Here is a 56,024-nt window from a genome sequence, read left to right as displayed (position 1 = left end):
AGGGGATCACCGGCGCGCGATGGTCGATGGCGAGGCCGTGCGTGGGGCACGGCTGGCGCGGCCGGCGGGGGCACAGCACGAACGCCTCGCTGATCGTCGCGCGATACAGGCGCCACCCGGCCGGGGCGGTGACGTCCTCGAGTGACAGGGCGGAGCCGCCCCGGCCGGGGTCTCCGGGGTAGATCTCGATACCGCGGTCCAGGTCGCGGCCGGTCAGCTCGGCGGCGGTGCCGGACAGGTACACCGCCCGGCCGTGGTAGGCCGGCACCGTCGAGTCGAAGATCACCATGCTCAGCCGGGGACGCGCGGCGAGGTTACGGGAATGCCGCGTGTCGGGGCTGGACACCCAGAAGATCTCGGCGTAGTCGGCGGTCGCGAAGTAGACCGGCGACGTCCACGGGATGCCCTCGGCGTCGGCGGTGCCGAGAATCACGTACAGGTTGGCGTCCATCAGGTCACGGGCGTGGGCGTCCAGATCGATGTCGGTCATGACGCCGCCCTCCGCTGGGTCCGGTGGATCAGGGTCTCCGCGGCGGGTTCGGTGGTATCGCGCCTGTACGCGGGTGGGTGCCGCTGTTGGGCAGCGACGGCGGCCGGTGGATCGAGAGCTCGTCCCTGACGTGGTCGGGTGGGCATCGTGACCTCCTTGTTCGACGGTGTGCATCCAGGCTGGTGGGCGGCACGCATCCGGACATCCGTGCTGAGCACTGAGCCGGTACGGATGGGTCACCGACGTACGCCATCCTGATAAGCGTGGACTTGACGAAGATCTCGACCCGGGAGGCCGATGTGCTGGCCGCCGTGGGCCGGCACCTGTCGAACGCGCAGATCGCCAGTCGGCTGCACATCTCGGTCAGGACGGTCGAGAGCCACGTCGCCGCGCTGCTGCGCAAGCTTGACGCGTCCGATCGACAAGCCCTGGCCGCGTTGGCCGAGCAGGCCAGGACCGGGCGGTTCGTCGGCCTGCCGGTCAGCCGGACGACCTTCGTGGGCCGCGTGGCGGAGGTGGCCGCCGTCGGATCGGCGCTGGAGGAGTCCCGGCTGGTGACCGTGGTCGGCCCGGGCGGGGTGGGCAAGACCCGGCTGGCAGCCGCCGTCGCAGAGCGGGCGCGGTCACGGTTTCCCGCCGGCGGTGCCTTCGTCGACCTCGTGCCGGTCCGGACCGCGGCCGTGGCCGGCTCGGTGGTGCAGGCCGTCGCCGACGCGTTGGACGTGACCGTGGGCCCGACGCAGTCCGTCGAGCGGGCGGTGTTCGAGCGGCTGCGCTCGGGCCGGCCGCTGCTGGTGCTGGACAACTGCGAGCACGTGATCGACGAGGTCAGCATGCTGACCGAACAGGTGCTGACCGCTTGCCCGCAGGCCACCGTGCTGGCCACCAGCCGACAGCGACTCGGTGTCACCGGCGAGCGGCTCGTACACGTGCGCCCACTCGCCGGCACCGAGGTCGAGCAGTTGTTCCGGGATCGGGCCAGCGCCGCGGATCCCGGGTTCGCCGCGCCACCGGCAGTCGTGGCCGATGTCTGCGCCCGGCTGGACGGTCTGCCGCTCGCGGTCGAGCTGGCCGCCGCCCGGGTGGCCGCGCTCGGCGCCGACGGGCTGCTGACCGGCCTCGGCGATCAGCTGCGGCTGCTGGCCGGCGGCAGAGGGGCACACGTCCGCCATCACTCGCTGCGCGAGCTGATCGGGTGGAGCTACGACCTGCTCGACGCCGACGAGCGAACCTTGTTCCGCCGGCTGTCGGCCTTCGTCGGGGTGTTCGACCTGGCCGCCGCGGCGGCGCTGAGTCCGCAGGCGACTCCGGCGGAGGTGGCCGATCTGCTGGGCCGGCTGGTCGATCAGAACCTGGTCGTGCGCACCGGCCCCGGATGGCGGCTGCTCGACACGATCCGCGCGTTCGGCCTCTCGCAGGCGAGCGCCGTGGGAGAGCAGGACGCGATTCGCGAGCGGTACCTGCTCTGGGCGTTCGCGACCGCCGCCGAGGTGGAGACCCGGCTCGACGCCGATTGGCGGTCGGCGTTCGACGTCGTCGCCGATGACCTCCGGGCGGCGGCCATCGCGGTCGGATCGGACCCCGCGGCCCACGGCTTCCTGCGCACGCTCGCCCACCTGACCTTCGCCGCGGGCCGGTTCGTCGAAGCGCGAACGCTCTATCAGGCCGCAGCCCGGTGCGCTGCCGGAATCGAACAGGGCCGGGATCTGCGAGCCGGGGCCTACGCCGCGCTGGCCGTCGCCGACAACCGCACCGCCACCGAACTCATGCGGCAGGCCGTCGAGGCCGCGGGCACCGCCGACCTGCGTGCCGAGGCCGTGGTGGTCGGCGTGCGCTACAACTTCGGGCCGATCGAGTCTGCGACCGATGACCAGGCACGCTTGCTGGCCGAGGCGAGGCAGACAGCCGACGCGAACCCGAGCGATCAGCGGCTGGCCGCGCTGGTCGCCATAGCGACGGCCTGGCACGAGGGTCACGGCTGGATGCCCGACCTGAGCCGGGCCCGCGAGGCCGTGGAACTCGCCCGTGCGGCCGGCGATCGGCTGGTGCTACTCGCGGCGATGGACGCCCTGTGCAATGCCCTCGACCGCGCGGGGGCGACCCGGGAAGCCCACCGGCTGGCCGGCGAACGACTGCGCATCGCGGTCACCCTGCCGCGCCACGACCCGGCCGCTGCCGCCGAGATCGTTGACGCGTTCCACGTCGCGCCGAGGGCCGCGCTGGGCGCAGGCGACCTACCGTCCGCGCTGGCGCTGGCCCGGCAGGCCCACGCCGACGATCCGATCGGCGGGCATCCGTACCTGCAGGCCCCGCGGCTCGTGCGCGTGCTGGCCCTCACCGGCGACTTCGACGAGGCGATCAGCCGAGCCGAGACGTTGTGGGTGGCGTGGTGGCGCGACGGTAGCCCGTCGATGCCGTGGATGAACTCGGCGCTCGCCCTCGCCGGGATGGTCCAGGGCTTGCGCGGCAACCCGGCGGGCCAGCAGCAATGGCGTGAACGGGCGCTGACGGTGGCGGCCGGCTCGCCCGTCGTAGCGGCCTGCCGGGCGTTCGCCGACGCCCGGGTCGCCCTCCACTGCGGACAGTATGACGATGCGGCCAACCAGGTCGAACGGGCCTTCGCGCCGTTCTCCGATCAGCGGTGGGTTGGCTACGCGCGCGTCGTCGGGGCCGAGCTTGCCGTCATGGCCGGCCTTCCCGACGCCGGCGACCGGATCATTGCCGCCGAGCCGTACGCGGGCGAGAGCGACTGGGCGGCCGCGTGCCTGGCCCGGGTACGCGGCCGGCTCGGCGACCACGCCGCCTTGGCGGACGCTGCGGAGCGGTGGTACCGGCTGGGTGCGCGCTTCGAGCGGGCAGCCACGCTGGCGCTGCTGCCCGATCGGGCCGATGAGGGGCACGCCGAGCTGGCCGTGCTCGGCTGCCGCTAGAGAATGCATCGCACGGCAGAGCTCCCTATGCCGTCCGAGGGCGGAGATGAGACCTGAGCGGTCGTTCGTGGGCATGGTCCGGCCGGTGAAGTCGACCTTTCCTGCTCTTCGGGGTCGTTGTCGGCCAGCACCCCGCCGAACCTGAGCCACTTGGAGAAGCCATTGCAGGACCCGGCCTTGTTGGTCGCCGCGGGTACACGCGCCGCAGCGCCGGATCGGCCAGGTACCGGAGCAGGGCGGCGGTCCGTACGCTGCGGCCGACCTTCCGGTGCGCCGCCCCACAGCGTGATCCTGCCGACGCCGGCGTACAGGCACGCACGGTCGGGGTGGGCAGGGTGTCAAGGAAGGCGTCACGGCGGGCACGGCGTCCTCCCCCGCAGATGATAGGACGTTGTCCGCGCTTGCGAGTGCGTCACGGGTCCGAGGCCTGCCGGGCGCGGCGAGCCCGGAGTTTGTGGCGGTTACCGCAGCGCTCCATCGCGCACCATCGCCGGGCGCCGGGGCGGGACGTGTCGACGAACACCAGCGGGCAGTTGTCGCTCGCGCACTCGCGGATGCGCCCGGAGAGTGGCCCGGACAACAGCTCGATCATCTCCCGGGCCAGTGTCGACAGCGCCTGCGCGGCCCGTACCGGCGGCGCCCAGCCTGCGGTCGTGCCGTCGGCGGCCAGCTCGGGGACCAGTGGTGCCGCGGCTGCGGCCCGGTTGATGGTCTCGATCGCTTCGGCGGGGAGGGGCCGATGCGCCGCCCGGGCGTGCGCCGCGTCCCAGATGGCCTGGCGCAGGGCCTTGGCCGCGGTCAGTTCGTGGACCGTCAGGGGGGCCGTCATGACCGCGGCGATCGACGGGTGGGCCAGCCATTCGGCCAGGTCGGCAGGCTCGTGGAGGGATTCGAACACCGCGTACGGACCCTCGCCGCCGGTGTGGGCGAAGTCCAGGCAGACGGCGCCGGCATCGAACCAGAACGACCCTCCCTTGGGGTCGTGCAACGTTCGCCCGGTTGCACTCGCTCGCATGACACCACTATAACTGGTGTCGACAGCGACACCGGTATAACTGGTGTCCTCAATGAAGGAGGTCCACACATGGGCGTACGACACATCAACCCCGCCGGGATGCACAGCAGCCCGGCTTTCAGCCAGGCGGTCGTGGTCGAGCAGCCGGCGAAGACGATCTACATCGGCGGGCAGAACGGCGTCGGCGCCGACGGGAAAGTCGTCGGGCCCACGGTCGGGGAGCAGTCCAGGCAGGCGTTCCGCAACCTCACGACCATTTTGGAGAGCGAGGGGGCAAGCCTGGCGAACATCGTGCACTGGCGCATCGCCGTGGTGGAAGGCAACACGTTCGACGAGGGCGTGGCCGCCTTCCAGGAGGTGTGGAACCGGGCCGACCCGCCGCCGGCCATCACCGTCCACGTCGTTGCCGGCCTGGGTCCCGGGTTCCTCGTCGAGATCGACGCCGTCGCCGTCGTGTAACGCCCTCGGGGCCGGTCGTCGAATGGCCCGGTTCTGACGCTGGGGCGATCCAACAGCGACGACCAGATGGAGGTCACCCGTCAACGTGCCCGCTGCGAGCCCAGAGGTGGCAGATGCCGTGGGGGCGGCCTGCCCCGCCCCCATCCGCTTGGTACGGGCCGCGGGCCCGGCCACCGACGCAACACTCACGAAACCACTGCCCGCTGGGCCTTGATCCGCACTCAAGCCGGCGAGCCAGCGACTATCCCGATACTGACGGGTTCAGGACAGGTTCCGAGCATGACGAACGTAGCTGATGCATCCCCTGCCGGGCGAGGCTCCACTAAATCGCCCGCCCCCGCCTGGTCGATCGTCGGCCTGGTCTGCCTGGCGCAGTTCATGATGGTTCTCGACGTGTCGATCGTGAACGTCGCGCTGCCCGCCATGGAATCCGACCTCCGCCTGGGTGCCGAAGGATTGCAATGGGTGGTCAACGGCTACATCCTCACCTTCGCCGGGTTCCTGCTGCTGGGCGGCCGGGCGGCCGATCTCTACGGACGCAGGCGTACCTTCGTCGCGGGCCTGGCTGTATTCGCGATTGCCAGCCTGGCGGGCGGGCTCGCCACCACGCCGTGGCTGCTGATCGCCGCGCGGGCGATCCAGGGGCTCGGCGCGGCGGTGGTCGCCCCGGCCACGCTGACGATCCTCACCACCGCGATCCCCGCCGGGCCGGCGCGGGCCAAGGCCATCGCCACCTGGGGCGCGGTCGGGGCGGCCGGCGGGGCGGCCGGGTCGCTCGTCGGCGGACTGCTCACGGACTACCTGTCGTGGCGCTGGATCCTGCTGATCAACGCACCGATCGGAACGGTCGCGATCATCGCCGCGCTCCGCCTGCTTGCCGAAAGCCGCGACCTCGGCACCCGCGGGCTCGACCTGACCGGGGCGATCACGGTGACGGTGGGGCTGTCGGCGCTGGAGTTCGGCCTGTTGCAGACCCCCGCGTACGGCTGGGGTTCGGCGCGCGCACTGATCCCCATGGGGGTGGGCGCGCTGGCTCTGGCCGTGTTCGTCCTGGTGCAGGCCAGGTTCGCGCGGGCGCCGCTGATGCCGTTACGGGTCTTCAGGGCCCGCTCAGTGTCCGGCGCGCTCCTCGTACAGTTCCTGCTGGGCGCTGCGGGCTTCGCGGTCTGGTACTTCCTGTCTCTCTACATGCAGCAGGTCCTGCACTACAGCGCGCTTCAGGCGGGCCTGGCGTTCCTGCCGCACACCCTCGCCATCATCGTCGCCTCCAAGGCCACGCCGTGGCTGGCCGGCCAGGTCGGCCTGCGTCCGCTGCTGGCCACAGGCGCGCTGATCTCGGCGGCGGGTTTCGCCTGGCAGGCGACGATCACGCCGGACAGTGGCCTGCTCACCGGCATCGTGCTGCCGGGCGTGCTCATCACCGGCGGAATGGGCCTCACTTCCGCGCCGATCGCCATGGCCGCCACAGCGGGGGTCGGCCCCGGCGAGGCGGGACTGGTCTCCGGCGTCCTCAACTCCTCCCGCCAGATCGGCGGCTCGCTCGGCCTGGCCGCGCTGACCACCCTGGCCGCTTCCCACGCCAGCGCGCAGACCTCCGGATACTCCCTCGCGTTCGGAGCCTGCGCCGGCGTCGTGGCCGCCGGGGCGGTGGCGGTGCTCGTACTTCCGAAGACCCCGAAGACCCCGAAAAGACGTGCCTGACGCGCGCAATCGTCATCGACGAAGTGAAGGCGGCATCGCCGCGATCTTGCCATCTGGTAAGGCGGTCGGTTCCTGGGAGCTCTCCGCTGGAGAACTCCGCTGGAGAACTCCGTGATCCTCCGCGGACAGACCCGGTCCGCCATCCCTGGCCGAGCGGGTGACATGGACGTGGCAAGCGCTGACGAGCGGCGTACGACGGAGCGGGTGCGCACCCTGCTCGGGCTGCTGCAGCAGCGCCAGATCTGGACCGGCCCAAGCTCGCCGACCGGCTCGAAGTCACGCCGCGCACAGTACGTCGCGACGTCAGTGCGTCAGGCCAGAGCGAGGTTGTGGAGTGAGCGGGCCTTGAAGAAGGCCTGCGGCGAAGCCGGAACGGCATGGCCGGGTGCTCGGCCATCATCTGTGAGAGCGCATCGCCCCCGACCGGTGACCGAAGAGCAACCACCGAGCAACCGGCGGGCGAATTACGCGACCTTGAACATTGGCCCGCCGCTGGCGATGGGCCCGTCCGCCCACTTGCGGTTCCCGGTCTTCGCCATCCGGAACCGGGCGGCCACGAGGTAGCGCAGGCTGTACCGCACACCGGCAGCCGGTGGGATCGACCGCGCCACGGCCCGCGCGGCATGCTCCCCGGCAGGGTGACCGCCGCACCACCCCGATCCCGTCAACGGCTCGACAGGTGCCGAATGTCTTGACCAGTCCCTCGGCCCGTACGGCGCTCACCACCGTCTCGGCACCTGGCCTCTGAAATCGCAAGTGATTCGACCCGAAGGAGACCTCGTGTCCCTCCCCCCGCCACTCCGGCGATCGATCCTCACCCGGACGCTCGTCGCCCTGGCCGCCGGGTTCAGCTTGTTACTCCCCCGGAGCCCCGCTAGTGCCGCCCCCGAACCAGCAAAGATCGACAAAGCAGTCCTGGCCGACCTGAAGGACGGCGAAGCCACCTTCATGGTCCGCCTCAACGGCGAGGCCGACCTGCGAGCCGCCCGCGCCGCCACCACCAAGGCCGCCAAGGGCAAGGCCGTCTACGACGCCAAGACCGCGTACGCGAAGAGAACACAGGCGAGACTGCGCAAGCTACTGGCAGACCGGAAAGCGGAGAACACCCCGTTCTGGATCGTGAACAGGGTGCAAGTTACCGCCGACACCAAGCTCGCCGCCGAGATCGCGGCGCTCCCCGAGGTCGCCTCCCTCAACCCGGTCGGCCGCGCCGAGCTGCCGAAGCCGATCCCCGGCAAGGCCGAAGCGAAGGCCAAGGCCAACGCCGTCGAGTGGAACATCGACCGAATCAACGCCCCCCGTGTCTGGAACGAAGACAACAACCGGGGCGAAGGCATCGTCGTCGGAATCATCGACAGCGGAGCGGACTTCGAGCATCCGGAGATCGCCGAAAGCTACCGTGGACTGCGGCCCGATGGCTATGTGGACCACAACTACAACTGGGCCACGTTCCTGGAGGGGTGCTTCTCCCCGGCTCCATGTGACAGCGACGAGGTCAGCCACGGTACCCACGTGACCGGAACCATCGCCGGCAAGAACGGCATCGGGGTCGCTCCCGGGGTCAAGTGGATCGCCGCCAGGGCCTGCGACGGGAGTCACTGCGACGAGGGCGCGCTCTGGGCGGCCGGCGAGTGGATGGTCGCGCCGACCGATCTGAACGGCCAGAACCCCCGCACCGATCTATCCCCGGACATCGTCAATTCTTCCTGGACAATCGGAACGAACGACCCGGCGTTCGAAAGTCTCATCAACACCTGGGTCACTGCCGGCATCTTCCCGATGTTCGCCAACGGCAACGCCGGCCCGAACTGTGGAACCAGTCAAAGCCCTGGAGAATACGTTCAGAGCTACAGCGTGGGTGCGTTCGGCGCGGATGGCACGGCCCCCGGGTCCTCCTCCAGAGGCGCCGGCGAGAACGGTGAGATCAAGCCGAACATCTCCGCTCCCGGCGTCGACATCCGCTCGTCGATCACCAAGGGCCGATACGCCGTCTGGAGCGGCACTTCGATGGCCTCTCCGCAGGTGGCGGGGGCTGTGGCGCTGATCTGGTCGGCCGCGCCTTCGCTGCGGCGAAACGTGTCCGCCACCCGGGCGCTGCTGGACGGCACCGCCATCGACACGCCGGACACGACGTGCGGCGGTACGGCCGCCGACAACAACGTCTACGGCGAGGGCCGTCTCGACGCCTACGCCGCCGTCCAGGCCGCACCCGATGATCCACTCGGCACCCTGAACGGCACCATCACCGCGAACGGCCGGCCCCTGTCCGGAGCCGACGTGACCGTCACCGGGCCGGTCGGCCGCACGGGCGGCACCGGCCAGGACGGCACCTACTCCCTGCTCCGCGTCCCCCCGGGCAGCTACCAGGTGACCGTGTCCAAGTTCGGATACAGCCCGGTCACCACCACCGCCACCGTCGTGGACGGCCAGAGCCCCACCGCCGATGCCACCCTCACCCGCAGACCGGACGCCGTGGTCACCGGGACGATCACCACCGCGGGCGTCCCCGAGCAAGGAGCCACGGTCGTGGCGTTCTCCACCAGGCCGGTGAAGGCCGTGACCGATTCCTCCGGCCGGTATGAGCTCACACTCCCGCACGACACCTACCGGTTGGAGATCACCTCGGCCTCCCGCTGTGTCGCCCCGGTCACCCAGCAGATCACCGTGACCGGGAACACGACCAGGAACGCCACCCTGACGAACAGACACGACGACTTCGGCTATACCTGCGCGATCGGCTCCGAACCGTACGTGGCGGGCACCGACCGTCTCGCCCTGGAGGGCACCGTCGAGACCGTGCGCGTGACAGCGCCGTTCCCGGTGCCCTTCTACGGCAAGGCGTATTCCGACATCTGGGTGACGCCCGGCGGCTTCGCCTCCTTCGGGAAAACCGCCGTCGACGCCGACAACACCCCCCTGCCCTCTCCGTTCAACGTTCTCGCCGTCTTTCCCTACTGGGAGGATCTTGTCGTGGAGCCGGCCGGAGGGGTCTACACCGCCACCGTCGGCACCGCCCCGCACCGGTCGTTCGTCATCGAATGGCGCAACGTCAGGAACAACAGGTCACTGACCGCCCGCGTCTCCTTCTCGGTGCTGCTGGGCGAGAACGGAACGATCAGCTACCGCTACAAGGACATCGACGACAGTCCGCTCGAACGAGGCGCGAGCGCGACCATCGGCATCGAGAACGCCGATGGCACCGATGCGTTGCAGTACTCCCACAACACCCTGTCGATCAAGAACGGTCAGAGCCTGACCTTCACCGCCGCCGACTACGGCGTGGTGCGCGGCACTGTCACCGACGCCAACGACCATCAGCCCATCGCGAACGCGACCGTGGAGTTCCCTGACGTCGCGACCTTCATCACCGGCGCAGATGGCACCTTCACCGGCCAGATCCGCGCCGGTAGCCACAACGCCAAGGTCTACGCGCCGAACTACGGCACCACCTACAGGAACGTGACCGTCACCCACGGCGCGATCACCGCCATGGACATCGAACTCGTCACCGGAAAGATCACCGCCGCACCAGGCAAACTCGATCTGATCGCCCCACCCGGCGGCACCACCACGGCAACGGTCACCCTCACCAACCATGGCGTCCCCACTTCCTTCGAAGCCACCAGCGATTCGGCCTGGCTGACCGTTACCCCCGCCGAGGGCGGACTGGTGAAGAACCAGGCGGCCACCCTCACCGTCACCGCCACCGGCGGCGAAACCGAACGCACGGGCAAGATCACCATCAGGTCCACCAGCGGCCGGAAACCCGTCATCGAGATCCCCGTGACCATCACCCCATGAGCACCGACGGACCTGCCGGCTGAACATCGGAGCGGCGGAGACCTCGTGTCCCCGCCGCTCCGGCAACCGCTACCTGTCCTTCATCCGCGACCCGCTTACGTGGATCGCCGGGAAGAGCGCTTGCGGCCAGCGGGTCCGTGCGGTCTCACGCCGGGATCTTCGGTAGCGTTTGTCGGCCAGGGTGAGGGGATGTCCCGTCATTCCGGTACAGCAGGCACGCGGATGGGTTGCCGCTCTTGCAGCGCGGCACGGTGTTGCGTCGGCCGGTCGCCTACCGGCTCGTCCACGACCCGCAGGCTACCGCCCGATCGCGGGCAGCCCGCGCGCGCTCGCGCTGCTGGAGATGAACGCCGGCGAGGAGTCGTCGGCCACGCCCACCGGCCCGGCGTCGTCTACTAAGGATCTTCACCGCTGGGCCCGAGGGCTGGTCCGGCCTGCGTCCGGCTCGCCCTTAGTCCCAGTCCACCCTCACACTGATGGCCCAAGGACGTGTCGACCCGCACGTCGCCGCTGACGACCGGGTGCCAGGCACCCGATACGGACCAGAGAAGTTTCTGGTGTCGCCGCCGGTGGCCTTGGCCGAGCACGTCATGAAGACGCGGTAGAGCCCGTCTCCAGATGTGCACGAGGCGCTTCCCTTGTCGGGGGCGCCGGGCATGTAGCGATTGATCCCGGCTTTGCAGATGCGGGGCTCCGCGTGCGCCGCGACAGGGGTGATCAGAACAGCTGTGCCTGCGGCGACGGCCATCGCGGCGGCGGCGAATTTCCTCATAGGTGGCCCCTCAGTGGTGAGGACGGATGGATGCCGAGAAGCCAACCAAACTTGGGTATGTCGGCGGTATGTTCACCTGCCGCCCTCTGCCGGCAGGTGCGCTGCCCCTCAGACGCGGGTCCGGTGGCCGGCGGGACGTTAGCGGCTGATCACGCCATCGTTGCGCCGGCACCGTCAGACGGTCCCCTGCTGGCCGCTTCTACCTGGGGGAACCTCATGACGCTGTACGCCGCCAACGGCACCCAACTGACCAAGACCACCGCCGCCGTCCCGGTCACCGACCCGATCGTCGAGGTCACCGAGGACCCTGATCGAGGGCTTCCGGCCGGAGGGCACCATCTTTCCCCCGCAGGCGCGCAAGCTGTGGAAGACCGCGGGGACGCTGATCCGGCAGTCGGAGTTCGACGCGATGTTCCCGGCTGCGGAGATCAGCACCGTCAGCCCAGCGACCGGCCCGGCCGCCGGCGGCACGGCGACCACGATCAAGGGCCGAAACTTCACCCTGACCGCGCCGCCGTGACCGGCATCATCCCGAACACCGCGGCGGCCTACCGCAAGCTTTCCGCCCATCTGGCCGAGGCGCGCCTGCGCGGCGACTTCCCCGATTTGATCGACGCGGTGCGCGAGACCCCCCGTCGGCCTGCACTGATCCCGGCGAAATCCTCGCCCAGGTCCCCGACGTGTACCGGCGCGACCGGGCGGACAACCAGCCGGTGGCGCTGCTCCTGGCCGCCGAAAAGGACACGCTGCGGACCCAGATCACCGGTTGGACCTTCGACTACGGCGATCCGCGCCCGGCGGTGCTGGCCTACGTCGGCGATGACGACGCCAGCGGCGAGGCGATCTTGACCGACTGACGCGCCCGAACCAGCGGTTGCTGGTTGGCCGTGGAACAGATCGCGCTCACCCGCGAGCACGTGCTCGAGTACGGGGTCCCGGCCGCGCCCACTCAGTGGGAGGCCGAAGCGCCCGACCTCGCCGCGCTCAGTGGGGATGAGCGGACGCAGCTCGCCGGCCTGCTCCAACCGCTCGCCGCCACGCTGGCCGAAGGCGACGACTAAGGTCCGTGCCCGGTCCCTGCGATGACGCCTCGCAGGTCGGGGATTCGACACGTTCGTACAAGCTCTGACCACGATCGCGCCGCACCATTGACATGCGCACGCAGAAACTCGAACTCTTCATGGAAAGGCGTGGTCCATGAGAAACGCAATCAAGGCAGTCGGCGCCGGCGCCGCAGCGATGGCCATGGTGGCCATCTCCGTCGCTCCCGCCCATGCCGATTCGGCGTGGGGAGGGGAGTACAAGGGCTGCAGCAACTATGTCGTGTTCGACCGCGAGGGCGAGCGCATGTTCGGGATCGGCATGATGACGTGCAACAAGCCCCAGGCGATCATGCGGCCGGAGATCATTGTCTGGGCCCGCAACAAGATCTACAAAAAAATCAAAGGCTGTGTCAAGGCCGGCCGGGGACCCACGTACTGCCAGACCGACAAGCTGTACGTGCCCTATGAGCCGGGCTACCGCTACCAGGCGTACAACGCCGGCACCACCAACTTCGACTACGTCTGGCCGACCTGGACCCACGCCCGCGTCTATGTGACCCGGTGACCGTGGCCCCAGATCGTTCGTATGGCAGCGGGAAGCCGTCCGTCCGGACGGCTTCCCGTCTTTTCGTAGAAGCGACTGACAGGTTGCGCGCTCTGCCGCCGTGGCCTGAGTCCCTGGGCCGCAGGACGATGGTGTGTCAGTACCAGCGCTGGTAGTCGTTCGGGTTGTTCAGGTCGCATCGCCACAGTCCGACCGGGCTGCCGCTGCCTTGCCAGCGCGAGGAGTACCCGTCCAGGCAGGCGTACCACTGGCTCACCGGAGAGGCCAGAGCGAGACTGGAGCCGTTGCTGTAGAGCCTGAAGGTCTGGCCGCCGGCGGCGCCCTCCTTGCAGTCGTAGACGTTGAACTGCCAGCCGAGCTGGCCGTCGGCGGATTCGGGGTAGTCGAGGCAGCGTCCTGAGGCCTGGTTGACGAGCTCCCATCCGTAGTAGGCGGTGGAGCTGTAGTACCGCCACCGCCACTGCTCGGTGATGCCGCGGTTGCAGATCCAGAAGCCGACCGGCGAGTTGTTCGCCCCGTTGCCGCTGGCGAAGTTGTCCAGGCAGTAGGAGTCTCCGTAGGCGCGTACGTGGAAGAAGAACGGATCAGAGTCGTAGACGGTGACTCCGCTCGCCAGTCGCCGCCCGCCGACTCCGTTCGCGACGTTCTTTTTGACCTGCTCGTACGCCTCGACCGCTGAGACGGTGGGAGGCTCCGCGGCCGAGACGGGAGCCGCCCCGAACCAGACGATGAGTACCGCGATGACGATGGATAAGAAGGACCTCATGCCACGCCTTTCTCTGGGGGGTTTGTCTGACCTCAGAATGCGGCGAGATCACCTGCGTGGCTTGTACGAACGTGTCGATCAAGAGAACGGGCACCTCGCAGCCCGGGGCTGGTGCGCGGCAAGAAGGGCGGTGGTGTTCTACCGGTGCTACCTGACCGTGGGGTCTGCGGTGCGCTATGTCAGCGTGGAAGACGCCGGGTGCGAATGCCGCTTGCCGACGCCGAGCGCAACCGCGAACGCGTCCTGGCCGCGGCCCGCCGCTTGTACGCCGGCTACGGCCTCGGCGTCTCCATGGCCTGCATCGCCTGCGAGGCCGGCGTCGGCAAGGCCACCCTGTCGCGCCGCTTCGCCACCCGCGAAGACCTCATCAACGCCGTCTTCGCCGACCGCATGGACGCCTACGCCGCCGTCGGCGCCGGACGACGCGAACGCCGGGGGCTACTGGTCGTCGCTGTCGCGGGTGGCCGTGACGTGCTGGACGGCTACGGTCCGGGCCAGCCAGGCGCGGTCGATCCCCACCGCGGCGGGGTCCTCGTAGCGGGGCTTCTCACCAGCGAGCCGGCGGCGGTCGACGACGTCGCGCTGGAAGGCCTCGTTGTGCGTGAGCAGGCTGTCTTCGAGTGCACGCCCCGGCCCCGGGCTCACCCATTGTCGACGCTGATGTCCCGTGAGACCATCCAGCGATGCGTGTGAATCTGTGGTATCGCCATTTATCCCGCATCCTCCTGGCCCTGGTCACAGCTGCCTTCTCCATCGCATTCCTGGGCCTGGCCACCCCGGCATCCGCCACCGTTCCCGACGGCGACAACTGCTGGTCGGGCGCGCCGGGCAGCCCACCGAGCAAGACCGTCAACGACAGTGCGGCGGTCCAGTGTGACGGTCCAGCGCGCCGCATCGACGCCGCCCCGGCATCCGCCGACCTTCCCGATGGCCACGTCTGCTGGTGGGTCTCGCCGGGCAGCCCGCCGAGCAAGACCGACGCCAAGACCGTCAACTACACCGCGACGGTCCAGTGCGACGGTCCAGTGCGCCGCATCGACCTCACCGTGGAGCTGCTCTACCACGGGCTGATCGGCGGCCCCGGTGTAACCGTGACCGGCCGCACCGACGTTTGGCAGTACACCACCCTGGTCCCCCTGTTCGGCCTCGGCGCCCCCAGCCCGGGCGAGGTGTGCGAGTCCGGCTATTACTCGGGCCGGGCGACCGCCACGGTCCAATACCTGTCGGGGACTCCGGAGTTCATCACCCGATCGACGGGGTCTGGTCCGGTGTTGTTCGACTGCCCGCCGCCGGATATCCCCACGCCCTCGCCGGCGATGACGGTCGTCAACCCGGGCACCCAGAACACGTACCTCCCGGACCGCGTGTCGCTGCAGATGCAGGCCACCGGCGGGAGCGGGTCCTACACCTGGTCGGCGACCGGTCTGCCGCCCGGGCTGACCATCGACACGACGACTGGCTTGATCAGCGGCACGCCCCGTGTAGGAAGCTACAACGTCACGGTCACGGCCGTCGGCGGCGGCCAGGCAAGCACCACCTTCACCTGGCGTATCCGGCGCGATGCCCCCTGCCCCACCTGCTGATCTTGCGCCCCCACGAAAACTCCGCCGGAAAAGCGACGGTGCGTATTGTCTGAGGTCCCGGGTCTGTCCTCCTCTCCGATCCCGCTCGGTGCGGGTAGGAGAGGAGCAACCCGTGACACACGCCGTGAACGATCTTGCGTCGTTACCACGCTGTGCCTGGGTTGGAGCCGCCCGGCTGGATCGCCCTCGTCGGCCTCCTGGTGCCACCCGTGGCCCGGCTCGCCGAACGGCGGGCCACCCTGGTCAGCGCCCGGGTGGCGGATCAGCGGCCGTGATAGTGCGGTAGATCGAGCGGCGGCACCGGGAAGCCGCCTGCGGTCGGCTCTTCGCCGAGCTCCTCGAACTCGGCGTCGACCTGTGCCTTCCTGGCTTCCCTTCGCCGCTGGCCGACGGTGTCGAACCGCATCCAGATGGCCAGTACGCCGACGGCGATGACGGCCCCGAGCGCGATGGAGACGGTTCCCGGGCTCTGCGTGATCGTCCGGACGGCGGCGACGAGGAGGATCCAGCCCAGGTTGACGGGGATGAGGACCTTCCAGCCCAAGGACATGAGCTGGTCGTAGCGCACGCGGGGCAGCGAGGCGCGGACCCAGATGACGAAGCAGAACGTCAGCGCGAACTTGATGAAGAACCAGAGCATCGGCCACCAGCCCTCGTTCGCGCCCGCCCACAGCGAGATCGGGAACGGCGCCCGCCAGCCACCCAGGAACAGGGTGACCGCGATGCCGGAGGCGGTGAACGTGTGCAGGTACTCGCCCATCATGATCAGAGCGAACTTCAGCGATGAGGAGTACTCCGTCTGGAACCCGCCGACCAGCTCACCTTCACCCTCGGGCAGGTCGAACGGAATCCGCGCCGCCTCACCGAACATGCAGATTACATACACCAGGAACGACGGCAGCAGCATGACGCCGTACCACAGCGACGTCTGCGCGTTCACGATCTCCGAGGTCGACAGCGTCCCGGCGAAGATGAAGACGGCCACGAACGACAGGCCCATCGCGATCTCGTACGAGACGACCTGCGCCGCCGACCGCAAACCACCGAGCAGCGCGTACGGCGAGCGCGACGACCATCCGGCCAGCACCACCCCGTACAGCGAGATGGCCCCCATCGCCAGCATGAGCAACACCGCCACCGGCAGATCGACCAGCTGCAACGGCGTCTCGTGCCCGAACATCCACACCTTCGGCCCGAACGGCACGATCGAGAACGCCACGAACGCCGGAACCACCATGATGACCGGAGCCAGCAGATACAGCACCTTGTCCACGGTGTTGGGGAGAAGATCCTCCTTCAACCCCATCTTGATCGCGTCCGCCACCGACTGCAGGATCCCGAAGGGTCCCGCCCGGTTGGGTCCGATGCGGTTCTGCATCCTGGAGATGAGCTTGCGCTCGAACCAGACCCCGAACACGACCCCCAGCGACAGGAAGAGGAACAGGAACACCGCCTTGACGATGGTGATCCCCAGCGGATCCCTGCCGAAGTCGGCGAGCGTGGCTCCCATGACGTGCTGCCCCTTCCCGTCCCGGCACGCCGTTCGGCCGGGAGCGGAAGGTCACGCTATTCGGCGAGCCGCCCGGTGTCTTGAACGAATGCGAACAGCTGCGCGGGCGTCAGCCGCGACATCGCCCTGACCTCCCGGCTGAGATGCGGCTGGTCGGCGAAACCGCAGCTCAGGGCCGCGTCCAGGGTGGCTGACGGGCGGCGCCAGCTGTCCACGGTCCGCTGGAAGCGGGCGATCCGGGCGACGGTCTTGGGTGACAGACCCACCACTCTGCGGAATCCGAGCTCGACATACCGCCTGCTGACACCGAGCTCGGCGGCGAGGCCCGCGATCGTGCGCGGACAGTCCGGGGCCTGCAGCCGCCACCAGGCGCGCATGATCAGATGGTCGCGTCCCGGGCCGGGGCGCAGCCACGCCGTCAGGCGCTCCCACAGCAGGGCGAAGCGCTCATCCCAGCTCGCTGACTCGCCCAGCCGCCCCGCCAGCTCCTCGGCCCGGACTCCGAGGAGGTCAGCGAGCGGCACGGTCGCCCCGGCCACTTCCCGGACCGGCGCGCCCGTCAGCGCGGACATCCCGGCGGGGGTGAGCCCGACCGCCATCCCGTGACGCCACGGCGTGTGGACCGCGAACGTCGCGGTGGCGCGCGGGCCGGTGACGATCGGGCTCATGCCGGTGAAGTCGACGATCAAGGTGGCCGCGTTGAGCGGCAGCATCCGCGCGTCTTCCGCCGTCCGCGTCCGGAACCCCGCCGCCCCCAGCGCGTACGGGCGCAGGTGCGGCGGCGACCGCCGCACGATCATCTCGTACGGCTCAGCCTGCCTCAGCGCGGGCACCGAGTGGATCATGCCGTGGCCGGCGGGAGCATGGCGCGTGCCTGACGTGCGTCAGACACGTTCGGAATCCTTCATGTGCCTAGCATGCCTGACACCAACAACACCGAAGATAACTGGTGGGCCCACGGGGCATGGCGCGTGGACCTCCCGGGCGATGGATGTCCTTGATCGAGCCTCGGCTGCCGCTCGCTCCAGCTCGATCGGGGCCAGCGGGGCCCTTCCTCGAGGGGTAAAGCGGGTCCTGCTGGTCTCGGTAAAGCCGTGCTTGGCGTAGAACCGGCGCGCCTGGGTGGAGTCGCGGAGTGGTCCACAGATGCACGTCGTCGTACCCGGCATCTCGCATCCCGTCCAGCACGGCCGTCAGCAGGGCCCACGCGATGCCGCTGCCCCAGACGTCCGGGCCGGGAAGCGGAGGCCCCGAACACGGCGGAGCCCCCCGGCCGGTCGTTCAGCTGCGCCAGCAGGATCGTGTCCCCACCCTCGGCCAGAACGCGGTGCGCCGCAGGCCCCCCGACCGGCCCAGGCAGGGTCCGTCACCGAACGATGCGACGGTCAAGGCTCTACAGCTCGTTATGCCGTGTTGGGGCGCTGCTCCTCGGTGATCGTCGACTCACGGGCGCTGTGACGTTGTTGAGAACGGGTGAGGTGGAGAAGCTGACGGGTCGCCGTGCTCGTCGTCGAGCTGGAGGCAGGGTGCTGCCGCCGACGTGGCCCTTGGCCTGGCTGAGGAGGATTGGGGAGCCGGAGGGGATGGCGTGTCGCCGCAGGCCGGCCTCCGGGTTTCTGGAGCAGCCGTGCTCTGAGCGGCTTGATGGGAACGCTCCAGAAGGTCCGGATGCGGTCCCCCGAGTCGACCAATGCGGACACCGTGAACACCGTCCACAGAGCCGTCCCCCCACCCTTGCGACTGCCGCACCTGGTCCAGTGCCTTCACCATGAGCGGGATGAGCAAGCCCCAGGTGCGGACGCGAGAGCACAACAGCCAGCAGGCCGCCCGCTTGGCCACGCCTGCCAGGTCGGTCAGCCATTCGGCGGCGCGGAAGTGCCGGGCTGGACCGGCGATCAGGACGGCCGTCTCCAGCAGGGGTCCCGGCTACCGGGACCCCGTCAGGCAAATCCGTTGGAAATATCCCTGGGATACAGCGAGGCCGACAAGTGGCGCGAATTCCTCCGCGAATGGCAGGCGCGCATCTGACCTGCGGTTGAGGAGGATGGGCGTGCGTGGCGCGATACCGGTCATGGAAGGCAGCCGACGACAGGCCCTGCACAGTTTCAAAGAAGAGACGCATGAGAGCCGCGGTGTTCTACGGCAAGGAAGACCTCCGCATCGAGGAGGTGCCGGAGCCGACTCCCGGACCGGGTCAGGTGAAGGTGCGCATCGCCTACGCCGGCATCTGTGGATCTGATGTGCACACGTACTTCAGCCCGGAGTCGAACCCGTTCGACCTGGAGACCCCGCACCCGCTGACCGGAGCCAAGCTGCCTCAGATCATGGGGCACGAGCTCGGCGGCACGATCGTCGAACTCGGATCAGGCGTCACGGGCATCGACGTCGGGGATCGCGCTGCCGTTCACCCGATCGTGGCGACCTGTGGAGAGTGCGCCTCGTGCCGCCGCGGCGTCCCCATGACCTGCCGGCTGATGGCGTCGCTGGGTACGAACGCGAACGGCGGAGGTCTGGCCGAGTACGTCGTCGTCAACGTCTCGCAGCTGCATCTGATCCCGGAGGGCCTGGAGCTGCGCATGGCGACGCTCGTCGAACCGATGGCAGTGGGCTGGCACGCGATGGTGCGCAGTGGCGTGCAGGCGGGCGGAACCGCACTCGTCCTCGGGGCCGGGCCGATCGGCATCGGCGCATGGAACGCGCTGCGTGCCCAGGGTGTGGAGAAGCTGCTCGTCTCGGAGCCGAACGCCGAGCGGCGCGGTGCGATCGCCGCGCTGGGGGCCCGGGTGATCGACCCGGCCGGCGACGACCTCGCCGCGGCCGTGAGCGAACTGACCGGCGGCGAGGGCATGCAGGCCGTCATCGCCGCCGCCGGAGCGCCCGCCGCCTTCACCGCAGGCGTGGCGAGTCTCGCACCCGGGGGCCGGATGGTCGAGGTCGCCGCATACGAACGACCGGCCGAGATCCAGCCGACCGATCTCATGATCGGCGAGCGCGAGCTCGACGACGTCGTCGACGCCATCCACGCACTGCGCGCCGGTCAGGGCTGGAAGATCCTCATCCGCATCGGCTGACCACCGTCACCGGGGCAGGACCGACAACGTCCTCGGACGGCCGTCACCAGAACGGAGCACTCCAATGACCGACGCCATGGCGCTACCACCGTACGACCCCGAGCTTCTGGTCGCCGACCGCACCCTGTTCACCCCGGTGATCACCGATCACGAGGTGTTCCAGTCGCTGCGCAGCGCACCGGAGATGACCATCGACATGTTCCAGGAGTACTCGACCAGCACGATCTTGTCCACGAAGAGCACACCGTACCCGTCCCTGAAGGCCAGATGATCCTCTCGATCGTCCGGCCGCGCAGCGCGGCCCAGCCGCTCCCCTGCCTGTACGACATCCACGGTGGCGGCATGATCCTCAGCAACCGGTTCTCAGGGCTGCTGCCCGAGGTACTACAGCTGATCGCCGGCAACCAGCTGGTCCTGGTGTCTCCCGAGTACACGCTCGCACCCGAGGCCCGTGCACCGCGGGCCGCCGTCGAAAGTCACGCCGGGCTGAAGTGGGTCGCCGAGCACGCCGGCGAACTCGGGCTCGCCGAAGGACGGCTCTGAGGCGGCTAACGAGACTTCCGTCCGCATGCTGGTCACCCCTCGCTCCTGATCCGGTGTTCATGGTGAACGTGCGGTGGCTGGCCCATGCGCCCAGCTATGCTGCAGGACGACTGCGGCACATACGCGCCGCTCTATGCGTCCAGCACGGCCAGGGTTTCCCGCAGCCAGCCGATCTCGGTTCTGCTGGTCGCGGTGGCGATCGTGAACAGTCCTTTGCGGAACGGATCGTCGAAGTCGGCGGCGCGCAAGGGCCGGTCGCCGTCCCAGAAGAAGCTGGCCGGTTCGGTGAGGAAGGCCAGCCTGCGTCGCAGCACTCCCGCTTGGAGTGCAGGCTCGTCGAGGTGGCGCAGGAACGCCAGCATCGTGAACCAGCGATTCTCATCGGTGATGAACGGCTCATCCGGTTCGGCGAGCCGCCGCCGCAGCTCGGCGCGCCCGGCGTCGGTGAGGGTGAGTACGTGCCTGGGCGCGGCCTGAGCGCCAGGCTGAAGGTCGCGTTCGAGCAGGCCGTCGCGCTCCAGGCGTTTGATCGCTGGGTAGAGGGTGCCGTCGGCGATGGGCCGGACGTGGCCGGTCAGGGCGGCTACGCGTTTGCGCAGCTCGTACCCGTGGAGCGGCTCGTCGTAGAGGAACCCGAGGATCGACAGCTCAATCATCCCCGTAGAATACATCGACAACTTAGTATCTCGACAGTTAGATACCTCGGAGGAGATGGTCATGAGAGATGCGCAGGTGCTGCCGGACGGGAGCCGGATTCGCTGGGCCGAGGTGGCCGGGCGCGAGCCGGTCCGGGTTTATGTGCACGGGCTGGGCGCGGCGGCAGCGCCGTACTTCCTGGAGGCCGCGAGCAGACCGGAGCTGGCCGGACACCGGAGCCTGTTCGTTGATCTGCTGGGGTTCGGGACCAGCGATCGACCCACCTCGTTCGGCTACAGCATGGAGGAGCACGCGGATGCACTCGCGACCGCATTGCGTGCGGCGGACGTTCGCGCGGCACAGGTGATCGCGCACAGCATGGGCGGGACGATCGCAGTGCACCTGGCTGAGCGGCACCCCGAGCTGGTGGCCGAGCTGGTGCTGGTGGACGCCAACCTCGACCCGATCCAGCCGACGCCGCGCCCGACCATCGCCACCTACACCGAGGACGGGTTCGTACGGCACGGCTGGGACGAGACCCTGACCCGGGTCGGCCCACACTGGGCGGCCACCATGAGGCTTGCCGGCCGCGAGGCACTGCACCGGAGCGCGGTGCACCTCACGCAGGCCGATGTACGGGAACGGCTGCGGAGGCTGCCGATCCCGCGCGCCTACCTCTACCCGGCCATCGACGGCGAGCTCGCCGGGGCGGCCGAGCTGGAGACCTCCGGGGTACGGCTGATCGCGGTCCCGGACACCGGCCACAACATCATGATCGACAATGCGAAGGCGTTCGCCAGCGAGGTGGGCGGCTTGCTCACGAGATCGTGAGCAGCGCTTCGGCTGCGCGATCGGGGCTGTCTGCCTGGCCCATGGTCAGGCAGTCTTCGAACGCCGATCGTTGTGACGGCTGACGCGCCTGGCACGACTGTTCCACAAACCCGCAGGCCGGCATGCCCAACCTGCGGCGACACGCCATCCCCGCCGACTCCCCAATCCTCTACAGCCAGGCCAACGGCCACGTCGGCGGCAGCACCGCGCCTCCAGCACGACGACGAGCACGGCGACCCGTCAGCCTCTCCACCTCACCCGTTCTCAACAACGTCACAGCACCCCTGAGCCGACGATCACCGAGGAGCAGCGCCCCAACACGGCATAACGAGCGGTTGAGCCTTGGCCTCTACACCGGGGCCACGCGGCCTGCCGAGGCAGGCGCTGCGCCGTGCTGGTCGACAAGTACAGCATCGTCCGCTCGTTTGCTGGACGAGTCCAAGGCTCGGGGTGCGGCGGCTGGGGCAAGGTTCTGGCCGCAGTGCGTGTTCTGCCGGATCTGACGCGCCGCGGCGCGTCTCCCGCAAGCCCCTCGCGTCGTAGGAGATCGACGCCTCCCTGGTGACGGCTGAGCGTCCTGCTCCCCCGCTCAGATGTCAACGGCTCTGGACCGTGACCTGATGCAGGGATGAATCTGTCGGGTGATCTTCTCGGGCACGACGGCATCGCACCACCTGGGAGAAGGTTGCCTACACGACCTCCAGGCAGACAGTCATCGGCACAAGGAGGGGTCACATGGGCGCGCCGAAAGGGCTGGGCGGAGATATCGCTGATAGAAGGTGGTTTGGTGGCGAAGGGGGCAGGGTGACGGACGACGCTGAGGGGCGGCGCGGGGCCAGTCCCGCTCTGCGGACGCCACAGTTCCTGGCTGGGCTCGTCCTCGTCACCGCCGTGGTGATCATGCTGGACGTGTCCACGGGCACCGCGGTCCGCTTGTACCCACTGTTGATCTTCCTGCCAGCCATCGTGTCAGGGCTCGGGGTGGTGTGGCAGACAGCTGTCGCCGCAGCGTGGGTGCAGGTGGTGGTGGTCGGCACGGCGATCTACCTGCGTGGCGAGCCCAACGACATCCTGTTGGCGGCCGGGTTCACCGGCCTGTTCGGGTTGCTGAGCGTGGCCGGGTGCCGCTACCGGGTTAAGCGGGAGGCGGAGGTCTTCCGGTTGCGTTCGGCCACCTCCGCCCTGAGGCAGCTCCTGGTGCGCCCGCTGCCTCTGCGCACGGCGGAGATCGTGGCGGAGGGCCTCTACCAGCCGGTAGAGGAGGACACCATGATGGGCGGCGACATGTACGACGTGGCCGTCGCCCAGACCGGCACCCGGGTGCTGATCGCGGACGTGCAGGGCAAGGGCCTGTCGGCGATTGGGATGGTGGTCGCGCTGCTGGGTTCGTTCAGAGAGGCGGCCCACCGGGAGGAGACACTCACCGGCGTAGTGGCCGCACTGGAGAGCTCGGTGGTCAGGCACAACTACTTCGCGGCTCAGAACGGCGAGCCGGAGCGGCTGGTCACCGCGCTCATCCTGGACATCAAGGACGCCTCGCTGACCGAGGCGGTCGAGGTGGTCAACTGTGGCCACATCGCCCCGTACGTGGTTCAGGGTCGTGACGTCCGGCAGGTGGACCTGGGGCAGGCGGAGGTCCCCCTCGGTCTGGCGGCGCTGGCTCCGGCGCCGCGAGCAGGCGTGTCGTTCAGATTCGCGCGCGGTGCACGCTTGCTGTTGTGCACGGACGGAGTGACCGAGGCGCGGGACGCGGACGGCAGGTTCTATCCCTTGGAGGAGCGGTTGCGCGCGTGGGCCGCGGACCCGCCCACCAGTCTCGTCCGCGCGCTGAGCGAGGACCTGCATGCCTTCAGCGCGGCCGGTCAGCACGATGACACCACGATGCTCATGCTGCGCAGGACTGGGCCGTCCTGACCTCTCGGGCGCACCGAAGCCCGGACTCAGCGGCACGAGCCGCGCTCGTCGTCTCGGCATCGCCGAGGTCATGCCGCCATTTCCGCCATGGTCGGTGGCGGCCTATAGATGATGCGCATGCCGGCGTAATGCCCATGGAGCAGAGCGACGGAGCCCGGGCCTGGCTTGCTGTGGCGAGCGCAGCGCCGCGGGCATGGCGCCTTGTACGGCGCGCTCAACCCCGGCCGGATCGACGTGGAACGACTGCGCCAGTGCTGGCCGAGCTGCCGTTACCGCGCTGGCCGGACGGACGGATCGTGCTGGCGGTGGATGTGTCGCCGTGGCTGCGCTCGGACGCGCCCTGCTCGGCCGAGCGGCTGTTCTGCCATGTCTACGGCCGGGCCAAGAGCGCCTCGCAGCTCATCCCGGGCTGGCCGTACTCGTGTCGCGGCACTGGAGATGGGCCGCAACTCGTGGACGGCGCCGCTGGACGTGGTGCGGCTGGGGCCGGCCGACGACACCACCGCTGTCACCGCCGCCCAGCTCCGGGCGTCATCGAGAGGCTGATCTCAGCCGGCCAGTAGCGCACAGGGGACCCGGACGTGCTCATCGTGACCGACACCGGCGACGACATCACTCGCCCGGCCTACGTCCTGCGTGACCTGCCCGTCGAACTGCTGGGCCGCATCCGCTCCGACCGAGTGCTGCGCCGCCCGGCACCCTCGCACGAGGAGTTCCTACGAGCCCACCCAGGGGCGGACGCCCGCCCAAGCACGGCGGCGAGTTCGCCCTGGCCGACCCGGCCACCTGGCCTGAACCATCGGTGAGCACGATCACCGATACCGCCCATTACGGCAAGGCCCAAGCATCGGCCTGGGACCGGCTACACACGGCTCACCCACCGCGCCGCCTGGCTCGCCTCCTGGTCAAAGACCTGCGTCACCCGTGGGAGAAACCGGCCTGCCTGGGGCGGCTCACACCCGCTCGCGTCCGGCGCGGGTTTCGGAACCCCCGCCCGCTCCTCGCCCAACCGGCCAGCGCACCCAAACCCTCCAGAGCCGGCCCGCGCCCCGCTACGACGTCGGCAGGACCATCAAACGCGGCCGCACCCCTCGCAGCACTCCAACAATCCGGACAATGAAGAAGAAGCTAGGTGTGAACATCTCGGCGCAGCCGAGTCGATTTCGTGCTCGGCCGCGCCGACGTGCCTATGGGGTAGCGATCAGTCGGCCTGGTCGTCGGGGTCGGACCTCGTACCCGTGTCGAACCTCGCTGTCACGGGCGCGGTGCTCCAGTCGCTCACCTCATCGCCCCTCTCGACGCGCAGCAGCCGTGCCTGCGTGGCTTCCATCAGTTGGTCGGCGCCAGGTAGGAACTCCGGGCCGTTGACGAAGTGCATGACGGCTCCGACGACGTCGTGGCTGTCGTCCTCGTCGAGGGCCTCGGCGTCGAGCGGCCTCCAGCCCGTTGCGGTGGCCGCCGCGAGTAGGCGAGCGGGGTCGTGAACGTGCACCTCCAGCAGGCTGATCGTGCGTACGACCGGCCCTGGGAAGGCGTCGAGGCGGGCGTCATGCGGCGTGCGGCTCTCAAGGTCGCCACCGAGGCCGGCCGAGTCGCCGCGGCCGCGCCGCAGGGACGCCCACGTGCCGGCCAGCTCCGGAGCGTCGGCCCAGGTCCCGTTCACGACATCGGCCAGCGTACGGCGGAAGGAGGCGGCGGGCGCGTCGGGCAGAGCCGCTGCGATCCGCTCCGACTCAGCGCGGGCGGCGGGGCCCAGGCCGTTCTCCAGCACCGAGGAGAGAAGGTAGGCGGCGTGCTGAGCGAGGGCGGGATCGGTGCAGGTCAGTATGGCATGCAGGGTCGCGGGCTGGCCGGAGCGCTCGACGAGGGCGTACACCCTGCTCTTGGCGCGGGTGTGCTCGCAGTGGAAGGCGCGAGGGACGGCAGAGGTCATGAGGGGTTCTCCATCAACGTGAGGTACGTGGAAAACCGCTGGTGGGCGCGGTACGGCCACGCCCCCTGACGGAGAAGTCCTGCCCGCTGGTGCTGCTGGTACGGCCAGCTGCCCGGTTCGGTGTTTGCATCGTACCGCTTGGGTGTTGTTTCGGACCGGCGGGCGGCCGGAGAAGCACCCGCGGCGGGAGATCGTCAACGCCATCCTTTACGTGGTACCTGCCTACCGACCTGCCTTCCTTGCAGACCGTGTACTGGTGCTTCCAGCAGTGGGAGCAGACCGGCGTGACCGAGGCCCTGCTGCGCGAGCTGCGCATCAAGGCTCGCCGCCAGGACGGCCGTGATGGCGAGCCTTCCGCGGGAATCATCGACTCCCAGAGCGTCAAGGGCGCCGACACTGTCGGGCGTGACAGCCGCGGCTATGACGGACAAGAAGGTCAACAGCCGTAAGCGGTTCATCATCACCGACACCACCGGCCTGCTGGTCACCGTCGCGATGCTGTCGGCGTATCTGACCACCCCGATCCGGCACGTCTTCGCCGATCAGGGGTTCGCCGGCCGATTGGTGGACTGGATCCGCAGCACCCTGCGCATCAGGTTGGAGATCGTCCGCAAGCCCGCTGATCAGCGAGGCTTCAGCGTCATCACTCGGTGGTGGGTGGTGGGTGGTGGAAAGGACGCTGGCGTGGCTGACCGCCTGCCGCCGTCTGACCCGTGACTATGAGCGAGGCCCGAGGTCTCTGAGGCCATCGTTCGCTGGGCCGCGATTGCCGGTATGGCTCGCCGTCTCACCCGCAGGGGCCCTGCTCGGCGACAGGCCAGAATCGTTTGCGACTGACGAAGATCACCAATCTCAAACACTCACTCGGACGGGGGTGTTCACAAGTGTGTCGGAGCAGAAATCGAGCGGGAGCCTGGAGATCGCTTCCTCGGGATGGGCTGATCCGTTCCCAGCTGGTCCCGGCGGCGTCGTGCCAGTATGTCGTCATGGCCGAGGGCCTCGTGAAGATCTGGAAGAGGGAAGAAGGGTGGGGTGTGATCGCCTCGTCCGAATGACCCCAAGGGGCCGATGCCGTGGTGCACTTCAGCGACATCCTTGCCCCGGGATACCGGACGCTGGAGATCGGCGGCCGCGTGGAGTTCGAGGTCGTCTGCAGAGGCCGACGTGCTGGCGGCCCTGACCATCGCTCCCGGCTTGGCTCCGCGCACCGTCGAGAGAGTCACTGTCTCCACCGCCATGTTCTGGAGTTCAGGGTGGAGCTTGAGAGCGTCCGCGCTGCGCCTTGTCGTCACGGCGCTGCACAGGCGGTACAACCGCCGGCAGTTGGGTCGTCAGCGTCGCGCGCCGGCGGCGCCCGGCCCCTGGGCGCAGGCGTCAGGGGTCCCCGGTGGAGTGGTCCGCCAGGCCAGATCCGCCGGCTCCAGCCGCTCGGCCACGTCGCGGCGGAGCGGCAGCAGCTTCCCCGCCACCGTGTGCACCACCTCGGCCTCCCCCGAAGGCGAGCCGTGCGGCCGGGTGCCCTTCACCCGCGACCAGCGGGACTGCGCCTTCACCACGCCCGGCCGGGCACGGAAGGCTCCACCCCCAGGAACGCGCACCGCTCGTGCCAGTCGGAACGGGGGTGCGCGCCCTGGGTGCGTTGGTCCATGCCGTTGGTTGTTCTCCTCGATGGCCGGCATGCCCGTCGTCCAAGGGGTCGGGGGGAGCCTCAGGCGGTGACGGCCGAGCCCGAGGCCACCGACTGGTAGGCGAGCTCGATGACGTGCACCGCGTACGCGCCGTCCTCGGGCGAGACGGCGGTCGGCTCGTCGTCCGCGATCGAACGGGCGAAGCTCTCCACCCCGGCCGCGATCGAGTTGTACTTCCAGGTGCCCGGCTCGTACGTCGTGCCGGGCAGCGGCGATCCTGCGTGGTCACGCTTGCCGCGGAAGATCATCGCCGGAGGGTTCTGGTGCTGGTCGACGACGATGAGCCCTTCGGTCCCGTGCACTTCGAGGCGCTCGTTCCACGGCCCGCCGGAAGTGAAGGTGGACTCGACGGAGAAGAGCGCGCCCGACCGCATCCGGCCGGCCACGACCGACCAGTCCTCGACCTGGCTGACGTCGACGAGACGCTCCGACAGCGCGCGCAGCGAGGCGACCTCGCCGAACATCCACTTCAGCAGGTAGAAGGAGTGGGCGCCGGCGTCGATGATGGTGCCGCCGCCCGAGCCGTCCTGGCGTCCCTTCCACAGGCTCGGGTTGCCGAGCCGCCCGAACTCGTTGCCGCTGATCAGGGTGCGGACGAGGGTCACGTCCCCCACCTCGCCGCCGGTGACGGCGTCGAGCGTCGCCTGATAGGCGGGGACGAACCGGGTGTTCTCGTTCACGGTGAACTTGAGGCCCTTGTCGGCCGCGAGGGCGACGAGCTCGCGCGCGTCCGCGGCGCCGACGGTCATGGGCTTCTCGATCAGTACGTGCTTGCCCGTCTCCAGGAACTCACGCGCGATCTTGTAGTGCAGGTGGTGGGGCAGGACGAGGTCGACGGCCTGGATCCGCTCGTCCTCGAGGAGCCGTCGGTAGTCGGTGCCGGCCTCGGCGCCGAGCGACTGCGCCGTCCGGGCGGCGACGTCCTGGTCGAGGTCGCAGACGACCACGGCCTCCAGGCCGGCCGCCCGCTGGAAGGCGAGATGGTGGGCGAGCTGGTAGATCTCGCCGAGGCCGACGACGCCGAAGCGTACGGGTCCGGTCACTGGTCAGCGCCCCCTTCGAGGCGCTCGCGAATGATGCGCCGGTTGTGTGTGAGTGAGTCCATCACCCGTGACTCGTGCCGGAAGACGGCGACCGACAGGACGCCGTCGAACCCGGTTTCCCGCAGCGCGTCGAACACCTCGTCCCAGTCGATGTCGCCCTGGCCGATGTCGAGGTGCTGGTGGCTGCGCACCCCCGGGCTCCCGGGGTTGAGGAAGGTGCGGCCGGGCAGCAGCGTGTCGGCCAGATGGACGTGGTCCATGGTGTCGCCCGCGTAGGTGATGATGTCGCGGTTGACGTTCTTGAGGTGGCCGCGTTCGTCCTCCACACCGGTGAGGTAGAAGGTGTGCGGCACGCAGTGCAGGTAGGTGACGTGGTCGCTCTGCAGGCCGCGGATGAAGTCGACGGCGCCGACGCCGGACTCCTCCCAGTCGCCCGGGTGCGGTTCGAGGGCGATCGTCAGGCCCTCGGACTCCGCCAGCGGCAGCACCTCCTCCAGCGAGCGGCGCATCGCGGCCTCGCCGGCCTGCGGAGCGCCGGGGTGGCCGGTGAACTCGGAGTTGATCCGGTCGCAGCCCAGGTCGACGGCCAGCTGGATGGTCTGCTTCCAGTAGCCGACAGCCGCCTGCCGGATGTCCTCCTCCGAGCTCCCCCAGGCCTGCTCGATGAAGATGGACGCGATCCCGACGTCGTGGGTCTTCGACGCCTCCGCGATCTCGGCGATCTTGGCCTTCGACGCCCGCCTGCCGCCGTAACTCGGCATCACGTCGGGCCGGGGCGAGAGCTCCAGGTAGTCGAAGCCTGCCTCCCGTACGGTCGAGAACACGGTGTCGATGGGCTGCGGGCGCAGCATCCAGGTATCCGTGGCGATCTTCACAGGTTCCTCACTGATAATCGTGCCGGTCCAGGTCGTTCTGTCAGGTCAAGAGCGCAGCGCTCATCGCCACTGCTCGGCCCATCCGTCGAAGAAGTGGGTCGCCGCCACGGCGGTCGACTCGTAGTAGCCGTAGCACCCCTCGGTGGTCACGAGCGTCGGCAGGCGCAGTGCGGCGATGCGACGTCCGAGGACGCCGAAGTCCTCGGACTGCAGGCGGAGCGCGCCGAACCCCTGCTCCCACTGGGCGTCGTATCCCAGGGCGAGGACGAGGTACGTGGGCTCGAAGCGGCCGATCGCCTCCAGCGCGGTCTCCAGCGCGGGCGCGTAGGCGGTGAAGTCCGAGCCGGTCGGCAGCGGGAGGTTGAGATTGCTGCCGGGAGCGTTGGGACCGCCGGTCTCCTCGGCGAACCCGGCGACGTGGGGCCAGCCTTCGGCATGGATCGAGATCGTCAGGATCGACGGGTCGTCGTAGAGCACGGTCTGGGTGCCGTTGCCGTGATCCTGGTCGATGTCGAGCACGACGACCCGGCCGCTGCGGGAGAGCTCACGGGCCGCGATGGCGGCGTTCGCGAAGACGCAGAGCCCTCCGCCCACGGTGGACAGGGCGTGGTGCCCCGGTGGACGACTCGGCACGAGCACCATCGCCGGCGGCTGCTGACCGGCGGGCTGCGCGGCGACCGTGCCGGCGAGCCAGCGCGCCCCCTGCCCGGAGGCCGCCGCGCTCTGCAGCGCTCCCTCGCACACCGCGGGGGTGGCCCGCGTGACCTCGTCGAAGAAGTACTGCGCGTGCCGGCCCTCGAAGGTGCGCGGCTCGGAGACCCGCAGCTCGGGAAGGGCGATCACGTTCAGCGGGAACTTCGTCAGCCCGTCCGGCCGCCGGGTGCCCTCCTTGACGAAGTCGACGTAGTCGCCGCTGTGCACGGTCAGTGCCGCCGCTCCGTCGTCCGGCTCCGGTACGAGCCGCGTCACGTTCGGGAACGCGCTCCGGAAGGCCGCCAGCGTGGCCGTGACCGAGGTCGGGTAGACGATGTCGGGGAACTCCTGGTGTTCGACGTAGGGCGAGGTCATCTCCGCGATGACCGGCTCGTTCTTCGCAGTGGCCTTCATGAATCCCCCAATCGGCTCAGTGCCACCCGAATGGTGCGCACCAGCCAAGTAGTGACGAACCGGAGAAGAACCGCGGCTGCTCCTGCTGCCAGCAGGACGACAGCGACCACGGCTGTCCTCGGGCTCACTTCGAGCTTGATGTCTTGGAACATCCGCAACGGCAGCGTCACCGCTGACGGCCCGGACATGAACGTGGAGATGACGACGTCGTCGAACGCGGCGAGGAAGGAGAACACGAAGCCGCTGGCCAGTGCCGGGCGAAGCGCCGGCAGCAGCACGTGCCGGAGCACCGAGAGCGACCCCGCGCCCAGGCTCCGCGCGGCGTTCTCCAGTCGCCGGTCGAGGTTGCGCAGGGCCGCCGCCGTGATCGACACCGAGAACGGCAGCCCCAGGACCAGGTAGGGCAGGATCAGGCCCAACTGGGTGCCGACCATGCCGTGCGGCGCCACCAGCACGAAGAACCCGAGGCCGTAGATCATCGGCGGGACGATCAGCGGCATCGCGACCAGGACGGCGATCGGCAGGCGAGGCCGGCGCGGACCCCGTACGAGCCCGAAGGCTCCGAAGCTGCCGATGACGACGCTGAGCACGGCGGCGCTGGAGGCGAGGCCCAGGCTGAGGAGGGTGGAGCCGATCCACCGCTCGTCGGCGAAGTAGTCGGCGAACCACCGGGTGGAGTACTCCTCCGGCGGGAACGTCAGGTACGTCGCGTCGCTGAAGGCCCAGATCGCCACCACGACCAGGGGCGTGACGAGCAGCGCCGCGCCCACGACCCAAGTGCCCAGCAGGATGGGCAGGCGGAGCCTCCCGACGACGTCGAGAGCGGTGTCGAGAGCGGTGTCGAGGACCCGCGCCCCGCCGTCGCGCGAACGGCGGCCGGGCCGGGCGGTGGGGGTCGTCGCCTTCGCGCCTTCGATGGACAGTGAAGGCGCGAGGTAGCGGAAGAGGACGGCGAACAGCGCCAGGACGACCAGCAGGAGCAGCACGGCCTGCGCCGCGGCCCCGGCGGGATCGACGAGGTTGGAGAACTGCACGAGGATGGACTGCGCGATGAGCGCGTCACCGGGCCCGCCGAGCAGCGCGGGCGTCACGTAGAAGCCGAGCGTGCTGATGAAGACCAGGGCGGCGGCGGCCATGACCGCCGACGACGTGGCCGGCCGGTACACGTGCCAGTGCGCGACGGCGGGCGAGGCCCCGAGGCTCTGCGCGGCGCGCACCGGAGCGCGGTCGATGCCGCTCATCACGCTGTAGATCGGCAGCAGCGCCAGCGGCAGCAGGATCTGCACGGTTCCGATCAGCATGCCGGTCTGGTTGAAGACCAGCTCGGGGGCGGTGTCGACACCGAACAGGGCGAGCGCCTCGGCGACGAGCCCGCTCGGCGCGAGGATCGCGATCCACGCGTAGGAGCGGATCAGGATGCTGGTGAAGTACGGCACCAGGACCACGACCATCAGCACGCCGCGCAGGCGCTTGGGCATCCGGGTGAGCGCGTACGCCATGCAGTAGCCGAGCACGACGCAGATCCCGGTCGAGAGCGCGGCGATGACGAGGGTGCGGCGTATCGCGCGCCAGAAGACCGGCGAGGTCACCTGCTCGCGGTAGTTGTCCAGGGTGAAGCCCTGTCCGCTGCGGAAGCTGTCGACCAGCAGTGAGCACAGCGGGACGACGAACAGCAGGATCAGGACTGCCAGGAGCGGTACGAGAGTGAGCCACCGGCGGTCCGGCCTGCGCTGTGAGCGGATGGGCAGGCCGCCGGTGAGCTGCTGGGGGAGGCTGTCGACCGACATGGATCTCCTACTTCGAGGTCGTCTTGAGCAGACGGACGCGGGCTACTTCGAGGCCCATGCCTGCCAGCGCTCGATGGCGACTTCCTCGTTGGACTTGTCGGTCCCCGGGGCGGCGGCGGTCCACCACTCGTAGTCCTGGGTCACGGCCGAGGCGACGTTCTGCGGCGAGGTGGGCAGCAGGGCCTTGCGGTCGTCGGGCAGCAGGTCGAACGCCGCCTGGCTCGCCGGCGAGTACGGGATCGCCTTGGCGAACTCCGCCTGGGGCTCGGGCTCCATCATGAAGGCCAGGAGCTTCTGCGCGTTCGCGGCGTTCTTGGCGCCCTTGAGGATGGCCCAGTTGTCGTACTGGAGGATCGACTGGTTCCACGTGCTGGTCACCGGTGTGCCCTTGTCGCGGGCGCCGGCGACACGGCCGTTCCACGCGCTGGCCACCGTCACCTGGCCGCCGGTCAGCAGCTGGATGGGCTCGGCGCCGGTCTCCCAGAACTTCACCAGGTTCGGCTTGAGCCGGTCCAGGCTCGCGAACACCCGGTCGTAGTCGAGCGGGTAGAGGTCCTCCGGCGCGACGCCGTCGGCCAGCGCCGCGATCTCGAACGTCGCGCCCCCGGCCCCCCACGAGCCGGGGGCGAGGGTCCGCTTGCCGGGGAACTTCTCGACGTTCCAGAAGTCCGCCCACGAGGTCAGCGCCTGGTCACCGAGCTTGCCGGTGCTCCACGACGGGACGACGGAAATGTAGTAGGCCGGGACCGCGTCGTCGGCGGCCTTCGCCGGGCCGATCTTGTCGCGGAGCCCGTCCTTCCAGAGCGAGTAGTCGACCGGCTCCAGCGCCGCGCTGTCGCGGAAGCGCTTGAGCACCGCGCCGTTGGGGTTGACCAGGTCGAAGGCCGGGGCGCCCGCCTTGACGCCCGCGAGCACGACGGCGGCGTCGAACTCACCGGAGCTGAGCACGACATCGATCCCGGTCTGCTTCTCGAACGGGTCGAAGAACGCCTGCTTCATCGCCTTGCCGAGGTCACCGCCCGGGTCCGGGACGACGACCTGGCCGGCCGAGGAGCCGCCTCCTAAGTCGCCGCCGCTCCCGCACGCAACAGACGTGAGCAGGCAGCTGACCGCCAGGAACGTTCCCAGCGCGGTCTTCCGGGGATGCTTCATCGGCCGAACCTTTCTGTGGTGCACATCTGTGTCGCGGATGGGAGTCCTGATCGGCAGCCCCCTGGCTGACGTGCCGCCGATGTCACGACGAACTCCGGTCCGCGACGTGGTAACCCCGTGCCGCCCGCGAATCCCAATGGACGGCGACCTGGTCGCCCACGGCCCATCGGGTCTCTTGGAGGTTCTCGATCGAGAGGCGCGCGTTCAGGTTCCCGATCGCGGTCTCGACGACATGCAAGGCCGTCGCGCCCTCGTACAGCACTTCGCTCACCGTGCCCGGGACGGCCGGAGTTCCGGCGCTCTCCACGGGCAGCAGGGAGATGTTCTCCGGGCGCACCCCGACCTCCACCCTGGAGCCGGGCGTGAGCGACGCCGCGTTCTCCACCTCCCGCAGGTGGTCCGGGCGGTCGCCGTCGAGAACGACGCCGATCCGGCCGTCGGCGCCGGGAACGGCGCGGCCCTGGAAGAAGTTGGTCTCCCCGACGAAGTCGGCGACGAACGCGCTGGCCGGCCTCGCGTACAGGTCGGTGGGCGTACCGAGCTGCTCGACGGCGCCGTCGTTCATCACCGCGACGCGGTCGGCCATCGTGAGCGCCTCGCCCTGGTCGTGGGTCACGTAGATGACGGTGGCGCCGAGGCTGCGCTGAAGGCGTTTGATCTCGACCCGCATGTGCTCGCGCAGGCGCTTGTCGAGCGCGCCGAGCGGCTCGTCCATGAGGAGCAGCGCCGGCCGGAACACGATGGCGCGGGCGAGCGCGACCCGCTGCTGCTGGCCGCCGGACAGCTGGTCGGGGAACCGGGTCTCGTATCCGTCGAGTTTGACCAGCTCAAGGGCGTGCTGAATGTGAACGCGCTGTTCCCGGGAGGACATCCTGCGCATGCGCAGGGGGAATCCCACGTTCTGCGCGACGGTCATGTGCTTGAACAGCGCATAGTGCTGGAACACCACGCCGATTCCGCGTTTGTGCGGCGCCAGCCGCGCGACATCCCGGCCGTCGATCCGGATCGCACCACTCGTGGGCTGCTCGAATCCGGTGAGCATGTTGAGCAGCGTCGTCTTTCCCGCACCGGAAGGACCCAGGATCGCCAGGAATTCACCGCGGCGAATGCTCAGGGAAATGCCCCGCACCGCCTCGACGGTTCCGTACCTCTTCGACAGGCCGTCCAGCTCGACTTCACCGCCCGTCGCGATCTGGTCGACGGACTGGACGTCCTCCGTCATCTCGGACATCCTCAACTCCTCAATAGAGTTGCAATCAATGCAACGCGTATGGCTGAGAACCTAGGCAGGCGCGCTAAGAGTGTCAAGAGGTTTCCTTCGAATGAACGTCGGGCTAGGGTTATGGAGGCGCTTTCGCCCCAGACCCGGCAGAACCCCTTAACCCGAATGAGGCTTTGGATGTTGTTCTCAGTGCAACACTTCTTATTGTTCGGCACACTCAGCGGAACATCGAGAAGTTTTCCGGAAACTGTCAGTCCACGATCTTGGTAGGGAGAGAATCATCTCTATGCCAGACAAGCGATCAGGGGACAGCGGCGACCTCGGCAACGTGTCGCACATCAGGCGTGGCCTCATGGTTCTCGAGCACCTGGCCATCAAGGCCGCGACGGCCGCCGAGGTGGGGCGGCTGGTCAACGTGAACCGCAGCAGCGCCCTGCGGATCCTCAGCGACCTCGTGGACGCCGGCTACGTCGCCCGCGACGACGTCACCAAGGAGTTCACCATCCGCCCGGAGCGGTTCTACGGGCTGATCGCCAACCACCCCGCCCACGAGCAGCTGGTGGAGAAGGTCGGCCCCCTGCTCAAGCGGCTGACCGCGGCGACCGGCGAGGCGTCGCTGTTCGCCGCGCCCGCCAGCGGCAACATGGTCTACGTCCAGTACCAGCCCTCATCGGAGGTGCTCACCCTCCGCGAACGGCTCGGCACCGTACGGCCCGTCCACTGCTCCGCGGTGGGCCGGGCCTACCTGTCGACGCTCGACGACCCCGCCCTCGACGAGGTCCTCGGCACACTGAACTACTCGGGCGGCACCGAGCGCGCCCCCAAGGGACCGCTGGAACTGCGGCAGCGGGTGGAGGAGGCGCGCAACGCCGGCTTCGCCCTCGACATCGACGAGACCCTCGTCGGCGCGTCCTGCGTCGCCACCCCCCTGACGCACAACGGCAGGTGCATCGGATCGATCGCCGTGTCCGGGCCGACCTCCCGCCTGCCGGAGAGCCGTCTCATCGAGCTCGGCGCCACCCTGGTCCACGAACGTACGCACGCGTTGTGAACCGGAACTGAACCGCGCAGCCGTCCGGCGCGGCGCGACAGCGGCGGAACGCTCGTGCCCGCACCCGTCCGGCACTGCCGTCTGGGTGCGGGCGGTATCCGCAGGCCGCCCGGTGAGGCGCAGTCCGGGCGGCGGAGTTCAGGAGAAGTGGCGCTTCTCGTACTCGTCGATGACCTTGCCGAGCTTCGCCGGCCGCTCGGTGAACCCCACGTTCTTATGGGCGTACGTCACCTCGGCCGCCTGGTTGCACGGCCGCACGTCGCGCCCGTACGAGATGCCCTGGCCGGGAATCGTCACGGTGCCGTCAGCGCCGAGAGTGCGACTCCTGACGAGACGGCCATCGCCGCGTGCTTGCGGAGCCTTGGCTAACGCTCATCCGCGTCTGCCCTCTCAGCCGCCGCGCTGCCGGGCTCGGGTACCCGTTGGGTTCAGGCGGTGAGCGCGGTCGGCACCGACGCGGCGTTGTTGACGTCGAGCCGGATCGTGGGCCCGTGCGGCACGCCGATCAGGTCGCCGTCGCGGACGCGCAGTAGCGACACCGGCCGGGGGAGCCGGACACGACACCGAGGATCAGCGCGCCCCGCAGAACCTGACCCATTCGGCCTGGTCCTGGCCCGAGGGCAACGCCATGCCCCGGCCAGCTCGTCCTGCCGCCCTTCCCCCTACACGGATCAAGAGGCCGGTCAAGACGCGTTCTTCTTGACCGGGAGCCGGACCGGGCGATGGATCAGTCCGTCGTTGGTCCAGCGGAGCGTCGACAGGTCCTCCTGGGCGCGGAGGGAGGGCAGCCGCGTCACCAGGGCGCGGAAGGCTTCCTGCAGTTCCATCCTGGCCAGATTCGCCCCCAGGCAGTAGTGGGGGCCGTGGCCGAACGTCAGGTGCGGATTGGGCGGCGCCGTTCCGGCGAACCTCCGGATGTCGAACCGCAGCGGGTCGTCGAACGCCGACGGGTCGTGGTTGGCGCCCGTGGGGTTGGGCAGCACGACGGTGCCCCCGGGAATCACGCCGCCGGGCAGCTCGATGTTCTCGGTGACCAGCCTGAGCAGGCCGTTCCCTCCGGGGCCTTCGCAGCGCAGGATCTCCTCCACCGCCGGTTCCAGGAGTTCGGGGCGGGCCGCCAGTTGCGCGTACTGGTCAGGGTGACACAGAAGGCGGAACGCGCCTCGGATGATGATCGATGCGGTGGTCTCGTGCCCTGCCATGATCAGGGTGAACACCATGTGGGTCAGCTCCGGCTCGCTGAGCCTGTCCCCCTCGTCGCGCGCCTCGATGAGCAGGTCGATGAGGTCGTCGCCCGGCTTGGCGCGGTGCTCGGCGATCAGCTCGCCGGCGTACGCCATGAACGCGGCGAATCCCTCTCCCCTGGCTTCGGCGCTCGCCTCGGACGTGGACAGGAACATCTCCGTCCAGCCGCGGAACTGATCGAACCGGTCCATCGGGACGCCGAGCATCTCGCAGATCACGCGCGCGGGCAGCGGCAGGGCGAAATCGGTGACCAGGTCGAACTCCTGGCCGGCCGCGTCGATCAGCTCGCCGGCGATCGCGGCCGCGCGGGGCCGCCAGCGTTCGATGTGTCTGGGGGTGAAGGTGCCCTGCATGATGCGGCGGTACCGCGTGTGCTCCGGCGGGTCCTGGTTGATCAGTGCCGAGGGGTCGTCCTCGAGGGAGGTGCCGCTGACCATCCTGGGAAGCCCGGGTTCGCGCAGGTTGCGGCTGCTGGCCGGCGAGGCGAGAACGGTACGGACGTCCTCGTAGCCGACGATCATCGGCACCTGGTCCCCGCTCGGCATCGTGACGGGCTCCGCCGGAGCCTCGGCGAGCCTGCGGGCCAGTTCAGGGGAGGCGGTGCCGAGCGGACCGGGCGGAAGGTCGGGCCATGGCCATGGCCATGGGGTGCTGGACAGTTCCGTCATGAGCGCCTCCCGGCGATGCCGTCCGACGAGCCCCATGAACGTACGAAACAACCCGTGTGCGGTCAATGACTCATCGGCCACATCCCTTTGGGACATCCCGCCGTGCCTCCGGCGACTGCAGCCGGCGCTTGATCCACTTGGCCGGTGATCAGTAAGGTTGGGCGTTTTCCTCCCCATCCCCCCATGCCGGAGTGCCTCATGCGCCGCCATCGTTTCGGCCGATTCGCAGCCGGCTTCGCGGCCCTCTACGTGGCCGCCGTGAGCGTCCTCGCCGTCGTCGGGCTGGTCACCGGCGACCTCGTCCCCCTGTGGAGAGTCGTCGCGGACCCGAACGGATACCTGGCGGACGAGATCCGGGCGTGGCCGTGGCTGGCCGCCGTGCTGGTGCCGATCGCCGCGGTGCAGGCGTGGGCGTACCGGGAGGTGTTGCGCGGACGGCTGCGCGGGGAACCGGCGCGGTACGGCCGGGAGGTACGGCTGCTGCGGGTCGCTCTCTACGCCATGTCCGTATACGTCCTGTCCTGGGACCTGCCGATCCCCTACCTGTGGTGGATGTCCCTGGTCGCCAATGTGGTCGAGCTCGTGGCGATATGGCTGTTCTTCCGCGTGCTGCGGGGGAACCCCCGCCGATGGCCACGGGTGCTCATGCTCGTGACCGGCACGCTCAGCGTGGTGTACGACGGCGTCATCACCATCGCGTACCAGAGCGGCAACTACCTCTTCGCCGGGCAGAACTGGACCTGGGCGCTGGACGCCCTGTGGTCGGTATGTCTGGTGTCCCTGCTGGTGGCGCAGGCGCGGGATCCGCGCTGGAACGGCGCGACGGTACGGGCCGGCGTGATCGCGGTCTTCTTCTCGCTCCTTTCGTCCGGCTCGATCTCGGTCGTGGCGTTCGGCGGCGCGGAATCGGTGGCGTGGGAGCTGCTGATGCCCTCGCTCCTGAGCGCGGTTTCGGTCTTCTCGCTGGTCTGGTGGGCGCGTTCCGCGCACGACCTGGGCACGCTCCAGCCTCCCTCTCCCCGGACGGAGCCCGTGCGGGTACGTGCCAGGTGGTGGCCGCTGCCGGCCGTGGCGATCGTGCTCCCGCTGGTCCCCGCAGCCGTCAACCTCGCGCAGGGGATCCCGTTCTGGCTCGGGCCGAAGAACGTGCTGGGCGACGTGGTACGCGAGTTCACCGGGTCGGAGGCCACCGCGTACTGGTTCGCGCTCGACCTCCTCGTCGGCGTCGGCGCGCCGGCGGTGCTGATCCTGGCAGCCGTGCGGCGGCGGACGCGCACGTTACTGCGCGGCACGACGCTGAGCCTGTTCCTGCTGGGCGGGGTCGGCGCCGTGAGCGCGTTCACCTCGGAGCACTCCGCCTTCTTCGGGGAGCTGTGGCTCTACCCGGAAAGCCTCTACGCCGAGCCGGGTGCCACCGTCCCCTACGAGAGCGCCCAGCTCCTCTCCCCCGGCATCTCCCCGCTCTGGTACGCCCTCGCGCTCACCGCCTCCGGCCTCATCCTGCTCTTCCTGTACGCCGCCCCGCCCGCCCATCGCATCCGTCACCATGTCCTCCTGGCGGGGCTCGCCTCGGCGGTGGCCCTGTGCCTGCTGCCCGCAGCGGACCAGGCCCGCGGCCCCGCCACGGACTGCGACCTGCCCGCGCCGTGGGAGGTCGACACGGGCCAGGCGGCGCCGCGCGAGCTGACGGCCGAGCAGAAGTTCGTGTGCTCCCTGCGCAACCACGACGGCGCGCGGGGCCTGCACGTGTTCCCCGCCACCACGCCCGACCAGGTCGTGCTCGCCTACGGGCGCCGGCTGTGCGGCGTCCACACCCGCAACGACCCACGGGAGCTGGCCCGGCTGAAGATCGGCCGCGCCTCCCTCACCGATCCTCTGGCCGGCATCTGCCCCAGCGCCACCGCCATCGTCGAGGCCGCGAAGGCCAAGCAGGACCAGGAGATCGCGGCGATGCAGGCCGACGCCCAAGCCATGTGCGACGCCACGCCGCGCCACCGCCCGCGCATCAAGCCGGCCAGGGCGATCCGGATGAAGGAGCCGCAGTGGACCGACTACGGGGTGCTGCAGACGTACGAGGGAGAAGGAGAGGAGGAAGCGGTGTCGGACACGGACCCCGGCAACGGGCTGGTCTCCTCCTCTCGCGGCATCCTGGCCGTCATGACCCACCCCGACTTCGACCTCTGCGTCACCCTGGAGACCTACACCCGCCGGCCGCCTGTCGAGACCAAGGGCTGGGACAAGGTGGTCGAGGTCGGCTACTACAGCCCGGGCGGCGAGATCGTGCTCTACGACAGCCTCAGCGGCACCGAGCTGCCCAACCTCGCCCTCAACGGGCGCAAGGGTCACTACCGCATCCGCGTGCACCACGCCTGGTTCCCCTGGAAGGGCGAAGCGGAGAGCGGGCAACGGCTGCTGATCATGGCGTATCCGGGCAAGGGCGACAAGGAGGTAGTTCACCGGAAGCGGAGGTGACGTGATCCTCCAGCGTTGCCGCGCTGATCTCAGGACTTCGTCAGGACTGCCCGGGCGCCCAGGCGGAGACTCTTGAGCATGGGGTTCGGGTCGCCCCTGCGGCCGGCCAGGACGACCTGGCTGGGCGGAGCGCCCTCGATCGGGACGGTGACGAGGTCGGGACGCAGTGAGCTGCGCCGATCGCCGACCGGCAGGACGGCGATCGCCCGGCCACTGGCGACGAGTTCGAGCTTGTCCTCGTAGCTCTCGATCTGCGGCACGCCGGCTCCGAGGATCCGATAGGACGTCCAGTCCGCGGTCTCGAACGCGCACGGCGCCGCTTCCTGGCCGGCCAGTTCTTCCGCGGTCACCGACGCGCGGCCGGCCAGGGGATGGCCGCGAGGGACGACGAGCATCCGGGGTTCCTCGTACAGCGGGGTGGTGGATACGTCGTCGGCGGCCAGCGGCAACGGGGTCCTCGCGATCAGGGCGTCGACGCGCCTGTCGGGCAGTGCGCCGACGTCGCGGCAGCTCAGATGCCGGGTGGTGATCTCGGCGTCCGGGTGACGGTGGCGCAGTTCCCGTACGACGGTGGTGATCACCAGGTCTTCGACGTAACCGATGGTGATGCGCTCGCTCCGGGCTAGCTCGCGCACGGCCACTTCGGCCTCGCGGGCGGCCTGCAGCAGGGCTTGGGCCCGGGGCAGGAATGTCCGGCCGGCCGGAGTGAGCCGGGTGCCCTGGGAGGTGCGGTCCAGCAGCCTCGTCCCGAGGTACTTCTCCAGCCGCTGGATCTGGCGGCTCAGCGCCGGCTGGGCCACGTGCAGGTCGGCGGCGGCCCGGCCGAAGTGCTGGTGTTCCGCCACCACGGTGAAGTAGCGCACCAGCCGCAGTTCCAGGTCCCGTCCGAGATCGTTCACCGCTTCAGGGTACGCGTCATGCTGTTTCGGAATGACCCGTTTGCCGGAGGGGTCTTGGACGGCCACGCGGTCCAGGGTCTTGACTTAGGGAGCAACGTTTCCCCTGAGAAAGCGATGGGCGCGATGAAGGCGATCCAGTTCCACGAGGCGGGCGGGCCGGAGGTTCTGTGGTACGAGGAGGTGCCGGTTCCCGGGATCGGCCCGGGCGAGGTGCTCGTCCGGGTGCACGCGGCGGGCATCAACCCGCCGGACTGGTACCTGCGTGAGGGGATGAAGGTCATACCGGCCGAGATGAGGCCGGTGCTGGAGTTCCCGCTCATCCCCGGAACGGACATGTCGGGCGTGGTTGAGGCGGTCGCTCCGGATGTGTCCGGGTTCGCCGTCGGTGACGAGGTCTTCGGCATGCTGCGGTTCCCGGGATTCGACGGCCGCACGTACGCCGAGTACGTGGCCGCTCCGGCTTCCGACCTGGCTCTCAAGCCGGCCGGTATCGGTTTCGTCGAGGCGGCCGGTGCGCCGATGGCTCTGCTGACGGCATGGCAGTACCTGGTCGATCTCGGCCACGACGTGCCCTCTCCCTTCACCGGCCGGGTGCACCGGCCGGTCCCGATCACGCCGGGGATGACCGTACTGGTCAACGGGGCCGCTGGTGGAGTGGGTCATTTCGCGGTGCAGCTGGCGAAGTGGAAGGGGGCACGCGTGATCGCGGTGGCCTCGGGGCGGCACGAGCAGTTCCTGCGCAAGCTCGGCGCCGACGAGTTCATCGACTACACCACGACGTGGGCCGCGGACGTGGTCAGCGGCGTCGACCTGGTGATCGACACCGTCGGCGGCCCGGACAGTTTACGGTTCCTGACCGTGCTCAAGCGTGGCGGCACCATGCTTCCGGTGTTCTTCGCCCAGTACGACCCGGAGGAGACGGCGCGTCTGGGCATCACCGTCTCGATCATTCAGGTGCGTTCCAACGGCCCCCAGCTCGGCGAGATCGGGCGCCTGTTCGACGAGGGCAAGCTCCAGGTCGGGGTGGACAGCGCCTACCCGCTGTCCGAAGCGGCCAGCGCGCACGCGCGGGCCGCGCGGGGGCACATCCAGGGCAAGATCGTGCTGACGGTGTCCTCCTGATCACCGGCCTCCGCCGCTCCATGACCCCGCTCAGGAGTCATGGAGCGGCGGCCGGGCGATGAGTTCGGCAGAGCTGACGGATCTATTCATCCAGAGGATCCGAACGCTGGAGGCACTGATGGACAACGCACGAACCTACGCTGTGACCGCGGCGACCGGACACGTCGGCGGCCACGCGGCGCGTGGGCTCCTTCGAGCCGGTCACCAGGTCCGCGTGATGGGCCGCGACCACGCGCGTCTGAAGGAGCTGGAGGCGGCCGGAGCCGAGGTCCTCGCCGGTGACCTGGCCGACCAGGGCTACGTGGAGGACGCGTTCGCCGACGTCGACGGCGCCCTGCTGATCGTCCCGCCGCGTCCTGCCGCACCGGACTTTCCCCGCTACCAGCGTAGGATCGCCCGGGTCTACGCCTCGGCCGCCGAACGGACCGGGCTGCGGCATGCGGCGTTCGTCAGCACGAAGGGGGCCGACGACGGTCGCGTGGGCGGCCTGATCGCCGGGCACGCCGCCATCGAGTCCATCCTCAACCAGGTGGATGGCCTCAATGTGGTGCACGTCCAGCCGCCGAGCTTCTTCGAGATCCTCTACTACTTCCTGGGGCCGCTGCGGGAGCGGGCTGTGCTCAGCTCGCCCCTCGGCACCGACGCCACCCTTCAGCTGGTCAGCGCGCGCGACGTGGCGGCCGTCGCCGTACGCCTGCTGGGGGATCCGCATTTTCGCGGGGTCAGCGCCGCACCCGTTCATCCCATCCGGCCCATGACCATGCGGGAGATCGCCACGCTGCTCAGCGAGCACCTCGGCCGGCCCGTAGGGGTGGAGCAGACCTCCGCCGAGGCCGACATCGCGGACCTCATGGCGGCGGGCACCGGCCGCAGCTTCGCGACGCTGCTGAACCAGACCTGGGCGATGGCCACCGCGCTGGGCGAGGCACCGTGGGAAGAACCGCCGCCCGCGACTCAGGCGGCGTACCGCATCGAGGACTTCATCCGCGATGAGCTGGTGCCGGCCATTCGCTCGTCGCGGCCGATCTCTGACTATTCAACCGCGACCCGCCCGCGGCGCGCCGCCTGACATCCGTGCTCCGGTCGAAACCGGCGATGAGTTTCGGCCGGTCGCCGGATCAGTAAAGGCGGGATGCGGTACGCGCCGCCCGCGGCGTGATCGATCGGTGGAGAAATACAGAGGAGTGTTCATGGCAGAGCGCAGAGCAGCCGTCGACGTCGCGACGGTGTTCATCAAGGCATTCGGAACCGGTGACATGGCCACAGTCACGGAGTGCCTGGCCGAGGACGTGGTGTTCCAGAGCCCCCGGGTTCGCCTCGAGGGCGCCGAAGCGGTGGCGGCCGCGATCGGGGGGTTCGCTCAGGTTGTCACGGGAGTGGACATCATCGCGGCGCTGGGTGACGCCGAGCAGGCGGTGGTGGTCTACGACATGAGAACCGGACCGTTCGGTACGTTGCGCACCGTCGATCACCTGGTCGTCCGGGACGGCAAGATCATCTCTGATGTGGTGGTGTTCGACACGTACGCGATGCGCAAGGCGGAGGAAGCGCAGGCGGCAGCCGCCGGGTGACCTCCTTCCGGGGTGTTCCGTGCCGCGAGCTCGGGGGCGCGGAACACCAGCCCCAACGATCCGCCGCTGCGGAGGCGGAAGGGAGTCGATGTGACACAGCCAGTGAGGCCGGGCGAGGAGTTCACTCGTCTGGCCGACCCGTACCGCGACGAACTGCTGAAACTGTGCTACCGCATGGTGGGTTCCGTGCACGACGCGGAGGACATCGTGCAGGAGACCTACCTGCGCGCCTGGCGCTCCTACGGGACGTTCGCCGGCCGGTCCTCTCTGCGGACGTGGCTGTACCGGATCGCGACCAACGCCTGCCTCCGCGCCGCGGAGCAGGCCGGCCGCCGCCCCCTGCCGTCCGGCCTCGGCGGGCCCGCCGGCGACCCTGCGGCGCCGGCCGAACCGCGCTGGGACATCCCGTGGCTGCAGCCTATCCCCGCCCGCGTTCCCGACGAGGCGCGAGACCCGGCCGAGGTGGTAGCTGATCGAGGAACGCTGCGCCTGGCGCTGATAGCCGCCCTCCAGGTGCTCCCGCCCAGACAGCGTGCGGTGCTGATCCTGCGCGATGTGCTGATGTGGCGCGCCGCCGAGGTCGCCGAGCTGCTCGACACCACCGTCGCGTCCGTGAACAGCCTGCTGCAGCGGGCCAGGACACAACTCGGCAACCTCCCCGGGCCTGATCTGCAGCTCGCCGAACCCACCGAAGAGCGTCAGCGCGAGCTGCTGCGGCGCTACGTCACCGCGTTCGAAGGGGCCGACATCGACGCGCTGACGCGGACATTGGCGCAGGAGGCGACCTTCGAGATGCCGCCGATCCCCACCTGGTTCGCGGGCCGGGAAGCCGTCGCCCGCTTCCTGACGCCCCGTCTGCCGGCCGCCGGGCAGGCGCGGTTCGTCCGCGTCGACGCGAACGGGCAACCCGGCGTCGCGATCTACCTCGCGACCCGGGACGGTTACTGGCGCGCCCACGCCCTCCACGTGCTCGCCGTTTCCCCGGCCGGGATAGAGCGCATTGTCGCGTTCATGGACAGCAGCGTCTTCTCCCTGTTCGGCCTGCCGCAGATCGATCCGGCGACCGGCCAGGCGGTACGCCGATGACGGCTGGAGCGGGGTTGCTGGAGGCGGCCGTCCGGTACGCCTGTCACGGAGCGCGCGCCGTCGGCCCTGCCGGCCTCGCCCGTGGAACCCGAGCATGCTGCTCGCGCACATGTGCGCATCGGCCGCAGCCCTTCACCTTTCCCGCTGCCGGGAAGAGTGTCCGAGCAATTAGACGGTCAGCGGCACGGGGTGGATCTCGTCGGCCGGGTGCCCCGCACGCTGGTGGATCCTCTGCACGGCGTCGGCGTCCGGCGCCTCGGACAGGCAGTAGACGAGCCCGGAGTCGGGATCGGCCCACGCCGTCTCGAAAGTGACCCGCTCTTCTTCCTGGATGGCCAGGTCAGCGTCGTGGGCCTGCTTGAGCTGGTCCGCGGTGATGCCGGTCATGCCATGGTGGACGTCCATGAATTTCATGGTTTCCTCCCATTCCATGTCCATCCCAGCGTAGATCCGACCCGGGCCACCGGTTTCCCCGTATTGGTTCAAAGCCTGTCCACGGCGAGAAGCAGCCGGCGGGTTCTCACAGTCCGGTGGTGTCGGCGTTGCCGTGGTGACCGCAGGGCCGCGTGCTACTGAACTTTTCGCGAATCCGTCGCATCCAACCCGGTATGAACAAGCTGCAGAAGATCGCCGTGCTGTCCGTACTGCCCGTCGCCGCGGCTGTGGTGGCCCTCCCGGCCCAGGCCGCCGAGCGCCCCAACTGCCCCGTCCCGACCAAGGCGGAGGTGAAGCGGTCGTACGACTCCAAGATCGACAAGCCGCCGAGGGGCGCCACAGCTATCAAGGGAGTCCGCGTCAACCACATCCCGAAGGGGTTCAAGAACGGATCGGTGGTCGTCAACAAGCACGACGGCATCACCGAGTATGGCTACCAGTGGACTGACGACCGCAGCGAGGTGGATCGCCGGAGCCGGTCGCTGTGGGTCAGGGTGGTGTGCTGGCCGAAGGCGAGCAAGCTGGCGCAGCTCAAGAACGGGCCGTTCGACATCGGGACGTTCTCCGGAAAGACCAAGACCGTGAAGATCGGTGACCGTCAGGTGCTCACCCAGCAGGGCGACGGCGCGCTGGGCCACGGCCAGTACGCGGGATGGGTCGAGCGCAAGGGTGTCGTCGTCACCGTGATGGCCAGCCAGCCTCTCGTACCCGAGCTTGCGCAGATCATCAAGGGCATCCAGCTCTGAGCCGGCCGACCTAGCCGTCCAGCCGGGGATCCGGGGCGGCCCACCGAAACTGCCCGCGGTCCCCCGCGTATCCCCCTGACACCGCGACCGGGACCGCGGGCCTCCTCCATATCGTCAAGTCCCGGCGCTGGGGTGGGGGCGACCGGAGACGGCAGCTCAAGAACGCCTGGTGCCTGGCCGGCTCTGTGACACCGGGCGGGTAGCGCTGGGACCGGCCGGAGCGATACCCAGGTGGCGATCGCCGTACCGGCTCGCGGAGGGGTGGCATGGGAAGCGGTTCGAACGAGACCTCGGGTGCCGGCCAGGGCGTGCTGGCGGTGGACGGCGGGCCGGGCCAGGTGCGGGAGCTGCACGCGTGGCTGTCCGAGGATCCCCTGGTCCGCCGGTGGGTGCGCCTGGTCGAGCGCGAGCCTCCTCCCGGGGCGCTGGGCCCGGTGGCCGAGGCGGTGCAGGTGGTGACCGGCTCAGCCGGCGTGGTGGCGGCCGTGGCCGGCGTCCTGATCGCCTGGCTGCGCTACCGCACCAGCGACGTGACGGTCAAGGTGCGCAGGACGGACGGCGACACCGAGGTCGAGGTCAGCGCCCAGCGCGTCAGGACGCTGAACGCCGAGCAGACCCGGGCGCTGGCCGCGCAGGTCGAGGCCGCGCTCAAGGACGGGCCGCCCGCGGAGGGCCCGCGTGACTGACCGGCCGGGGCTGCTGTCCGGCCCTGGGGTGCGGGCGCTGCTGGTGGGGTCGAGCCGGCATGTTCCCGGAGCGCTGACGGGCGACGTGCCCGCGGCGGCCACGAGCGCGCGGGATCTCGCCGACGCCCTGGTCAAGGCCACCGGGCTGGCCCGCGAGCACGTGACCTGCCTGCTGGATCCGCCCGATCCCTCCCACCTGGCGGCGGAGATCGACGCCCTGGCCGGGCGGGCGGGCGAGGTGCTGCTGTTCTGGTACGCCGGTCATGGGCTGATCGGGCCGGACAACCGGCTGTACCTGGCCACGCGGGCGAGCGTGGACCTGGGACGGGGGCCGCCGCGCAACCAGGCGCTGCCGTACGCCGAGGCGCGCGAGCTGCTGACCAGGAGCCGGGCCGGGCTCAGCATCGTGATCATGGACTGCTGCTGGGCTGGCCGCGCCGCGGGCTGGCCGGACAGCTACCTGCTGACCGCCACCAGCATGGACGAGGCCGCCTGGTCGCTGCCCGGCGAGCGGCACACGGCGTTCACCGGGGCGCTGATCCGCCTGCTGTCGGAGGGGGATCCCGCCGGGCCGCCGCTGCTGTCCCTGGACGACGTGCACGCCGCGCTCAACCGGGATCTGCGGGCGCGCGGCCTGCCGCGCCCGCGCAGGCAGGCCGCCGACGCCGCCGGGCGCCGTCCCTTCGCGGTCAACGTCGCCTACCGGCTTCCCGCGGGACGCCCGCTGCCCGCCCCGGCGGCGCAGGACGGCAGCCGCAGCCCGTTCCTGGGGCTGCACTCCTACGGGGAGGAGGACGCGGCGCTGTTCTTCGGCCGCGCGGAGCTCACGCGCACGCTGGAGGAGCGCGTGCGCCGCTGCGGCGGGGAGCCGCTGCTGGTCGCCGGCCCTTCGGGGGCGGGGAAGTCGTCGGTGCTGCGGGCCGGGCTGATCCCGGCTCTGGGCGTGCGCCGCTGCCTGCTGCTCACGCCGGGCGCGGCCCCGCCGGCGCGCCTGCGCGAGGCGATCGAGGCCGTCGCCGACGTCCCGGAACGGGCGGAACCGGCGGAACAAGCGGGATGGGCGGAGCTGGTGGAGGCCCTGCCCGGCGACGCGGTGATCGTGGTGGACCAGTTCGAGGAGCTGTTCACCGAATGCACCGACCAGGCGCAGCGGGCGGCGTTCATCGCGGCGCTGGCCGCGGCGGCGCGCCGCGCCGCGGTCGTGATCGGCGTGCGCGCCGACTTCTTCGGTCACTGCACCTCCTTCCCCGAGCTCACCCACGCGCTGGAGCACCCGGTCGTGGTCGGCCCGCTCAGCCGCGAGCAACTGCGCGAGGTGATCGAGCAGCCCGCCCGGCTGGCGGGCCTGGCCCTCGAAGAAGGGCTGGTGGAGCTGCTGCTGGAGGACCTGGGAGCCGGGCTGGGCGGCCCGCCGCTGCCGTTGCTCTCCCACGCGCTGCTGGCCACCTGGCAACGCCGCGAGAACGGCGTGCTCACCCTGGGCGGGTACCGGGCCACCGGCGGCATCGGCCAGGCGCTGGCCCGTACCGCCGATCAGATCCTGGACGGGCTGGGCGAGGACGGGCAGCGGCTCGCCCGCCGGATGCTGGTGCGGCTGGTGCACCTGGGCGAGAACACCGGCGACACCCGCAGGACCGCGCCGCTGTCCGACGTGCTGCCGGCCCGTGAGGAGCACGACCTGGCCCGTACGGTGCTCGACGCCTTCACCCGCGCCCGCCTCGTCACGGTCGACAGCGACCGGGCGGAGATCGTCCACGAGGCGCTGATCCGGGCCTGGCCCCGGCTGCGCGCCTGGCTCCAGGCCGACCGCGCCGACCTGCTGGCGCTGCAGCAGCTCGCGCAGGACGCCGCCCGCTGGGACGCCCACCACCGCCAGGCCGGCTACCTCTACAGCGGCGCCCGCCTGGCCGCCATCGCTCCCGCGCGGCGGCGCTGGGAGGCCGACCCCGCCCAGCACGCCGCGCTCGGGGAGGTCGCCCGCGACTTCCTGCGAGCCGGCGACCAGGCCGTGCGGCGGCTGGCGCGGCGGCGGCGGGCGACGTTCGTCACGCTGGTGGCTCTCGTGATCACATCGCTGGCGGGCGCCGGGACCGCCGTCCTCGCGGCCCGCGACGCCGACGCGCAGCAGCGGCTGACCGAGACCCAGAGCCGTCAGGCCCTGTCACGTCAGCTCGCCACGCAAAGCGAACGCGTCCTGACCCGCGACCCCCTCCAGGCGCAGGCGCTCGCCGCCACCGCCTGGCACTTCGCGCCCACCGACGATGCCCGCCGCGCCCTGCTCAGCGCGTCGAGCACACCCGGCAAGGGCTCGCTCATCGGGCACGCCGAGGCCGTCGAAGGAGTGGCGTTCAGCCAGGACGGCCGGACCGTGGCCAGTTCCGGTCAGGACGGCACCGTCCGGCTGTGGGACGTGACCACCCGGCGCCAGCTCGGCGCGCCGCTCACCAGCGGGAAGACGGAGATCGACGCGGTGGCGTTCAGCCCGGACGGCCGCATTCTCGCCGCCGCTGCCGCCGACGCCACCGTACGCCTGTGGGACGTGGCCACGCGCCGCCCGCTCGGCGGGCCGCTGAAGAGCCGGGAAGACCTCAGCACGCTGGTGTTCAGCCCGGACGGGCGCACCCTGGCCGGCTCCGGTCACACCGGGAAGGGCGCCCAGCTGTGGGACGTGGCCACGCGCCGCCAGATCCGCCTCCTCGCAGGACAGGGCTACGGGATCGGGTCGGTGGCGTTCAGTCCCGACGGCCGCAGGCTCGCCACCACCAGCGAGAAGGTCGTGACGTTGTGGGACGCGGCGACCGGCGGCAAGATCGGCGCCGTCGGCTTCGAGGACGAGATCAAATCGGTGGCGTTCAGCGTGGACGGCCGCACGCTGGCCGGGGCGGGCAACGGCACGGAGGTGGCGTTGTGGGACGTCGCCACCCTCCGGAGCAAGGGCTCCATCAGCAGCGGGCACGACCCTCACCATGTGGCCTTCTCCCCCGACGGCCGGGTCCTGGCCACCACCGGGGGTGACGGGACCAAGCTGTGGGACGTGGCCACCCGGCGCCAGCTCGGCGCCACGCTCGGCGGCCACACGGACGAGGTCGTCTCGATGGCCTTCAGCCGCGACGGCCGGACGGCGGCCACCGCGGGTCTCGACAAGACGGTCCGGCTGTGGAACGTGTCCATCTTCCGCCAGTTCGGGACTCCGCTCACCACCGGGACGGACGATCTCATGTCAGCGGGGTTCAGCGCCGACGGCCACACCCTGGTCACGACGGACGAGAACGACAAGGCGCGCCTGTGGGAGGTGGCCGCCGGCCGCCCGATCGGCGCCCCGTTCACCGGCCACCTGGCGGCGCCGGCCCCGGACGGCCGCACGCTGGCCGTGGTCACCGGGGACGGCACGGTGCAACTGTGGGACGTGGAGGGACGCAGGCGTCTCGGCAAGCCCTTCACCGCCGATCGCTCGTACGTCGATGACCTGCTCTTCAGCCGCGACGGCCGGGCGCTGCTCACGCTCGGCCGGGAGGGGACGAGGCTGTGGGAGGTGGCGACGCGCCGCCCGATCGGCGTCCCGATGCGGCTGGAAGGGGCGTCGTACCCGATGGCGGCGTTGAGCCCCGACGGTCGGGTCCTGGCCGCCACGACCCAGTTCGACGGCAACGTCGTGGACCTGTGGGACGCGGGCGCCCAGCGCCGCATCGCGGCCCTCACCGGTCATACGGGGACGATCACGGCGCTGGCGTTCAGCCCCGACGGCCGCATCCTGGCCAGCGCCGGCAGTGACGTGGACAGGACGATCAGGTTGTGGGAGGTGGCGACCCGCCGCCAGATCGGCACGCCGATGACCGGGCATGACGGGGGCGTCACCTCGTTGACCTTCAGCCCCGACGGGCGGTTCCTGGCCAGCGGCGGCAACGACAGGAGGATCCGCCTGTGGGACGTGGCCACCCAGCAGCCGATCGGCGCCGCGATCACCGGCCATGAGGCGTATGTCGCGGCGATGGCGTTCAGCGCGGACGGGCGCACGCTGGTCAGCGCCGGAGGTGGCGTCGAGGCGGCCATGCGGCGCTGGGACGTCGGACTTCCCGCCGACCGTGACCTGTTCGCCTCGGCCTGCGTCGCGGCCGGCAGGTCGATGACGGCGCAGGAGTGGCAGGAGTTCAACCTGCCGGCACCGCATCGCCGGGCGTGCTCCGCTGTGCTCGGCCGGTGAAGCAGCCGTGCGCCGCGCTCGGCCGGCGGTGCGGCCGCGGTCATCGACGCCAGGCGGACGTCCGCGCTGCGGTCTCGGCCTCTCCGGCAGCGCGGCCGGCGCTCCAGACCATCGTCCGCTGGTGGACCCGCCGGCCGTCGTGCCGGAGGCCGGGCACCAGGGGCGCCGGGCCGTGCTCGGCGAAGCCCATGCGTTCGAAGAACCGCACCGCCCGGGTGTTCTCGACCAGGGTCTGCAGGTGGCAGCCGGGAGATCCGGCCGTCCTGAGCCGGTCGAACCACCGGCTCATCAGCCCGTCGGCGGCGCCGGTCCCCCGGGCCTCGGGTGCCACGTTGATGTGCAGGTGCGCGGGCCACCGGGTGTCGGCGAACTCGCCGACGCGGGGCTGCCTGCGGACCGCGGCCCACGCCAGGTCGGCCAGGCTGCGCGCGAAGAAGGCCGCCGGCCTGGCCCGGAACATCAGCTTGTAGGTCCGCATGGCCTTCTCCATGCGCTCCCCCTCCCCGGGGAACCTCGCGCTGTCGAGGCAGCCCGTCAGGTAGCCCACCAGGGCGCCCCCGGAGACCGCGACGAAGAGCGAGTCCGGCTCCAGCTCCATGTAGGGGTCCAGGTAGACGGCCGCCTCCGAGTCCACGTGCCCCCACAGCGACGCCGTGGGAGCGCCCTCCCCCACGCGCCCGAACAGCTCGCGCAGCTCAGCACGGTCGCCCGGTGCGAACGTACGGATCTCCATCACGCCTCCATCATCATGTACGTCCTACTCTGTACGTCATACGCAATTATTAGCCTATATGACATACACAGATCCCGATCGCACGAGAGGATGTTCGATGGCAGAGCTGCCACCCGTCGTGGCGCGGATGTGGGACCGCGAACCCACCACGCGCAGAGGCCCCCGGCCGCGCCTGGACCTGGCCACGATCACGACGGCCGCCATCGAGATCGCCGACGCCGAAGGGCTGGCCGCCGTCTCCATGAGCAACGTCGCCGCCCAGGTGGGCGTCGCCCCGATGGCGCTCTACCGGTACGTCGGCAGCAAGGACGAACTGCTGACCGTCATGGCCGACAGCGCCGTGCCCCCACCACCCGAACGCGGGAACCTGCCCTGGCGCCCCTACCTGGCCACGTGGACCCGGCTCACCCGCGACGTCCTGCTGTCGCGGCCCTGGCTGCTGGAGCTGCGCCCGAGCACCCCGCCCATGGGCCCGCGGCGGCTGCTCTGGCTTGACCGGGCCCTGGACGCGCTGTCCGACACCGGGCTGGACGACGGCCAGCGATTCCACGCCGCCACGGTGCTGACCGGCTACGCCCTCACCGACGCCACCCTCACCCACTCGCTCGGCGCCGGGGGCACCGAACTCGCCGCCAGGGCCAAGGGCGCCACCGAGTACGGCGAGATACTCACCGAGGTCCTCGACCCCGCGACGTACCCGGCGCTGTCGGCCATGATGCGCGCCGGCCTGCTCAGGGACTCCACCGGCTGGACCGAGGACGCCGACTTCCAGTTCGGCCTCAACCTCCTGCTGGACGGCATAGAAGCGCTGATCTCCCGCCCAGCCCGGTAACCGGCCCCGCCGGCTCCGAACGCGACCAGGCAGGCGGGGCCGGTCCGCTGTCGGCCATCCCCCAGCGGACCGTCCAGGGCGCGGTGCGGGACCTGGCCGACCGGTGCGGAGATACGGCTCGCACAGGGTGGGACAAGTCCAGCGCGATAAGCTTCCGGCTCCGACATGGCGGGCGAATGTGGAGGTGATCACGGTGCATCCGGTCTTGTGACAGCCCCATCCCGGGGCGTCGCGGAGCCGAAAGGTGACCGTATGAGCAAGACCGACAAGACCCGGCCCTGGTGGGTGGGCATGGCTGAAGCGCCGATGGCGAACTGCCGTCCCGTGCACGATCATCGGTTCGGGCCGTGCACGCTGCCGGAGGAGATCACCGCCGACAGCGCGTTCATGAACCGCCGCGGAAGAAGCGGCTGCTACTGGGGCGCCACTGACCACTACCTGTTCGAATGCGGCATTCTCGGCGGCGGCCGGGAGTGGAGTCACATCCGCCGCGAGGACCGGCGCCGGAGCCGCCACCAGGCACGCCATGAGCTGCGCACCTGCAACGGCAGGGGCTGAAGGACTCCACGTTACTGGCCGCGCACTGCTGCAACATCGGCTGTGCCTCGGTCACCGGAGCCGCGACCGGCTCTCCTGGTTTGACTGCGGAGGGGCGGCTGTGCGAGCCTCTTGTGTCATCTCTCCGAAAGGGCTGGTCGTGACGCTAGGCATGGTTCTCGGCGATCTCTCCTCTCGCGCTTCGACGCGGGAGCGGTAGCCCTACCTGCCCTGACACGCGCGCCCGTGCTGCAGCAGCACGGGCCGTCCGCCCTGCTCCTCGTCGAAGTGCTCTTCGTGCCCCTGCACGTTCGATTCACGAGGAGTACGTGGTGTCCACCATTCACTGGACCGAGACAGGCATCCTCCGTTCCGCGCACTGGCATTCCGAGAGTGCGACACCGCCTCCCAGCCGGGTCGTCGGCGCGGACGACCGTGTGAAAGCCGACACTGCTCACCGTCTGGCCTGCGAAGGAACCGCCTTGCTGTGGCAGGGCGACTTCCACAACGCACGTCAACTCCTGCAGGCGATGGGCCGCCGCATCGACCGGAAACCTTCCCGGCAGGGCGGCAGCCCGGCAGAGTCCTTCCACCTGCACCGCAGAGCCCGCGCCCACCGGGCCCGCGTGCTCGGCAGGCTCCTCGTTCTGCTGGAAGACGACTACAGCCTCAACCTGCGCAGAGCCCCCGACGTGCGCCAGGCATGCACCGAGGCGTACGGGCCGCCGTCCGGGCCGATGGCCGTCTCGCTCACAGAACTACTGGGCGTGATCGGAGCGCACCAGTGGCGTACGAAGGGCGTGGAAGTACCGGCCCTCGACGCCCGCATTCACCCACACTACGGCGTGTTCTCCCCGGTCAGGGGCGAATACGTCGACCTCGTCGCACATGCACCGCTCCCCGCGGGGCGCCGCACCGCGTTCGACCTCGGAACGGGAGCGGGAGTGCTCGCCGCCGTCCTGGCCCGACGGGGAATCGACCACGTCGTGGCCAGCGACATCAGCCCCCGCGCCCTGACGTGTGCCCGCGAGAACATCCGCCGGCTGCGCCTCACCGGACGCGTCGACGTCGTGGGCCCCGGCCTCTTTCCGGACGGAAACGCGCACCTCGTGGTCTGCAACCCGCCCTGGATCCCGGCCCGGCCCACCTCCGCCGTCGAGCAAGGCGTCTACGACCCGGGCAGCAGCATGCTCCGCGCCTTCCTGTACGGGCTGACCGCACACCTCGAACCGGGAGGTGAAGGATGGCTCATCCTGTCGGACCTGGCCGAGCACCTCGGGCTCAGGACGCGGAGTGAACTGCTGGCCGACATCAAGGCAGCCGGCCTGCACGTGGTGGACAAAATCGACACCAGGCCGCAGCATCCACGAGCGCGGGACACCGCTGACTTCCTCCATGCCGCCCGCGCTGCGGAAGTCACCTCGCTCTGGCGTCTCACCGGCGCCGCCACCCGGCCGCTGGGTCCTTGGTCGCGCTGATTCGCAACAACCGATCGCCAAGCCGCAACGTCCGCACCTCACGGCGACCCCCGGCCCAGCGCGAGACTGGCCCGCATGAGCGCAAAAAGATCGCGTTTTGCCACGTCAATGGCGAGCCCGCCGATCCGGCGGCTACTCGCTCTGGTCACCGGCGGCTGCCTTGCCCTGACCGCGTGCGTCACACAGGCCGCGGCGCAGCCATCCACGGCGCCCAAGCCACGCCCGTCGATCGTGAAGCTGGACTCGGGCCGGATACGGGGAGTGGACGACGGTGCCGTCAGGACGTACTCGGGGATCCGCTTCGCGCAGCCGCCGCTGGGCAGGCTGCGGTGGAAGGAGCCGGTGCGGGTTGCCCCGTGGCGGGGGGTGGCCGACGCCACCAAGCCCGGCCGGCCATGCCCGCAGGCGGACAGGGGTAAGCAGCTCGGCGGGGAGGACTGCCTGTTCCTCGACGTGACCGCACCGGCCAAGGCGTCTCGAAAGCCGCTGCCGGTGATGGTGTGGCTGCACGGCGGCGGCTTCGTCGAAGGCTCCGGCAGCATGTACGACGCCCGGCGGATGGCCGGCCAGGGCGAGGTGATCGTGGTGACGCCCAACTACCGGCTCGGCGCGTTCGGCTACCTCGCGCTGCCGGGGCTGCCGGGCTCGGGCACCTTCGGGCTGGCCGACCAGCTCGAAGCCCTGCGATGGGTGCAGCGCAACGCTGCGGCCTTCGGCGGCGACCCCGGCAACGTGACGCTGATCGGCCAGTCCGCCGGCGGGATGAGCACCTGCGCGCTGCTGACCTCCCCGGCCACGCGCGGCCTGGTCGACAAGGCCGTCATGCAGTCGGGGACGTGCACGCTCAACTGGCCGTCCGGCACCTACGTCCCCGTTCCGGACATGCCGCCGTTCACGCCATACGCTTCGCTGAAGACCAGCCGGGACATCGGTCTGGCCGCGGCCAAGCAGCTCGGCTGCGCGGCGGGCAAGGAGCTGGAGTGCCTGCGCTCCAAGCCGGTCTCCGAGCTGATGAAGATCAACGAACGGTTCGGCAGCGCCCTCGCCCACGGCACGCCGCTGCTGCCGCTGGACCCGGCGCAGGCGCTGCGCACGGGCAGGTTCCTGCGCGTGCCGGTGATCTCCGGCGCCACCAGGAGCGAGAGCAACGGCTTCGTCGCCGGCGCTGCACAGGCCGGCATCCCGGTGACCGCCGAGAACTACCCCGCTCTGATGAAGAGCGCGTTCGGCGATCAGGCCGGCACGGTGATGCGGGAATACCCGCTGACGGCCTTCTCCTCGCCCGGCCTGGCCTGGGCGACGGTGAGCAGCGACCGCGCATGGGCCTGCCCGACCCTGGAAGGCAACCAGGCGCTGGCCGCCCGCACTACGGTGTACGCCTATGAGTTCGCCGACGCCCAGGCCCCGAACATCGCCGGCATTCCCTCCGGCTTCCCGCTGGGCGCCCAGCACGCCAGTGACCTGCCCTACCTGTTCGACCTGGACGGCGAGTCCTGGGACGGGCTCATCTCCGAGCAGTGGCGGCTGGCGCAGCAGATGATCGGCTACTGGATGTCCTTCGCCCACAGCGGCAAGCCCCAGGCCGCCGGCGCACCCGCCTGGCACGCCTTCACCCCGTCCGGCCAGACCGTGCTCAGCCTGAAACCCGCGAGCCAGGGCGGCATCGGCCCGGTCGACCTCGGCGACGAGCACCGGTGCGCCTTCTGGCGCGGACTTACCGACTGATCACCGCCGTGGGGGGGGGGGGCGGGGGCCCCCGCGCCCCCGGGCGGGGGGGCGAGGAAGCAGAAAAAATGAGGATTGTTTGAGCCCGGGTGATACCCCA

At 70.1% G+C, this 56,024-nt stretch carries 51 protein-coding genes and 1 pseudogene (1 of these 52 running past the window's edge); 33 read left to right on the top strand and 19 right to left on the bottom strand.

What is annotated here, in order from left to right; all coding sequences use genetic code 11:
* Positions 1-490: the 5' portion of a pyridoxamine 5'-phosphate oxidase family protein gene (locus AB0G11_RS42230; RefSeq protein WP_219508568.1), read on the bottom strand. The gene continues 17 nt to the left of window position 1, outside the view; only the first 490 of its 507 coding nucleotides appear in the window; it begins with the start codon at positions 488-490; its stop codon lies off the left edge, out of view.
* 263 nt (positions 491-753) lie between these two features.
* On the opposite strand from AB0G11_RS42230, the gene AB0G11_RS42225 reads away from it, so the two are divergent.
* Positions 754-3,420, top strand: coding sequence for a LuxR C-terminal-related transcriptional regulator (locus AB0G11_RS42225; protein ID WP_357592496.1), 2,667 nt, complete (start codon positions 754-756; stop codon positions 3,418-3,420).
* Positions 3,421-3,832: 412 nt separating this feature from the next.
* Here AB0G11_RS42225 and AB0G11_RS42220 read toward each other — a convergent pair whose 3' ends face one another.
* The gene (locus AB0G11_RS42220; RefSeq protein ID WP_357592494.1) at positions 3,833-4,435 is read right to left on the bottom strand and encodes an ABATE domain-containing protein; all 603 of its coding nucleotides are present in this window, start codon (positions 4,433-4,435) and stop codon (positions 3,833-3,835) included.
* A gap of 69 nt (positions 4,436-4,504) precedes the next feature.
* On the opposite strand from AB0G11_RS42220, the gene AB0G11_RS42215 reads away from it, so the two are divergent.
* The 7 genes from AB0G11_RS42215 (at position 4,505) to AB0G11_RS42185 (ending at position 12,776) form a co-directional block, all read left to right on the top strand.
* Positions 4,505-4,894 (top strand): RidA family protein, encoded by a 390-nt coding sequence (locus AB0G11_RS42215; RefSeq protein ID WP_219508571.1) that lies wholly within the window; start codon positions 4,505-4,507, stop codon positions 4,892-4,894.
* 279 nt (positions 4,895-5,173) lie between these two features.
* Complete coding sequence (locus AB0G11_RS42210; RefSeq protein WP_357592492.1) at positions 5,174-6,595, top strand: MFS transporter; 1,422 nt, start codon at positions 5,174-5,176, stop codon at positions 6,593-6,595.
* 780 nt (positions 6,596-7,375) lie between these two features.
* Complete coding sequence (locus AB0G11_RS42205; protein ID WP_357592490.1) at positions 7,376-10,396, top strand: S8 family serine peptidase; 3,021 nt, start codon at positions 7,376-7,378, stop codon at positions 10,394-10,396.
* Positions 10,397-11,577: 1,181 nt separating this feature from the next.
* Positions 11,578-11,688 (top strand): IPT/TIG domain-containing protein, encoded by a 111-nt coding sequence (locus tag AB0G11_RS42200; protein WP_357592489.1) that lies wholly within the window; start codon positions 11,578-11,580, stop codon positions 11,686-11,688.
* A 160-nt stretch (positions 11,689-11,848) separates the two neighbouring features.
* A complete protein-coding gene (locus AB0G11_RS42195) occupies positions 11,849-12,025 on the top strand; it encodes a hypothetical protein (protein ID WP_357592487.1) in 177 nt (58 codons plus the stop codon).
* 30 nt (positions 12,026-12,055) lie between these two features.
* Positions 12,056-12,229, top strand: a complete 174-nt coding sequence (locus AB0G11_RS42190; protein WP_357592485.1) for a hypothetical protein — start codon at positions 12,056-12,058, stop codon at positions 12,227-12,229.
* A gap of 136 nt (positions 12,230-12,365) precedes the next feature.
* The gene (locus AB0G11_RS42185; RefSeq protein WP_357592483.1) at positions 12,366-12,776 is read left to right on the top strand and encodes a hypothetical protein; all 411 of its coding nucleotides are present in this window, start codon (positions 12,366-12,368) and stop codon (positions 12,774-12,776) included.
* 136 nt (positions 12,777-12,912) lie between these two features.
* Here the strand turns inward: AB0G11_RS42185 and AB0G11_RS42180 are convergent, their stop codons facing one another.
* Entirely contained in the window at positions 12,913-13,542 is a 630-nt protein-coding gene (locus AB0G11_RS42180) for an RICIN domain-containing protein (RefSeq protein WP_357592481.1), read from the bottom strand.
* A gap of 204 nt (positions 13,543-13,746) precedes the next feature.
* On the opposite strand from AB0G11_RS42180, the gene AB0G11_RS42175 reads away from it, so the two are divergent.
* The 3 genes from AB0G11_RS42175 (at position 13,747) to AB0G11_RS42165 (ending at position 15,400) form a co-directional block, all read left to right on the top strand.
* A complete protein-coding gene (locus AB0G11_RS42175; RefSeq protein ID WP_357592547.1) occupies positions 13,747-14,235 on the top strand; it encodes a helix-turn-helix domain-containing protein in 489 nt (162 codons plus the stop codon).
* Positions 14,226-15,125, top strand: coding sequence for an Ig domain-containing protein (locus AB0G11_RS42170; protein ID WP_357592479.1), 900 nt, complete (start codon positions 14,226-14,228; stop codon positions 15,123-15,125). Before AB0G11_RS42175 ends, AB0G11_RS42170 begins: the two co-directional genes overlap by 10 nt.
* Before the next feature lie 152 nt (positions 15,126-15,277).
* Positions 15,278-15,400, top strand: coding sequence for a hypothetical protein (locus AB0G11_RS42165; protein WP_357592477.1), 123 nt, complete (start codon positions 15,278-15,280; stop codon positions 15,398-15,400).
* Here the strand turns inward: AB0G11_RS42165 and nuoH are convergent.
* Positions 15,388-16,635: an NADH-quinone oxidoreductase subunit NuoH gene (gene nuoH / locus AB0G11_RS42160; protein WP_357592475.1), complete on the bottom strand. Its 1,248-nt coding sequence runs from the start codon at positions 16,633-16,635 to the stop codon at positions 15,388-15,390. The genes AB0G11_RS42165 and nuoH overlap by 13 nt on opposite strands.
* A 56-nt stretch (positions 16,636-16,691) precedes the next feature.
* On the bottom strand, positions 16,692-17,468 hold the full coding sequence (locus tag AB0G11_RS42155) for a helix-turn-helix domain-containing protein (protein ID WP_357592473.1): 777 nt from the start codon (positions 17,466-17,468) through the stop codon (positions 16,692-16,694).
* A 1,287-nt stretch (positions 17,469-18,755) separates the two neighbouring features.
* Between AB0G11_RS42155 and AB0G11_RS42150 the strand changes: the two genes are divergently transcribed.
* The 3 genes from AB0G11_RS42150 to AB0G11_RS42140 all read left to right on the top strand — a co-directional run bounded on the left by AB0G11_RS42150 (position 18,756) and on the right by AB0G11_RS42140 (position 20,249).
* Entirely contained in the window at positions 18,756-19,706 is a 951-nt protein-coding gene (locus AB0G11_RS42150; protein WP_357592471.1) for an alcohol dehydrogenase catalytic domain-containing protein, read from the top strand.
* Between the two features lie 64 nt (positions 19,707-19,770).
* Positions 19,771-19,977: a hypothetical protein gene (locus AB0G11_RS42145; protein WP_357592469.1), complete on the top strand. Its 207-nt coding sequence runs from the start codon at positions 19,771-19,773 to the stop codon at positions 19,975-19,977.
* Positions 19,974-20,249 (top strand): alpha/beta hydrolase fold domain-containing protein, encoded by a 276-nt coding sequence (locus AB0G11_RS42140; protein WP_357592467.1) that lies wholly within the window; start codon positions 19,974-19,976, stop codon positions 20,247-20,249. Before AB0G11_RS42145 ends, AB0G11_RS42140 begins: the two co-directional genes overlap by 4 nt.
* A 131-nt stretch (positions 20,250-20,380) precedes the next feature.
* Here the strand turns inward: AB0G11_RS42140 and AB0G11_RS42135 are convergent, their stop codons facing one another.
* Entirely contained in the window at positions 20,381-20,905 is a 525-nt protein-coding gene (locus AB0G11_RS42135) for a PadR family transcriptional regulator (RefSeq protein ID WP_357592465.1), read from the bottom strand.
* Positions 20,906-20,966: 61 nt separating this feature from the next.
* Here AB0G11_RS42135 and AB0G11_RS42130 point away from each other — a divergent pair, with 61 nt between their 5' ends.
* From AB0G11_RS42130 to AB0G11_RS42115, 4 genes and pseudogenes are all read left to right on the top strand, one after another.
* Entirely contained in the window at positions 20,967-21,716 is a 750-nt protein-coding gene (locus tag AB0G11_RS42130; protein ID WP_357592463.1) for an alpha/beta hydrolase, read from the top strand.
* A 735-nt stretch (positions 21,717-22,451) separates the two neighbouring features.
* Positions 22,452-23,630, top strand: coding sequence for a PP2C family protein-serine/threonine phosphatase (locus tag AB0G11_RS42125; protein ID WP_357592461.1), 1,179 nt, complete (start codon positions 22,452-22,454; stop codon positions 23,628-23,630).
* Positions 23,631-23,758: 128 nt separating this feature from the next.
* A pseudogene (locus AB0G11_RS42120) lies at positions 23,759-23,992 on the top strand (hypothetical protein); the annotation flags it as partial.
* Positions 23,993-24,211: 219 nt separating this feature from the next.
* Complete coding sequence (locus AB0G11_RS42115) at positions 24,212-24,436, top strand: hypothetical protein (RefSeq protein ID WP_357592459.1); 225 nt, start codon at positions 24,212-24,214, stop codon at positions 24,434-24,436.
* Between the two features lie 395 nt (positions 24,437-24,831).
* Here the strand turns inward: AB0G11_RS42115 and AB0G11_RS42110 are convergent, their stop codons facing one another.
* Positions 24,832-25,563: a hypothetical protein gene (locus AB0G11_RS42110; protein ID WP_357592457.1), complete on the bottom strand. Its 732-nt coding sequence runs from the start codon at positions 25,561-25,563 to the stop codon at positions 24,832-24,834.
* A 239-nt stretch (positions 25,564-25,802) separates the two neighbouring features.
* Between AB0G11_RS42110 and AB0G11_RS42105 the strand changes: the two genes are divergently transcribed.
* Entirely contained in the window at positions 25,803-26,012 is a 210-nt protein-coding gene (locus AB0G11_RS42105; RefSeq protein ID WP_357592455.1) for a hypothetical protein, read from the top strand.
* Positions 25,984-26,280 (top strand): hypothetical protein, encoded by a 297-nt coding sequence (locus AB0G11_RS42100; protein ID WP_357592453.1) that lies wholly within the window; start codon positions 25,984-25,986, stop codon positions 26,278-26,280. Before AB0G11_RS42105 ends, AB0G11_RS42100 begins: the two co-directional genes overlap by 29 nt.
* A 614-nt stretch (positions 26,281-26,894) precedes the next feature.
* Here the strand turns inward: AB0G11_RS42100 and AB0G11_RS42095 are convergent.
* The 7 genes from AB0G11_RS42095 to AB0G11_RS42065 all read right to left on the bottom strand — a co-directional run bounded on the left by AB0G11_RS42095 (position 26,895) and on the right by AB0G11_RS42065 (position 34,437).
* Complete coding sequence (locus tag AB0G11_RS42095) at positions 26,895-27,119, bottom strand: hypothetical protein (RefSeq protein WP_357592451.1); 225 nt, start codon at positions 27,117-27,119, stop codon at positions 26,895-26,897.
* 152 nt (positions 27,120-27,271) lie between these two features.
* Positions 27,272-28,294 (bottom strand): Gfo/Idh/MocA family oxidoreductase, encoded by a 1,023-nt coding sequence (locus AB0G11_RS42090; protein WP_357592449.1) that lies wholly within the window; start codon positions 28,292-28,294, stop codon positions 27,272-27,274.
* Positions 28,291-29,169 (bottom strand): sugar phosphate isomerase/epimerase family protein, encoded by an 879-nt coding sequence (locus tag AB0G11_RS42085; RefSeq protein WP_357592447.1) that lies wholly within the window; start codon positions 29,167-29,169, stop codon positions 28,291-28,293. The genes AB0G11_RS42090 and AB0G11_RS42085 overlap by 4 nt, the downstream gene beginning before the upstream one ends.
* Positions 29,170-29,229: 60 nt before the next feature.
* Positions 29,230-30,276: a hypothetical protein gene (locus AB0G11_RS42080; RefSeq protein WP_357592445.1), complete on the bottom strand. Its 1,047-nt coding sequence runs from the start codon at positions 30,274-30,276 to the stop codon at positions 29,230-29,232.
* On the bottom strand, positions 30,273-32,063 hold the full coding sequence (locus AB0G11_RS42075; protein WP_357592443.1) for an ABC transporter permease subunit: 1,791 nt from the start codon (positions 32,061-32,063) through the stop codon (positions 30,273-30,275). The genes AB0G11_RS42080 and AB0G11_RS42075 overlap by 4 nt, the downstream gene beginning before the upstream one ends.
* Before the next feature lie 42 nt (positions 32,064-32,105).
* Positions 32,106-33,215: a polyamine ABC transporter substrate-binding protein gene (locus tag AB0G11_RS42070; protein WP_357592441.1), complete on the bottom strand. Its 1,110-nt coding sequence runs from the start codon at positions 33,213-33,215 to the stop codon at positions 32,106-32,108.
* An 82-nt stretch (positions 33,216-33,297) separates the two neighbouring features.
* Positions 33,298-34,437 (bottom strand): ABC transporter ATP-binding protein, encoded by a 1,140-nt coding sequence (locus tag AB0G11_RS42065; protein ID WP_357592439.1) that lies wholly within the window; start codon positions 34,435-34,437, stop codon positions 33,298-33,300.
* A 286-nt stretch (positions 34,438-34,723) separates the two neighbouring features.
* Between AB0G11_RS42065 and AB0G11_RS42060 the strand changes: the two genes are divergently transcribed.
* Positions 34,724-35,488, top strand: coding sequence for an IclR family transcriptional regulator (locus AB0G11_RS42060; protein ID WP_357592437.1), 765 nt, complete (start codon positions 34,724-34,726; stop codon positions 35,486-35,488).
* 138 nt (positions 35,489-35,626) lie between these two features.
* Here the strand turns inward: AB0G11_RS42060 and AB0G11_RS42055 are convergent, their stop codons facing one another.
* Together AB0G11_RS42055 and AB0G11_RS42050 are read right to left on the bottom strand one after the other, a co-directional pair.
* Entirely contained in the window at positions 35,627-35,785 is a 159-nt protein-coding gene (locus AB0G11_RS42055; RefSeq protein ID WP_357592435.1) for a hypothetical protein, read from the bottom strand.
* Positions 35,786-36,171: 386 nt separating this feature from the next.
* The gene (locus AB0G11_RS42050; protein ID WP_357592433.1) at positions 36,172-37,401 is read right to left on the bottom strand and encodes a cytochrome P450; all 1,230 of its coding nucleotides are present in this window, start codon (positions 37,399-37,401) and stop codon (positions 36,172-36,174) included.
* Positions 37,402-37,599: 198 nt separating this feature from the next.
* On the opposite strand from AB0G11_RS42050, the gene AB0G11_RS42045 reads away from it, so the two are divergent.
* Complete coding sequence (locus tag AB0G11_RS42045; protein WP_357592431.1) at positions 37,600-39,873, top strand: hypothetical protein; 2,274 nt, start codon at positions 37,600-37,602, stop codon at positions 39,871-39,873.
* Between the two features lie 29 nt (positions 39,874-39,902).
* Here the strand turns inward: AB0G11_RS42045 and AB0G11_RS42040 are convergent, their stop codons facing one another.
* A complete protein-coding gene (locus AB0G11_RS42040; protein WP_357592429.1) occupies positions 39,903-40,772 on the bottom strand; it encodes a LysR family transcriptional regulator in 870 nt (289 codons plus the stop codon).
* Between the two features lie 123 nt (positions 40,773-40,895).
* On the opposite strand from AB0G11_RS42040, the gene AB0G11_RS42035 reads away from it, so the two are divergent.
* From AB0G11_RS42035 to AB0G11_RS42020, 4 genes are all read left to right on the top strand, one after another.
* Entirely contained in the window at positions 40,896-41,894 is a 999-nt protein-coding gene (locus tag AB0G11_RS42035; RefSeq protein WP_357592427.1) for an NADP-dependent oxidoreductase, read from the top strand.
* A gap of 58 nt (positions 41,895-41,952) precedes the next feature.
* A complete protein-coding gene (locus AB0G11_RS42030; protein ID WP_357592425.1) occupies positions 41,953-42,963 on the top strand; it encodes an NAD(P)H-binding protein in 1,011 nt (336 codons plus the stop codon).
* A 121-nt stretch (positions 42,964-43,084) separates the two neighbouring features.
* Positions 43,085-43,465 (top strand): nuclear transport factor 2 family protein, encoded by a 381-nt coding sequence (locus tag AB0G11_RS42025; protein ID WP_219508595.1) that lies wholly within the window; start codon positions 43,085-43,087, stop codon positions 43,463-43,465.
* 90 nt (positions 43,466-43,555) lie between these two features.
* Positions 43,556-44,551 (top strand): sigma-70 family RNA polymerase sigma factor, encoded by a 996-nt coding sequence (locus tag AB0G11_RS42020; RefSeq protein WP_357592423.1) that lies wholly within the window; start codon positions 43,556-43,558, stop codon positions 44,549-44,551.
* Positions 44,552-44,719: 168 nt separating this feature from the next.
* Here AB0G11_RS42020 and AB0G11_RS42015 read toward each other — a convergent pair whose 3' ends face one another.
* Positions 44,720-44,956, bottom strand: coding sequence for an SCO4226 family nickel-binding protein (locus AB0G11_RS42015; RefSeq protein ID WP_246645752.1), 237 nt, complete (start codon positions 44,954-44,956; stop codon positions 44,720-44,722).
* A gap of 203 nt (positions 44,957-45,159) precedes the next feature.
* Between AB0G11_RS42015 and AB0G11_RS42010 the strand changes: the two genes are divergently transcribed.
* The 3 genes from AB0G11_RS42010 to AB0G11_RS42000 all read left to right on the top strand — a co-directional run bounded on the left by AB0G11_RS42010 (position 45,160) and on the right by AB0G11_RS42000 (position 50,619).
* The gene (locus tag AB0G11_RS42010) at positions 45,160-45,732 is read left to right on the top strand and encodes a hypothetical protein (protein ID WP_219508598.1); all 573 of its coding nucleotides are present in this window, start codon (positions 45,160-45,162) and stop codon (positions 45,730-45,732) included.
* A 266-nt stretch (positions 45,733-45,998) separates the two neighbouring features.
* Positions 45,999-46,418 (top strand): hypothetical protein, encoded by a 420-nt coding sequence (locus tag AB0G11_RS42005; RefSeq protein WP_357592421.1) that lies wholly within the window; start codon positions 45,999-46,001, stop codon positions 46,416-46,418.
* On the top strand, positions 46,411-50,619 hold the full coding sequence (locus tag AB0G11_RS42000; protein WP_357592419.1) for a hypothetical protein: 4,209 nt from the start codon (positions 46,411-46,413) through the stop codon (positions 50,617-50,619). Before AB0G11_RS42005 ends, AB0G11_RS42000 begins: the two co-directional genes overlap by 8 nt.
* A 40-nt stretch (positions 50,620-50,659) precedes the next feature.
* Here AB0G11_RS42000 and AB0G11_RS41995 read toward each other — a convergent pair whose 3' ends face one another.
* Complete coding sequence (locus AB0G11_RS41995; protein ID WP_219508601.1) at positions 50,660-51,352, bottom strand: GNAT family N-acetyltransferase; 693 nt, start codon at positions 51,350-51,352, stop codon at positions 50,660-50,662.
* Positions 51,353-51,449: 97 nt separating this feature from the next.
* Here AB0G11_RS41995 and AB0G11_RS41990 point away from each other — a divergent pair, with 97 nt between their 5' ends.
* From AB0G11_RS41990 to AB0G11_RS41975, 4 genes are all read left to right on the top strand, one after another.
* Positions 51,450-52,184, top strand: coding sequence for a TetR/AcrR family transcriptional regulator (locus AB0G11_RS41990; protein ID WP_219508602.1), 735 nt, complete (start codon positions 51,450-51,452; stop codon positions 52,182-52,184).
* 252 nt (positions 52,185-52,436) lie between these two features.
* Complete coding sequence (locus AB0G11_RS41985; RefSeq protein ID WP_219508603.1) at positions 52,437-52,742, top strand: hypothetical protein; 306 nt, start codon at positions 52,437-52,439, stop codon at positions 52,740-52,742.
* A gap of 461 nt (positions 52,743-53,203) precedes the next feature.
* Positions 53,204-54,199, top strand: coding sequence for a class I SAM-dependent methyltransferase (locus tag AB0G11_RS41980; RefSeq protein ID WP_357592417.1), 996 nt, complete (start codon positions 53,204-53,206; stop codon positions 54,197-54,199).
* 75 nt (positions 54,200-54,274) lie between these two features.
* Entirely contained in the window at positions 54,275-55,924 is a 1,650-nt protein-coding gene (locus AB0G11_RS41975; RefSeq protein WP_357592415.1) for a carboxylesterase family protein, read from the top strand.
* Positions 55,925-56,024: the final 100 nt, after the last annotated feature.

The sequence above is a fragment of the Nonomuraea sp. NPDC023979 genome (genome assembly GCF_040639085.1).
GTDB lineage: Bacteria > Actinomycetota > Actinomycetes > Streptosporangiales > Streptosporangiaceae > Nonomuraea > Nonomuraea ceibae.
This window is presented reverse-complemented; position numbering and strand designations above follow the sequence as displayed.

Excerpts from the sequence above, each read along its gene's own strand:
- AB0G11_RS42100 (WP_357592453.1), top strand. The coding sequence starts at position 25,984 with ATGACGGACAAGAAGGTCAACAGCCGTAAGCGGTTCATCATCACCGAC.
- AB0G11_RS42065 (WP_357592439.1), bottom strand. The coding sequence starts at position 34,437 with ATGACGGAGGACGTCCAGTCCGTCGACCAGATCGCGACGGGCGGTGAA.
- AB0G11_RS42015 (WP_246645752.1), bottom strand. The coding sequence starts at position 44,956 with ATGGACGTCCACCATGGCATGACCGGCATCACCGCGGACCAGCTCAAG.
- AB0G11_RS42185 (WP_357592483.1), top strand. The coding sequence starts at position 12,366 with ATGAGAAACGCAATCAAGGCAGTCGGCGCCGGCGCCGCAGCGATGGCC.
- AB0G11_RS42145 (WP_357592469.1), top strand. The coding sequence starts at position 19,771 with ATGACCGACGCCATGGCGCTACCACCGTACGACCCCGAGCTTCTGGTC.
- AB0G11_RS42200 (WP_357592489.1), top strand. The coding sequence starts at position 11,578 with ATGTTCCCGGCTGCGGAGATCAGCACCGTCAGCCCAGCGACCGGCCCG.
- AB0G11_RS42210 (WP_357592492.1), top strand. The coding sequence starts at position 5,174 with ATGACGAACGTAGCTGATGCATCCCCTGCCGGGCGAGGCTCCACTAAA.
- AB0G11_RS42140 (WP_357592467.1), top strand. The coding sequence starts at position 19,974 with ATGATCCTCTCGATCGTCCGGCCGCGCAGCGCGGCCCAGCCGCTCCCC.
- AB0G11_RS42075 (WP_357592443.1), bottom strand. The coding sequence starts at position 32,063 with ATGTCGGTCGACAGCCTCCCCCAGCAGCTCACCGGCGGCCTGCCCATC.
- AB0G11_RS42030 (WP_357592425.1), top strand. The coding sequence starts at position 41,953 with ATGAGTTCGGCAGAGCTGACGGATCTATTCATCCAGAGGATCCGAACG.
- AB0G11_RS42170 (WP_357592479.1), top strand. The coding sequence starts at position 14,226 with ATGCGTGTGAATCTGTGGTATCGCCATTTATCCCGCATCCTCCTGGCC.
- nuoH (WP_357592475.1), bottom strand. The coding sequence starts at position 16,635 with ATGGGAGCCACGCTCGCCGACTTCGGCAGGGATCCGCTGGGGATCACC.
- AB0G11_RS42150 (WP_357592471.1), top strand. The coding sequence starts at position 18,756 with ATGAGAGCCGCGGTGTTCTACGGCAAGGAAGACCTCCGCATCGAGGAG.
- AB0G11_RS42005 (WP_357592421.1), top strand. The coding sequence starts at position 45,999 with ATGGGAAGCGGTTCGAACGAGACCTCGGGTGCCGGCCAGGGCGTGCTG.
- AB0G11_RS42175 (WP_357592547.1), top strand. The coding sequence starts at position 13,747 with ATGCCGCTTGCCGACGCCGAGCGCAACCGCGAACGCGTCCTGGCCGCG.
- AB0G11_RS42050 (WP_357592433.1), bottom strand. The coding sequence starts at position 37,401 with ATGACGGAACTGTCCAGCACCCCATGGCCATGGCCATGGCCCGACCTT.
- AB0G11_RS42110 (WP_357592457.1), bottom strand. The coding sequence starts at position 25,563 with ATGACCTCTGCCGTCCCTCGCGCCTTCCACTGCGAGCACACCCGCGCC.
- AB0G11_RS42125 (WP_357592461.1), top strand. The coding sequence starts at position 22,452 with ATGGGCGCGCCGAAAGGGCTGGGCGGAGATATCGCTGATAGAAGGTGG.
- AB0G11_RS41975 (WP_357592415.1), top strand. The coding sequence starts at position 54,275 with ATGAGCGCAAAAAGATCGCGTTTTGCCACGTCAATGGCGAGCCCGCCG.
- AB0G11_RS42180 (WP_357592481.1), bottom strand. The coding sequence starts at position 13,542 with ATGAGGTCCTTCTTATCCATCGTCATCGCGGTACTCATCGTCTGGTTC.
- AB0G11_RS42215 (WP_219508571.1), top strand. The coding sequence starts at position 4,505 with ATGGGCGTACGACACATCAACCCCGCCGGGATGCACAGCAGCCCGGCT.
- AB0G11_RS42025 (WP_219508595.1), top strand. The coding sequence starts at position 43,085 with ATGGCAGAGCGCAGAGCAGCCGTCGACGTCGCGACGGTGTTCATCAAG.
- AB0G11_RS41985 (WP_219508603.1), top strand. The coding sequence starts at position 52,437 with ATGAGCAAGACCGACAAGACCCGGCCCTGGTGGGTGGGCATGGCTGAA.
- AB0G11_RS41995 (WP_219508601.1), bottom strand. The coding sequence starts at position 51,352 with ATGGAGATCCGTACGTTCGCACCGGGCGACCGTGCTGAGCTGCGCGAG.
- AB0G11_RS42220 (WP_357592494.1), bottom strand. The coding sequence starts at position 4,435 with ATGCGAGCGAGTGCAACCGGGCGAACGTTGCACGACCCCAAGGGAGGG.
- AB0G11_RS42060 (WP_357592437.1), top strand. The coding sequence starts at position 34,724 with ATGCCAGACAAGCGATCAGGGGACAGCGGCGACCTCGGCAACGTGTCG.
- AB0G11_RS42080 (WP_357592445.1), bottom strand. The coding sequence starts at position 30,276 with ATGAAGGCCACTGCGAAGAACGAGCCGGTCATCGCGGAGATGACCTCG.
- AB0G11_RS41990 (WP_219508602.1), top strand. The coding sequence starts at position 51,450 with ATGGCAGAGCTGCCACCCGTCGTGGCGCGGATGTGGGACCGCGAACCC.
- AB0G11_RS42070 (WP_357592441.1), bottom strand. The coding sequence starts at position 33,215 with ATGAAGCATCCCCGGAAGACCGCGCTGGGAACGTTCCTGGCGGTCAGC.
- AB0G11_RS42135 (WP_357592465.1), bottom strand. The coding sequence starts at position 20,905 with ATGATTGAGCTGTCGATCCTCGGGTTCCTCTACGACGAGCCGCTCCAC.
- AB0G11_RS42130 (WP_357592463.1), top strand. The coding sequence starts at position 20,967 with ATGAGAGATGCGCAGGTGCTGCCGGACGGGAGCCGGATTCGCTGGGCC.
- AB0G11_RS42045 (WP_357592431.1), top strand. The coding sequence starts at position 37,600 with ATGCGCCGCCATCGTTTCGGCCGATTCGCAGCCGGCTTCGCGGCCCTC.
- AB0G11_RS42010 (WP_219508598.1), top strand. The coding sequence starts at position 45,160 with ATGAACAAGCTGCAGAAGATCGCCGTGCTGTCCGTACTGCCCGTCGCC.
- AB0G11_RS42035 (WP_357592427.1), top strand. The coding sequence starts at position 40,896 with ATGAAGGCGATCCAGTTCCACGAGGCGGGCGGGCCGGAGGTTCTGTGG.